Source organism: Streptomyces sp. NPDC003042 (genome assembly GCF_053591315.1).
Genome location: NZ_JBSFTP010000052.1, coordinates 1 through 55552, shown reverse-complemented (window position 1 = coordinate 55552; position 55552 = coordinate 1). Strand labels below are relative to the sequence as shown.

Sequence of the window (55552 nt, the reverse complement as noted above, 5' to 3'; positions counted from 1 at the left end):
GGGACCCGCTCCGCGGGTCCCACAGCGCTGCGCGCTGTGCCAACGAGCAGCCTCGCTTCGCTCGGCTGGAAGGGCTCCGCTTCGCGGAGCCCAGGGAACCGCCTCGCTTCGCTCGGCCGAGTCCCGCTTCGCGGGACTCGGCCGGCTCGCTTCGCTCTCCGGCCTGGTGGTCCGCTTCGCTCCCCACCGGGCCCTGGGTCCGCTTCGCTACCCCAGGTCCAGGCAGGTCTTCTTGTGCTGCTGAGTGGCCATCAGGGGCCCGGTCCGCTGCGCTTCCCGGGCCTGCCCGCTGCCGCGGGCGCAGCAACAGGGAGGTGGGTGGGGTGCTTGGCGCTGCTGCTGACATTCGGACTGTGTGTCGCCGGGGGCTTCGGTCCCGGTGGTCGTGCACGGCTGGGATCTCATCTTATCCTGCGTGCTTCATTTTTGAGTCCGGATAAGAACAGGAATCAGGCGGCCGTGGCGCTGCGGGGGCAGGGGTCGGGTGCACCCGTACGCGGCGAAGGTGAACCGGACCTGGGAGTTGTGTCCCTGACTGCCCCTCATACCTCTCATGTGCTGGCTGTACCGGATGGCGGTGGTTGCTGTCAGTCGTATGCCGATACAGGTCAGTTGGGTGCCGAAGGGCTGGGATACCTGGGACGGGGACGGCCTGTGCTGTCCGGTGCTCGGCAGAGAGGGGCCGCACATGCCGGAAAGCGGCGAGGAGTTGGTGGGTGGTACTGCGGCTGTGTTCCCGCCCCGTGCCGGGCGGGCGGCAGCGATGCCCCGGCTACTGGAGCTCGATGGGCGAGGGGAGCTGACATCCGCGCACGTACGCCTGGTCGCCCAGGCCCTCGGGAAGTCGGAGCGAACCGTGTGGCGGTGGCTGGCCGCTGCCCGGGAGGACGACCGTTTCGCCCGGATGGAGGCCTCGCACTTCACCATCACCACGGAAGTAAGGCGGCTGCTGGCCCTGTGGGGCGGCAACGCCTCCCGCGTCCACGCCGAGCTGGTACAGCGGGCAGCCGAAGACCCGGACGCGCCGGCGGTGCCGTCGCTGTCGACACTGCACCGGGCGATCCGCCGGGACCTGACCCGCGGCGAGCGGGCCGGGCTCAAGAGCGGCGAAGCCGCGCGGCGCGCGCATGACGTGTTCGGCAAACGGCCGGCGACGCACCGCAACGCGGTGTGGGAGGGCGACCACAAGCACGTGCCTGTCGAGGTCGACGTGGAGGGTGGGCTGACCACGCCGTGGGTGACCTGGTTCATCGACTGCGGCACCAAGGCGATCACGTGGGTGGCGGTCACCGCGCACACACCGAGCCGGGACGCGGTGCTGGCGTCCCTGCGGATCGCGATCACCCGCACCGAGCCATTCGGGCCGGTCGGCGGGCTGCCCGGTCAGATCCGGGTCGACCGCGGCAAGGAGTTCCTGTGCCGGGCGGTCACCGCGGCGATGGGCGCGTTCGCCGTCCCCGTCACCGATCTCCCCGCCTACAGCCCGCATTTGAAGGGCACCATCGAGGCGCTGAACGACGCGGTGGAGGAGATGTTCCTCGTCTCGCTCCCCCGCTACACCGGCCGCCAGAAGCTCACCGGAGGCCGGCTCGCCGATCCCGATGCCCCGCCGCTCACCTACGAGGCGTTCGTGGGCCTGCTGCTGGACTGGACGACCTGGTGGAACACCCGCCACCACCCGGACGCCCTGGGCGGCAAGACGCCCATCGAGGCGTGGCAGGCCGATGCGACGCCGCTCACGGACGTGCCGGCCGGGCAGCTGGCGACGTTCGCGCTGGAGGACGACGGGCGCACGTACACGATCAGCACGTCCGGCGTGCGGTGGCGCCGCCGCGACTACCTCGCCCCCTGGATGAACGGCCGTACCGGAACCAGAGTCTCGGTACGCCACCTGCCCCACCACGACGACACCATCGAAGTCTTCGACGTCGCCACCGGGGGCCACCTCGGCTCGGCGTTCCTGGCCGATGCCGCGAGCCGGGAACAGATCCGCTCCGTCCAAGCCGCACGTACCGCGGCCGCCCGCCGACTCAAAGCCGATCTGAAAGCCGCGGAGAAACTACGCCACCGACGCTTCGAAGCCTCCACCACCGCCGCCCCTCCCCGCCCGCTCGCCTCCCCCACCACCGCCCAGGCCGAAGAAGAACTGGGCGCGGCAGGACAGGTCGACCGCCGTGCGCTGGCCCGCCCCGACTACATCCCGCACGGCCCCGCACCCGAGACCTGGGCCCGCCCCAGGCCCCCGCGCACACCTACTCCTGATGAGGACGACAGCTGATGATCGCCGACCTGGACTACGGACTGCTGCCCGACGAGCGCGAAGATCACTTCCTGGGCCTGGAGCAGGCACAACTGGTGGGCACCGACACACTGCTGACCACCCGCGACAACATCGAGGCCGTCATCGAGGCCAAGGCCATGATGTGCGTCTACGGGCCCGCCGGATCCGGCAAGACGATGTCCGTGAACTCCGCGCTGCGCCACCTCGCCCCGGACATCACCCACCGTCTGGAGCTGCGGGCGGGACCGACCCCGCGCGACATCCGCCACGGTCTCTTCCAGGCCCTGGGGCTGCCGGGTGAGCCGCCGGCCCGTCCGATCGAGTTCGACACCCTGCTCAAAGAGGCGCTCGCCGAGGAATTCCGGGTCCTGGTCTGCGACGAAGCCCAGTGGATGAAGAAGACCGGGTTCGAGTTCTGGCGCCACCTGTGGGACGACAAACGCACCAACATCGCCATGATCTTCGCCGGAGGCGACGGCTGCTACAAAGTCCTGCGACGCGAACCCATGCTCGCCTCCCGGATCTTCATCTGGCAGGAGTTCACCCGCATGTCCAAGGACGAGGTACGGGCCACGATCCCCGCCTTCCACCCCGCATGGGCAGACGTGGACACCGCACTGATCGACGCGATCGACAAACAGGCAGCCCACGGCAGCTTCCGCAACTGGGCCAACATCACCACCCACATCCTCGCCGGCATGAAGAAGATGAACCTGAAGCAGGTCGACGAAGACCTCGTGCGCTGGGTCTACAGCAAAATCGGCGGCATGTAGTGACGGCCGCTGGCCTCCCAGCCGTCACTGTCATCATCGACAAAGACGACCACCCCGCATGGACGGCCGCCGCGCATACCGCGCACGGCCCCGGCCTGGGACGTCTGACCGTCGACCCCAGCCCCGCCAACGGCGCACCCGCCGCCCTCGCCCACGACCTGCTCTACGCCCTGGGCAAACGACTCCCCCAAGGCGGAGAAACCTACGGAACCTGGGCCGACTCCCAGCGCCCCGCCTGGGACGCGGCCTGCGCCTGGACACTCGCCCACCACATCGGACACCTGATCGTCTGCCGCACCGACCGCCTCACACACGCCCGCCGGGCCCAACTGCTCGCCCTGCGAGAGCGCAGCGGCATCCGACTCACCCTCCTCTGGCACCGCCCGGTCAGCCCCGCACTGACCACGCTCCTCGAAGAGACCCCGCACCACATCATCGACACCCTCCCCCACGCACGCGTCGCCCTGGAGCAGACAGGACGTTTCCCGGCCGACATCAGGAGCCCCGGGCAGCCCGAACTCCGAGCCCGCGCCCTGCCAAGACGACGGGCAATGGATCACCCCGCGAGCACCGCTGGACAGCGTGGTGGTGGACCGTCTCGCACGCACCCGGTGCCAGGGCGTCCCCGCGGTCGCCCCCGACAACGCCGCACCGCCCAAGCAAGAAGACGGCCGCACACCGGGAGACGTCCTCGCCGCCCGGCTGACCACAGTGGCGCACCCGCTCCACGCGGCAGCCCTGACCATCCACGCGATCACCGCAGCCGACATCGACCGGCTCGCACTCATCCGCGGCATCGACATCGACGAGAGCACAACCGTCGTCAAAGTCCACGACAGCGCAGCCCACCGCCGATGCCGGCTCTACTCCCTGCCCGCCTGGGCACGCCCTCTGATACTCGCGGCCTGCATCCATGGACAGCTCAAGGACCGCGCCCCGGACAGCCCGCTCTTCCAGCCCATCACCGCCCAGGGCGGAGAACAACTCACCCTCACCGCAACAGGAATCCGCTACGCGTTCGGCCCCATGCGGTAAGAGGATGCTGTCCGCCTTCACCAGACGGCGCTCCTCAGAGCACTCCCACGGCCCTGACCAGCGACAACGCGCTCCACGCTGTACCGACCGGCAACCAACCGACCTGCCCGGACACCAAAAACGTCAGCCCCACATCGGCATCCATGTCACCACCCGAAACCCTCACGGCAACAAACCGACCTACAGAAACCCGATATCTCCCACACTGACATCACGATGCCGAACCACCACCGACAAAACGCCACAGATCATCAGGTGTTCCAGTCGTCGGGCGACGCAGCGGGCGGGATGAGGTCCGGCAGGGCCAAGGCGGCCATGTCGCTGTCGGATGTCGCGGCGAGTTCCTGATCGGCTTCGGCTGCCGTGACGGCGCCCAGACGCTGCGCGGGCGTGGGATCGGTGGCCGGGGCGAAGCGCTGCCGGCGCAGGGCCTCGGCCTTCTTGGCGTCCTCGCGCAGTCGGCGGGCCCGCACGGTGCGGGTGCGGCGCAGCTCGTCGAGCTGTTCCGGGGTGGCGGCGTCGGCGAGGTGGGCGGTGCCGAGGTGGCGGCCAGCCGGGTCGCAGACCTCGATCTCGTGGTCGTGGTGGGGCATGTGCCGGATCCGGACGCTGCGGCCTGCCTGGCCGGCCATCCACGCGCCGAGGTAGTCCCGGCCGCGCCAGCGCACGCCGTGGCTGCTCAGTTTCCGGACCCGGCCGTCGTCTTCCAGCATCAGCCCCCACAAGGCGGCCTCGGGGATGTCCGAGAGGGGCGTGGGGTCGGCCTGCCAGGCCTCGACGGGGGTCCGGCCGGCCAGGCCGGCGGGGCGGTGCTCGGTGTTCCACCAACGCGCCCAGTCGAGGACCTCGGCGGTGAACTCGGCGAAGGTCAGCGGCAACGGGTCGGGGTCGGGCTTCTTCTTGGCGCGCCGGGGCTCGGGGGTGAGGGTGTAGCCGGGCAGGACCGCGAAGAGCATGCGGTCGGCACAGCGGTTGAGGTTCTCCACCGTGCCCTTCAGATGCGGGCTGTAGGCAGGCAGGTCCTCAATCTTGGAGCCCAGGACGCCGAACACGCCCAGGACCGTCTTCGACAGGAAGTCCCGGCCGCGGTCGACGCGCACGTGCTCAGGGACGCCGCCCGCAGGTCCGTACGGGCCGGTGCGCAGCACAGCCGCGCGCAGGGCCGCCAGGATCGACGCCCGGGAGGGATGACCAGGGGTGACCGCGGTGCCCGGGATGGTCTTCGTCGCGACGTCGATGAACCACGTCACCCACGGGCGCACCAGCTCCCCGTCCGCGTCGACCACAAGCGGCGCCTGGACGTGGTCGGCCTCCCAGGTGTGGTTCCGCCACTGCCTCGGGCGACGCCCGAACACGTCATGAGCCCGGGCCGCCTCCGGACCCCGGGCCAGGCCCGCGCGCTCGCCCGCACTCAGGTCACGGCGCACCGCACGCAGGAACGTCGACAACGACGGCACCGGATTCAGCAAGGGCACTGCCTCCGTCGGCGCACCGCCCGGAACCGCGGTGGCCGGTTCACCGGCCGCCGTCCGGGCGCGGGCCACCAGCTGCCGGTGGACTGCGGACGCGTTTCCCCGCCAGTACGCAGCAGCACCCGCACCTCCGATGACATCTCGAACCGGTCCGCCGGTCGCTCCCCCGGACGGGCCACCATGCGGGGCTCGGCTTCGGCCTGCGCGAGCCACCGCCACACCGTCCGCTCCGACACCCCCAAACACTCCCCCGCAAGGCGCACATGCCCCCGCGACAACCTCCCCCGGCCCCGAAGTCGCAACAGCTGCTGAACCGCCGGCCCCCGCAACGCCGCGAGCGCCGGACCCTGGAGCTCAGGCACCGGCTCTGGCGCCTGGCAACGCTGTCGGCTCTCCCACCTCGGATGAACTGATCACGGAACCGCTCCCTGCCGCCTGGTCTTGGTCTCCCTTTCCAATCCCGTGCCGCCGGCCGTTACGGGTAGGGGCCCAGCCGGGCGCAGCCCTGCTCGATCAGCGCACGGTCCACACGTACGTCCCGGCCCCGCTTGGCCAGGGCGTAGACGTGGGAGGTGATCTTCACCCAGGTACGGAAGTTGCCCCGCGCGACCGTGGCATCCGCCCACGCCACGTCCGCCGGGCCCACGCCCTCCGACACGTCATGGAACATCGCCAGCGTCTCCCCGAGCCGCTCCTGGTCCAGCCCGGGAACCTGGTCCCAGGTCAGCACCCGCGACCGCAACGCGGGCGCCCGAGCGATGACCCGCTCGGCTCCAGCCCCACACAGAAGCAGCGCTGCAGCCGTACCCGGCTCGTCCCACAGCAGACGCAGGTAATCCAGCAGCGGCGGAGACAAGCGTTGCGCGTCATCTAGGAACAGCACCCCAGGCCGGCGCAGCGCCTCCCCCAGGGCACGGTCCGCCGGCTGCGCACGGTGCGACAAAGACCCCGCCGCCAACCCCATGGCCTCCAGCAGCGAAGCCCGCATCTGCGGCAGGCCCGGCTTCACCCCCACCACCGCCCACCACACCGGTACCCGATCAGGCAACAGATGCAACGCCTGCTGCACCGCCACCGTCTTCCCCACCCCGGGATCCCCGAACACACACCCAATCCCCCGCGCGGCAGCAGTGTGCCCCACCGCCTCCACCACCGCAGCCACCCCGGCCGTCGACACCACACGCGCACCCGGCACGAACAACCGCACCCCACCCCGCGACGCGCCTTCCAGCCCTATTTCCTGATCCGGGGTCTGCGTCGGCGCAGCACCTTCATCACCACCCGAGACCGGCAGGCCATCCCCAGAACGCGTCAACCGCAGGCCAGCCAGCACCTAGTCAAAACTGCCGGCGACCACCCGGCCCCGCGCCGGCCGAGCCACCTCCAGCACCCCTCCCGCCTGCAAGTCACGGCGCACCACACGCTGCAATGTCGAAGCCGAGGGAACGCACCCCACACCCAGCTCCTCAAGCAACCCGTCCGCGCGTGCCTGGTCCAACCTCCGGTACAAGGCCCAGACGTTCCCGCCCTCCTCCCCCAACACCGCCCACAGACCGCCACTCAGAGCGAACCCATCCCGGCACGCCCGCGCCTCGATCCGCCCCGCCCGCCCCTCAGCGAACCAACACCACACCGTCCGCTCCGACACCCCGGCAAGCTCCACAGCAACCTTCACATACACCCCGACACAACCCCGGACCCATCCACCGCAAGCAAACGCCGAACCACCACACCCCACCCCCCACCCACGCCCACAGCCGGAAGCGCTACCCCACCACATACACCCCGACCCAACCCAGCAGCCATACCCCCCAACACAGCCCAAGCAGACCACCCCGAACACAGCAACCTTCAACCCCGTAACAGCCACCCAGTCCACGCACTATCAGCAAATGGCAGCCCCTTAGCCACCCCACGACAGCCATCACAAAACCAGAAACCACCGCTACACCAAACCCAAAACCCACCACACACCGATAACACCCAACCACCACCACCACACCCCCAACTCACAGCCGCTGGCAGGCCGGCGCCGAACAGGACGCGAACCTCCTCGCGCTGCGCGGGCCCGAACTCCGTGCGGCCCGCGTGCGGATCCGTGCCGAGCGTGACCGGCTCCGCGAGAACGGCCAACACCGTGTCAGCAGGCTCCACGCCCTCGCTCCCGCGCTCCGCACCGAACTCGAACACCGCGGCCTGCTACGGGAGTGGGACCCGATCCCCGAAGGCGCCCAGAGGGCCGGACAGACCCTAGGGGGCACCGGGCCCCACGCGGGTCCCGGGCTCACCGCCAGGCTCGTCGTGAGCCTCCCATGCGCGTGGTCGGTGAGGTGACGGGTCGCCTCGTCCACTTGCCTATGCCACCTGTCGCGCTCCTCGGTGAGGGCGGCTCGGAGGGTGTCGGTGACGCCGTCGGGAACGTGGACCTCCCGCAGCTTCATCACGGCGGTCAGGATGGACAGGGCGTTAGTCGTGATCTTCTCTTGTGCCTGCATCTTCGTCTGGAAGCGCCGGTTGCGGACCTCCAGCAGCGGCGAGATGTAGCGGCCGGTGAAGATGGTCGTCGTGGCTTTGTTCATGAGAACGGGGCTCTGGTCCACTTCTTGTGGTTGCGTACGCAGCGTGACTGTTGCTCGTCGTTGAATGGCTGACGAGGTCGCCCGAAAATCGTCCTGCCGGGGAGGAGCGGGGTCGACAGTTCTGCCTCGTGAGCGAAGTACGGCCGCAGCTGGATGAGCTGCTGTTCTGGTCCGTGGAGAACGTGTCGGTGGAGTTGGTCGAGGTGGCCGACACCCTCGTGCGAGTGGAGGCCCAGGCCACGGCCCTTGGGGCGGCGTGTCCGGGCTGCGGGTGTTGGTCAGGGCGAATACACGGCTCCTACCTGCGATTTCCCCGTGACCTGCCAACCGCTGGCAAGCGGGTCGTGGTGTCGCTACGAGTGCGCCGGTTCCTCTGCGCCGAGGTGTCCTGTCCGCGCAAGACCTTTGTCGAACAGGTGCCGGGGCTCACCCGTCGATTCGGCCGGCGGACGAAGTGGCTGCGTTCGACGCTGGTCTCTGTCGGGCTCGCGCTTGCGGGACGTGCCGGCGCCCGGATGTCGGACGCCTTCGGGGTGCGAGTCAGCCGGAACACCCTGCTGAGGCTGATCACCTCGCTGCCGGATCCGTCCGTCTCCACGCCCCGCGTGGTCGGAGTCGACGAATACGCCCAACGCAAAGGCCGGATCTACGGAACCGTGCTCGTCGACGTCGAGACCCGCCGCCCCGTGGACCTCTTGCCGAACCGCGAGGCGGACACCCTCGCAGCCTGGCTGTCCGAGAGGCCCGGGATCGAGATCATCTGCCGGGACCGCGCCCGCTTCTACGCCGAAGGAGCCACCCGCGGCGCCCCGCAAGCTCTGCAGGTCGCTGACAGGTGGCACCTCTGGCACAACCTCGGCGAAGCCGCCGAGAAGCGCGTCTTCCGGCACCGCGCCTGCCTGCGATCGGCAACGGCGCCGCTCGCAGAGCTTGAGCAGACATCGGAACCGCCCGACTCATCGCCGTGGCCGACCGGGCACCGGTTCGCTGAAAGGACCCGCGCCAAGCACGCCACCGTCCACGCGCTCCTCGCTGCTGGCCACAGCAAGCGATCCATCGCCCGGCAACTTGGCATGGGCTTCAGCACCGTCCTCCGCTTTGCCCATGTTGCGGAGCCGGAGCAGTTGTTCACCGGCCAGTGGCAAAGCCGCCCCACCAAGCTCGACGCATTCAACCCCTACCTCGACGAGCGGTGGCAAGAGGGCTGCACCAACGCCTGGAAGCTATGGGAGGAGATCAAGGAACAGGGCTACCGGGACGGCTACGGCAACGTTCGCGCCTACGTCAGCCGGAACCTACGCGGCAAACCCCAGCCAGTCGGTCCCCGCCCGCCATCCGCCCGAGCCGTCACCCGCTGGATCCTCACCCGTCCCGAAGCATTGATCGAGAGAGACCGGATCCAGCTCAAGGACGTACTGGCCAACTGCCCCGAACTGGACGCACTCGCCGGACACGTCCGCTCCTTCGCCCACATGCTCACCCAGTTGCAGGGCCACCAGCTGCCGGCACGGATCGAAGCCGCGACCACCACCGACCTGCCGAGCCTCCAGCGATTCGCCCGGCACCTGGAGCGCGACCTCGACGCCGTCACCGCCGGACTCTCGCAACCTTGGAACTCTGGAGTCGTCGAGGGCCATGTCAACCGGATCAAGATGCTGAAGCGCCAGATGTTCGGCCGCGCCGGCTTCGAACTCCTCCGCAAGCGCGTCCTGCTCTACTCCTGAAAAGGCTACTCAGGACACATCGCCGATCAGCCCGAAGCCCTCCGGGAACGCTTCCAGGAACTCGCGGCGAGCGGGGTTGTTCTCGGCGGCTGCCATCTCCCCGACCAGCTCGATCAGCTCCTGCCGCTGATCACTCGGCAGCGTGCTGACCACGTGGCCCACACCCTCCATGACCTTGACCGCGTCGTTCTGATCCATCTGCTCGTCCTCGCTACCGTCGATGAACCACAGGACATCGACCAAAGCCTCGGCCAAGGCACGAGTCAGGGACGGGTACGAGGACGTCACGATGGCCTCCCAGCGGATCAACGGCAGAGTCCGGCCATCCCACTACACACCACTGACATCACTGTCCGTGAGCCCCCACAAGAAGTGGACCAGAGCCCGAGTTTCGGAAGCACTTTGGTACTTGCACTTGACCACCTCGCGCGCTACGGGACTCGGTTCAGGTGGTGGGCGTGGGCCACGTACCGAGCGCGTAGGCCAGCCGGTCGCTCTGCTCTCGGGAGACGCCCTGAGCGATGCGTGCTCCGCACCGAGGGCTTCCTGGCTCGTCGCTGGCCGTACCCGCCGCCCCCTACCTGGCCGCCGTCTGGGCCGGCGGCAGCAGCAGCGCGGGCTGGGCGGTCCCGATGGCCACCGACATAGCCTTCGCGCTCGCGGTCCTCACGGTGCTGTCCACGCACCTGCCCACCCCTGCTGTAGAATCGCACAGATATACGATCATGTCATGCGCATGACAGAAGGAGATTTGTGCGAATACGACGTGTCCTTACGGTCCTGGGTACGAGCGCTGCAACGCTCATGCTGGCTGCAACCAACGCATCCGCAGCCACCGTCGAAATAGACCTCGCTACCGCCTCACCCGTCCCCGAGGGCAGCAGCAGCGTATGCGCCGAAGGCGGCTGGTACACCGGAGATGGCAGCCACCGCACCATCGCCTGCTTCATAAAGACAGGCGACTGGTTCCATGTCGTCGACCAGGCATCCGATGGCTGGTCGGCAGTCGCTCTGTGGCAGGTCACCAACGCCAACGGAGACGTCGTACGACAAGGGCGCGTGTACAACGCTTCCGGTTACGACACGCACCGCTACAAGAACAAGGACTTCCCTGAGGGCTACACCCTTTCGATCAGGGCATGTGTCGGGAGCTGGAGGGGCGGAGACAACCCAAGCATAGTCTTGGAAGCATGTAGCGCCCCGAAGTACACCACCGCCTGACAGAAATAGTCAGATCAGCAGCCCTGGCAGGACATTCGAAACCCTGCCGGGGCTGCCGCGTATCCGCCTTTAATGCCCAGGAGAACGCACTGGCTCCGCGGCCTGCTCGTTCTGCTCCGCATCACCTGCCTCACCAGCGGTCTCCGGGCGGTGCCTGACTCCGTTGGTGGAGCCCTTCTGTGCGCCGTGGGGGCGGGCGTGGCGGGGTGGCTCCTCTGGTCGAAGAAGCCGACGGGACGCTGACGCCGGCTGGTGACAGCAGGCCGGCGTGGGCCGTTACTGCAACCGCCCCCTGCACCCAACGACGGGTGCTGCTACTTCTCGGTTCTGGCACACATTCCGTGAGGACGATCATCGGCGTTCTGCCACGGTGACGTCGCGTCACCTGGGAGCGTGGTGCGGTGTGATGACCTCATAGGGGTGCTGTTTCCGCAGTTCAGGTCGGTCTTGGTGGAGCGGGTGTTCCCAGAGTGCGGTGTGGTGCACATCGTTGCGAGAACCCTCGATGGCACGGCTTCGTGCCCGGACTGCGAGCTTCCGTCGAGTCATGTGCACAGCCGCTACGAACGCCAGCTGGCCGACACTCCGGTCGGTGACCAGCCGGTGGTGATCGCACTGACCGTTCGGCGGCTGTACTGCGATAACACCCTGTGCGGGCGTCGTACATTCGTTGAGCAGGTCGCGGGTCTGACGTTCAGGTACGGGAGAAGGACTCCTGCCTCGCGCCGTGTCCTGACGGTCGTTGCAGTCGCCCTCGCCGGCCGGGCCGAGGCCCGTCTGGCAGCCGTCCTGCAGACGAGGGCGAGCAGGACAACGCTGCTGCGGGCGATCATGGCCGTGCCTGATCCTCTCTGGGCCGTTCCAAAGGTGCTGGTTGTCGATGACTTCGCCACCCGTCGCGGGCACCACTACGGCACTGTCCTCATCGACTGCTAGACCGGCCGGCCTCTCGACCTTCTGCCCGGCCGCGACGCCTCCACCCTCGCGGGCGGGCTGCGCGAGCATCCCGGCGCCGAGATCATCTGCCGTGACCGGGCCGGCTCCTACGCCGACGGCGCCCGGACCGGTGCCCCGAACGCGATCCAAGTGGCCGACCGCTTCCACCTCTGGCAGAACCTCGGCACCGCCGTCGAAGCCACCGTCAGACTCCACAGCACGTGCCTCAAGACTGCTTTCACCAGCTCAGATGGCCCTACCGGCGATGGCGACAGCGCGGACGCGACGAAGACGATGTCGCCCATCGAATCCCGTATCAGAGAGCGGCACGCGACCATCCATGCCCTGCTGGCCCAGGGACACGGGATCAGGGAGATCGCCAGGGAACTGCACATGGGCGGTAACACCGTCCGCCGTAACGCCCGCGCGGCAATCCCCGAACAGCTGCTGACGGGAAGGCATCAGCCCCGGCCCAGCCAGCTCGACCCCTACAAGCCCCACCTGGACAAACGCTGGGCCGAAGGACACACCAACGCCATCCAGCTGCTTGCCGAGCTCCAGAACCTCGGCTACCGCGGGAGCTACCAGATCATCAGCGACTATCTGCGACCGAGGCGCCGCCGACGCATCCGCGTCGTCCCACCCGCACCACCAGGAATCCGCCGGATCACAGGCTGGATAATGCGGCACCCCGAGCATCTGGCCGACGGAGAACGCCAACAGCTCGCCGCCCTACTTGCCCACTGCCCTGAACTGAAGGCCCTCCACGAGCACGTCCGCGGCTTCGCAGAGATCCTTCAAACCCGCTCCGGTCAGCACCTCAAAGACTGGATCACCGCCGTCCGCACCGCGGACCTGCCCCGATTGCATGCCTTCGCCACCGGCCTGGAGAAGGACTGGGATGCCGTGCTCCAGGGCCTGAGTACACGCTGGAACTCCGGCCCCGTCGAGGGCCGCGTAAATCACATCAAGATGGTCAAACGCCAGATGTTCGGACGAGCCAAGCTCCCCCTGCTCCGCAAACGCGTCCTTCTCACAGCCGCAGCAAACTGGTGACCCGGAGCCAGGACTGTCAGACCGCTGCGGCATGCTCACCGGCATGAACGAAGACGCCTTCTGGCAGCTCATCGAGGACTGCAGCCCCGCGGAACACGACCCGGACGCCGAACTCCTTGCAGCCACGCTCACCGAGCGGCTTGCCCAGTCCCCGTTGTCGCTGGTCCTCGGCTTTGCCGAACAACTGGCGTGGACGCTCTACCGGCTGGACCGCAAGGAGTACGGACACAACCTGTCCGATGACGCCTTCCTCTACACCCGTGCCGCGGTCGTCGCCGCCGGCCGCACCGAGTTCGACAGAGTCCTCCAGGATCCTTCGGCCTTCACTCCTTACGCCATCGACCTCATCTGGGCCGAGCCCCTGCTCTACACACCGGACCGGGCATACAAACGCATCACCGGGGAGGAGTGGGACCGCGATACCCGCTACTCCTACGAATCCTGCTCCAACACCGAGGGCTGGGTTGACTGAACGCCATGGCCTGCGCGTGGTGACGAACTCCAGCGTCGTTGATCGTCCTCACGGAATGTGTGCCAGAACCCGGGTTACACCTACGCAGCCAACCGTCACCGTGCCCACCGAAGACACCCAACCGAGGCGGAGCACCTGGTCGAAGTCCACGCGGCGTAGGCCGAGCCGCACCGCGGCCTGGTCCGGGCCGAAAGGCACATGCCGGTCGAGCACAGCCGCCAGATCCCAGGCGACGGGCCAGCACCTCCGCCTGGTCCCAATGCACGTCGGGATCTCCCCTCGCCACCGAGGTGGACCAGGAACCCGGCCCGGCCGAGATGGCCGACCGCCGAGGCGGTCACCCGAGGACGGCGCAGCGGCAGCGGAACCCCCACAGCCTGCGTCGACCCGTCCGCCGCCCAACCCGCACCCACCAGGCCCCGCAGCGCCGCCCGTACGGCTTCGGCGTCCACTGCCTCCACCACCGCCCGCGACCACAGACCCGAGCCAGCGTCCGCCAGCGGAACCAGGCCGGTCCCGGCCGCCCACCGCCAGGCCGCCACCGGCACCCGCAGCCGACCCGCAGCCGCGTACTCGTCGTACACCTCTGTCGGCCGTCATCACCGCTCGAGCCGGCGGTGGCGCTACGCCGGGCACACCGTCGACAACAGCCAGACTGCTATAGGAATGCTATGGTCACCCTATGGCCAATACGACGATCCAGGTGACCAAGCAGACCCGCGACCACCTCGCCGAGCTCGCCGAAGAGCGCGGGCTCAGCATCGGCCAGCTCGTCGACGCACTCGCGACCGCGGAGCCCACCGCCGCGCAGCGGGCCGAGCAGATCGCGGCAGCGCGGGCGCATGCGCGTGAGGTGATCGGTGTCGATGTCAGCGACGAGGAGTTCGCTGCGTTGGATGTGCTCGGCAACCTGCGGCGGATCGCGGCCCAGAAGGTGCTGGCCATGCCGGGCAGGGACGCTGCGTGATCATTCTCGACACCAGTGGCGTGACCGCTCTGGCCTCGGGGCACAAGGCGCTCAACGCTCTCGCGGTCAACGTCACCGCGAGCGGCGACCGGCTCCTCGTGCCGGCGCTGTGCCTGGCGCAGGCCGAGGCCGATCATCCGGGAGCCTCCCGCGCCGTCCTCGGATACCCGTGCACCGAAGTCGAGCCGCTCGGGCAGATCGACGCACCGGCCGTGGGCACGATGTTCCGCGACGGCTACGGCGGCATGGACACCTGTCACGCCCTCTACACCGCACTACGCCGCACGGGCACCGGCGGCATGCCGATCCTCCTGACCGACGACGAGAACCGCTATCCGCCCGGCATCCTCGCCATCGGCATCGACACCCCCGGCATGCTCGGCTTCCACTGACCCCAGCCCCCACGTACACGGCAGCGACCTCCTCCGTGCCCGCCGGTGACCGTGGGACAGCCAGCCCCGCCGCTCAGCTGTCCTCGGCCAGAATCAGATCGGCCACATGATGCGGGCGGGCACGGTCGTGCCACGTCACGGACAAGGACTCCCCCTCAGCGCACAGCGTCCGCACCCCGCCGGTGGCCGCACTGGCCCGGCACCAGCCGCACACGAAGATCTTCAGCGGAAACAAGTCCGCCAACGGTCGGGCGCGCGTCGCAGGTTCCATCGTTCTGCTCCCGAGTGCCGACACCGGCGAGACATCACAGGGTTCAAGAAGAGCGCTTACCCCGCCGATGATCCCAGCAGCCGCCAGCCCTCAGACCAAAACAGCGAAAACCCCGGCAACCGTCTCGGGCCGCGCCCCGGCGCCGGCCCGAGCTGCTTCCGCCGCCAGGAAGCCGCTGCCTGTATCGCTCCGTGCCCAGGGCGGAGACAACGTCCACCCCACGCACGGCAGCGGACACTGCCGCCACAGCCACGGACGCCGCCGGCGCTGCGGAACGATTTCGGACGGGTGAGGTCGAGCAGCACCGGCCAGCCGCCGGCATGACGCTGCCCCGGCACGGGCGGTGGGATCGTGCCGGGGCAGCCGGCTGAACTACTCGCCACCTCCGACGGGGGTGGAGCTCTGGTTGACGATGGCGTCGAAGCCCTGCAGCTCGCCGTCCGGGGCGGTCCCATCGGCTTCACTGCCGCCCTGGGGGTAGAGCTGGACCGGATTCTGCAGCGTCCAGGACTGGTTGACCGGGGGGAACGCCTTGACCTCGGTCGCCTTCAGCGTGACGTACTTCGTCGGTTCCGTGGACAGTGTCATGAACCCGAAGCCGTGAGGTCGCCAACCCACACCACGAAGGCTGCCCATGCCCGCCGACCGCGGCAGCAGGGCCGTCACACGAATCCGATTGCCAGGGTGTGGGGCCGGGGGCAGGCGTCGCGGGTGTCAATGCCGCGGGCTTGTCCGGCGTCGCTGCCTGCTTGGGCCGGGTCAGGTGCGGAGGCGGTTGTTGAGGCCGTCGTGGCCGTCCGCGCTCTCCTCGTCGAACCAGTAGTCGCCCGCCGCCAGGTAGCGAAAGGAATGCTCGCTCCTGCCCGGCAGGGCGATCGTGACCGCCCGCATGCCGTCCTTCCTGGGCGTCAGGGCGTGCGTGCCGGGCTGCCAGTCGTTGAAATCGCCCACCACACTCACTGGCCGGGGCGGGGTATCGGCGGGAAGGACGAAGGTGACCTCGGCGCGGTCCTTACGCGACGTGCGCTCCAGCATGGGACAGATCGCCTTCACAGCAGAGCGGGTGTGATCGCGCCCATCCTCGACACCGGGAAACCCGCCCGCCTTCCGGCGCAGTCACACCGGGCACCGACGTCACCCGTACGCCACGTTCCACGGGCGAGGTGCCATCGGCCGCGCGAGCGTGAACGGAGAAATCCCCCCACAGCAAGGAGGAGTCGCCGTCATGGGCGGAATGCGCGACAAGCGCCCAGAACCGGGGAAGGGCCGCGAAGAGCAGGAGCGCCTGCGGCGCCCCGGCCAGGACCCCGTCCACCCCGAGCCCGCCCAGTCCGCCCAGCCGGCCCGCGGCAAGAGCCCCGACGAGATCAAGCGGCGCCGCGAGGACGACCCGCTCGCGGAAGAGCGCGACCTGCGCGACGAAGACTTCTGAACTACCCGCGCGAGCAGCACCCCTAGCGCGCAGAGCCCGGCCGGTCCCGTAGTCACCCGGCCGGCTCTGTCACGAAACCCGGCACGGCCCCCGAACAGCGACAGTCGGGGCCACGCCCAGCGGCCCGCGCCCTCGGATGCTGAGTCAAACGCGCCGCCAGAATGCACCCTCGGTCATGGCGTAGCGGCGGTCGGCAGGGCCGGCGGTTCGGGCGGCGATGACTCCGACCAGCGTGCCCTGCCCGTCGACCATCGCGGTGAGCGGGCCGCCGCGGTCGATGCCGCGCGGGACTTTGCCGCCCTGGGGTACTTGGACGTAGATGCCAGCCGGAGATCACTCCTGCCCCGGTGGCGGTGTAGCCCTCTGGGGGCAGGGGTGCCGGCTGCACATCGTCATTGAGGTCCAGCCGCGAGGAGAACGTCAGCATCGCGATGTCGCTTCCGGCCGCGGGATGAGCGGCATCGAAGCGCTCGTGCCGGACGGCATGGGACACCGCGCGGGTCCGTTCCGTCGTTCCTGGACCGGTCGAACTCGCCGGCGATCACCCGGTAGGAGCCGCCGTCCGGCACGATGCTCGCCGCCGTGAGGACCTCGTCGGCGGCGAGCATCGTGCCGCTGCCGACCGTGACCCCGTCAGTGCGCAAGATCGGTCACCCCGAGGGCTGTGCGGCGGTGCCCTGGGACAGCGTGTGGGGCGGAAGAGGCTAGTAGAAGCCGCTGACACGGTGGCCGTGTGGTCGCATCAGTGCAGCTGGGAGGACCTGCCCGGGTCGGTCAGCATCGACGCGGGCAGGACCGGACTTGATCTGCGCGACGGCTGGACGCGGCGGTGGACAGTCTCATGACGGACTGGCGGAGGCTCGGGGAGCTTGCGGCGACGACGGGCTGCGAGCCCGTCGTGGAGCTGTACCGGTGAAGGGCACCCCGGCCTGCGGGGTGCGCTTCATCGTTGCTTCCTCGACTGGTCTGCGACGTGAGCGAACCGCGTGCGCGGCCTGCCGGTCGGTGAGTCCTTCGGCGAACTGCAGCACCGACACCAGCGCCAGGCGTGCCGGAGAAACCGCGGGTCGCCCACGGGAGACGGATACAGACCGGCGAAGTTGCGTGTCAGCGAAGACCGGCCCCTGCCTGTCCCGTGACGGCGGCCATCAAGAATTCCCGAAGTACGGCCAGTTGCTGAGGTAACTGAGCGTGTCCACTGTCAGCTTGTCGTGCGCACTCTTGAGTCGTCGCGCGACCATGTTCACGATGCGCCTCGCGCGGGATGACAGACTGCACAGGTGATCGATGATCTACCCGCTGGCCTGCGGGCCCGGCACCTTGCCGACGAAGACCATCTCCGCGTGCTCGCCGTACTGGACACGTGGTGGGGCGGCCTGAAAGGGGAGGCAGGAGCGACGGAACGTGCGCTGCTTCTGCCCCGGCTGTACTTCCAGCACTTCACCACCACCAGTTTTCTGATCGAACGCGGAGGTGGCGAGGTTGCCGCCTTCCTGGTCGGCTTCCTGTCGCAGACAGAGCCCGAAACCGCCTATGTGCACTTCGTCGGCGTCGACCCGGCGCTGCAGGGGCAGGGTGTCGGGCGTGTTCTTTACCGGGCCTTCTTTGCGCTCGCCCGGTCACACGGGCGCCGTTACGTGCACTGCATCACCAGCCCGGAGAACACTGCATCGCGGGCATTTCACACCCGGCTCGGCTTCACGGCCTCAGCCGTGAAACCGGACTACGACGGCCCCAGACTCGACCGGGTGGCGTTCACCATCGACCTTTCCGCAGATCCGGGGGCCATCCCCTAACGGAACGATGTCCCGGTTCATCGCCAGGCACCCGCCGACTGCGTTGACCCACTGTCACATTCGCGGCCAGTTAACTTCCCGCTAACTGGCCGCGAGCGGGGAATCTGAACTGGCCACCTACAGTCCCGCATCCGCATCACCAGACAGCCCTTCGGGAACACCGCCGCGCGACCCGCGCGATCTCCTCCGGGGCCTCTCCGCAATCCACCTACGCAACGACGCCGAACCCATCCCTGAACACGACGACGACCTGCACAACCCTTTACGGGGTCGTACAGACCGTCGTCACGCATGCCCCCCCGAATTCGCCAACAAGTCCGCCAAGGAGGTTCCGGGGCGCCTTCATGGCTCTTCGCCACAGCGGCGGGGCGGCGACTGAGGCAACAGCCCCCGGCTCGACCCACTACAGGCAAGTCACCCGGCCCCAGGCATCTCGCGGACGGCGTGGTAGGTCACTTCGGGAGTTCGGGCTTGGCCTCTACGGCCTTCGGGTCGCGCAGCACTGCAGGGCTCCGTCCCCATGGGACGCACGCTGCGGTTCATAAGGCCATCGCTACTGCACGGTGCCAGGCGAACAGTTCGCGAACGTGGTGAGGGTTACGGCGCCCTCGGTCGTGTTTGTCGCGACGACGATCCAGGAGTTGCCTGGGCGACCAGGAAAGCCGAGCTGCTGGCTGTTCCCAATCGGCAGAGAGACGATAAACTCGCCCGCTTCACTGCGGATCGACCAGCCTCCGGAGACGGCGATCTGTCCTTCTGGGCACGTGGCGAAGGCCTCACCGGTGGCGCCAGGTTCGATGGTGACGCGCTCCGAGAAAGCGGTTGTCATGCTGACGGCACCTGTGCCGGCCGGGCCGGTTGCGCCCGTGGCACCGGGCTCACCCTGGGGCCCGGTGGGGCCTGGGGTGCCGGGCTCGCCCTGGGGGCCGGTGGGACCGGCCGGGCCCGTCGGGCCTACGGAACCCTCTCCACCCGGGCCCGTGGCGCCGGTCGCGCCCGTGGCTCCGGTCGCGCCCGTCGGGCCGGCAGGTCCAGTCGGACCCGTGGGTCCGGTGGGGCCGGTGGCTCCGTTGCCGGGACCGGCCGGGCCGGTCGCACCGGTGGCTCCGGTCGGACCGGTGGGTCCGGTCGGGCCGGTCGGACCGGTGGGTCCGGTGTCCCCCCGGGGACCTCTGGGGCCTGTTGGGCCGGTGGCGCCCGGCTTGCATTCGTCGTCGCCGCCGCCGGCCATGCTCAGCGGCCAGTTGTCGTCCGGCCGGTGGTGGTCCGGCCGGCACTCGTCGCCGCCGCCGGGGCGGTTCGCCATGCGGACCGCTTCGGTGGCCTGGACGGTCTGGGCCGTGGCGAGGGCGGGGCTGGCAATTCCCGCCAGTACCAGAGCGATCGATGCCAGGGTGCCGCCCGTCAGCCAGCCTGCCCGTCTGGGCAGCGGACCAAGGGTTGACCTGGTCTTGTACTCCGGGACTCATAGAACGCCGCTCCTTCTCGAAACCGGATCGCACGATGTGCGGTGGGCCCCTTTCCGGGGCTGCCCCGGCCATCGTGGGGATCTTGGCTTCCCGTGGTGGGACGCCTCGCGGCAACATCAGCGGATCGGCTCAGTGGTACACCCCTGATGGGTCCATACGCAGTGGCGAACGCCGCCCCGGCACCGGAGCCCGCCACCAGGGTCCCGGAGTGGACGACCCCCTCGGCCCCCACGTTGACGGGCAGCAACCGCCGGCCCGTTGCCAAGCGGATCCCGACCTCCGGGATGCCACTCCATCGTTGGCGCAGCGCTCTCGTACTTCAGGAGGACGCAACGATCCCGCCAACCATCCTGCCGCTTGCACACGCAATCCTCCCCGAGGCCGGCATACGTCACCCCATGCCGGACCACCCCGGCGAACCTGCGGCAGTACCCGCACACTGGCCGGCCGGGAAAAGTCCGTCCAGCACCCGCCCACTCCCCGACCGGACGCCGCTCGGACACCCGGGCATCGCCCATCACCAACCCGCTCAACCAACCTGCACCCGCAGGTCAGGAGCACCGCCACTGCGACGTCTTCACTGGCCCAGTCAGCGACCGGTGAAGCCTCACAACCGGGAGCGCCAGCTCTTACCCCACCCGTGCACAGGGCGGGCCAGTTGACCTCCTGACGGGGTACCGGCAGGAGGTCAACATCGTCGGCCCGGTTAGAGCGGTACCCACAACGTACCGACCCCCGCCACGCCGAACCGCACCTTCGCCTCCCGGGCGTGGCGAATGCAGTCGCCCTGGTGCAGGGGGCTGGAGGGTCACCGGAGAAGCCGGTCAGCAGGCCAGCTCGCCGACCCCCGGGCAGCGTTCCCGCCGCCTATGGACCCCATGCAGGAGTGCGCCACTGAACCGAACCGCCGCCCCTGTCCCGAGGCATCCCCCACTGGAGACCAAGATCCCCGCCATCGCCGAGGTGGCTTCGGGGTGCCACTCCATCACACAGCACGATGACCCGGACCATGAAGACCGGGGCACCGCTGTGCACTTCACTATCCGCCTGCCTCAACGACTCGGACACGCATCGGTCACCGGACGGACGGCTCCGGCAACGGCCGTGACCAATCTTCGGCGCCTTCGTCCGCCTGGACAACTCGCGCAACGCCGTCTTGATCAGTCGCCCACGCTTCGGCCCAGGGCGGTCGGTTCGGCCTCCTTGCGCTTGACGCCGGTCAGGCGCAGCGGCAGCGCGACGTTCTCCACGCAGGTCAGTTCGGGGACGAGTTGCCCGAACTGGAAGACGAAGCCGAAGTCGCTGCGGCGCAGGGCGCTGCGCTGGGCGTCGCTCATCGAGGACAGTGCGCGGCCGGCGCACGTGATGGTGCTGGAGTCGGGTGGGACGATGCCGGCGAGGCAGTGCGGGCGGGTCGGCTTGCCGGAGCCGGAGGGGTCCGTGACGGCGGCGACCTCGCCGGGGCGGATGGAGAACTCGGCTCCGCCGAGGACGTGAGTGGGCCCGTACGCCTTGCGCAGAGGTCGTAGCCGTGTCGCGGGCCTGATTCGAGGAGGCCGAGGAGGGTGTGACCGATGGCCGGCGGAGGCGGTGTCGTGCGCCATTCGAAGGAATCTGCCCAGCTGGGACACAACTACGGGGCCCGGCCCTGGCGTTGCTGGCTCTGGCTCCCCAGATCCAGAAGGCAGCCGCCCTTCGCGATCAGGCGCTCGTGCCGGCCCTCCACGTTCCTACCCGGTGACTGGCGAGTGGCTGCGGTCCGGGCGACCGGTCGGTGAACAGCGCCTCCAAAAGTGTGCGCCGCTCCTTGTAGGGCCGTTACTGTTGCGGCACCTGAACAGCGGGTCGCCGCGGTCGGCGGCGAGGGAGCCTCGGGCAACACACCCATCAAGGGTCAACTGGCTCCCGGAGCCAGCCGACCTCTTGGGGGTGATCCAAGAAGGTCTCGGTCGCCTGGAGGCACACCCTCCAGGCACCCACGGCTTCGTGCGCAGCAGGTCCGGCTTCAGCCAGAAGACTGATGAAGATCTTGTTGAGGGGCTGTCCGGCCGGAGCCGGGCAGCCCCTCGTGGTCATGTGCCGGCTGGGGCGAGATGCCAGGTGCCGTTCGTGTGGGTGAGCCCGAGGTTGATCAGCCGGCGGAGGTTGAGGGCGGCTGCTCGGGTGTGGAGCCAGGTGTCGTTCTTGATGGTGTCGATGTATCGGAGTCTGCGGTTGCCTCGGTGGACGATCCAGGCAACGGCGCGTTCGACGGGTGGTCGCCAGCGGCGGTAAGCGGCTTGCCAGTCAGGGTCGGTCGCGGCCTGCTGACGGGCGGCCGCCTGCTGGTCGTGGTGGGGGCGGATGGTCAGGATCCGGCCTGCTTTGCGGCTGGGAGTCGATCACGGGCATGGTCATGGCTGGAGTTCCTTCCGAAATTGCTGCGGGCGATCCGCAGGACGGCGCCATGCGGGACCACGCACCAAGCCATGCAACCCCCGACGGCACCAACATCAAAGCCCCACCCCCGGAGCCCCGTTCAAGAAACCCCAGCACCCCCATCAAAACCGGCCCTACCCCAACCCCAGAGCCCATTCAAGAGCTACGCGCAGCACCGGCTCCACACCCTCTCAACCACTCAACACTCCACCCACTCCTCACACCCACATAAAGAAAGTCCGCGCACTCACCAGTTGAAAACCGGGCTGAGGTCGGGGATCCGGGCTGCCGGTCCGAGCTCGCCGAGGATGCGCTGAAGGACCAGTTCGGGGCGGAGGGCCGAGGCGATCGCGGCGCGCTCGCCGGCCCTGGTCAGCTGCTGGTCCCGGAGGGTGAAGCCAGCGGTCGCCGCGAGGGAGTCCAGAAGGTCGGCGCCGGTGGCGTTGGCAGGGAGTCCGTAGACGCGGGTGTAGGGCTGGACGCGGGCGCCGAGTTTCCGGGTGTCGGTGAGCCCGCGGTGGTCGGCGTCGGCGATGACGCGGCCGACGTGCCCGGCGTCGGCGCGCACACGCAGTAGGTCGCTGATCGTCCGGTCGACGGTCGTGACGGGCAGGCCGTCGACGGTGGTCGTGTCCTTCATCGGCCGAACTTCGGACCGCACATGGAGCAGAAGTGCGCGGCCACGAACTGCTCAGCCAACCAGCACAACCCCAGGTCAGAAGTATGACGACTGCTCAGTTACACTGGCCGGCGACATCGAGTGGCATGACGCCCCCGCGAGGCCACAGGCACCGCACGTCACTGTCCAGCGGCAATGCATGTCGATGGCAGCCCGAGCGGTACCCACAACGTACGCGCCTCGTCGCGCCGAACCGCACCCTCGCCTCCCGGGTGTGGCGAAGGCACTCGCCCTGGTGGAGGGCGGTCTCGACAGGGGCACCCGAGAGGCCGGAACAGCAGGCCAGCTCGCCAACCCCGGGCAGCGTCCGCCATCGCGGTCCCTGCGGTCCGGCGAGTCCGCCGCCGCGTATGGACCCATCAGGGGTGTACCACTGAGCCGAACCGCCGACCCTGTCGCGAGGCGTCCCACCAGGGGAAGCCAAGATCCCCACGATGGCCGGGGTGGCCCGGAAGGGGACCCACCGCACACCGTGCGATCCGGATTCAAGAAAGAGCGGCGTCACATGAACCCCGAGCACAAAACCAGGACAACCCTCGGACCGCTGCCCAGACGCAGCAGCTAGCTGACCGGCGGCACCCTGGCATCCATCGCCCTGGTACTGGCAGGCATCGCCAGCCTCACGATCGCCACCGCCCAGACCGTCCAGGCGAACGAGGCGGTCCGCGCGGCGAGCCCCATGGGAGGCGGCGACGAATGCCGACCCGACCACCACCGGCCGCACGACAACTGGCCGCTGAGCATGGCCGACGGCGGTGGCGACGAGTGCAAGCCCGGCCAACCGGGCGCCACCGGCCCAACCGGGCCGCAGGGTCCCCGCGGCGACACAGGCCCGACCGGCCCCACGGGCCCCACCGGCCCTAGCGGTGGAGCCACAGGCGCGACGGGCGCTACAGGTCCGACCGGTGCTGCCGGCGCCACGGGTCCGACCGGTGCCACCGGTGCGACCGGCGCTACAGGTCCGACCGGTGCGACGGGAGCAACCGGCGCCACAGGGGCCACCAGTCCTGCTCTGTGTAACGACGTGGACGCAGTCCGCTCCGAACCGCCTCTGGGAGCGAGCCCCCTCGAACTCAGGGCCGTCATCACCGACGGGGTGACGTACGCAGGCATCCGCAACGCGTTCCAAGGATCGGTCCAATGGCACAATCTCACCGACCCGATGGCGCACCCGAACTACCCTTCAACCGCGTGCGGCGTCGCCATCTCCACCTCCGGCACTGCGGTCACAGTTGAGGTCTCGACCACGGACGGGCAGGTCTGGCAGACCTGGTGCAACATGGACACCACCAACCCCACAATTCCCGAACTCGACTGCGTCAACGACCCGGACGACGAAACGGACAACTTCGCGGGCCCCTGGACGCACCTGGAACCCGACCCCACGCCGGCAGCCCCACCCCTGAGCAGATCCGCCCACAGCGAGCGACCTGCCAAGCCGTGAAACGAGCAAAGTGAAGACCGCAAAAGTCTCCTGACCCGGTGCCGGACCTGACTGTGTGCGCCGTGCCCGGTTTCATCCGGGCACGGCGCACGAGCGTTTCCGCGAGCTCCGACCAGCTGATGTTCGGCAGCGGCCGAGGTCCTCGCCGAAGGCCTGCCCCACGTCGCCCGCCGACTCCACGAAACGCACCCCGAAAGGCACCCCGAACACGAGTCGGTCGAGCTGACTGTGCGGGGAACAGGGGTCAGGTGCAGGGCGCTGGCCGGTAGTTCAGGGGCCGGCCTTCCCGGCGGGGGCGGTACAGCCTTGGGCCTTGCAGTGGATCAAACGACCGTCCAGGGCCGAAGTGCATTCACCGGTTGGCCCCCTCTGTCCTCGCAACCCGGCACATAGACCATCGCCGCGCAACAGGATGTCAGGGGCGCTGGAACACCAGATTTACATGCCGCTGAAGCCCCGTCCCCGCGAACTGCGACGAGGCCAGCGCCCACCCGATCGCTGTGACGTCCTGGATCGCCGCCGCAAGGTCGGCGTCCTGCTTCGCCGGGCTCGGGTGGAACTTCCGCACGAAGGCTGTGTCGCCACGCTCCCACGCGTCGGCTGCCGCCTCGTGAATCGGCGGAACCGCCAACTTCTTCAAGAGCTTCTTCAGCATGCGCCGATCGTAGGCCAACACAGGAATGAGAGGCAGCGGAATGGCGCCACGCACCCCCCAGCACCACGGCCCCGGCCAGCAGAGTCAGGACCAGGCCCCCGACTCGTACCCGGACCACTGCGCCCACCAGCCGGTCGCGGCCAGCACGCTGCCACCGGCCCGGCGCTGCCTGCCCGTCATCACCATCCGCGTCCCTCCCTCGCAGTTCTCCCTGTCAGGCCCGGGCCCGGTACCCGCCTCGCCGGCCGCGTGCCGCTGTACTTCCTCCGAGGGTGCCACCAGCGGCCCGGCCGCAGGCGCGGCGGGCCGCGGCCGGTACACGGCGCCCCGGCACAAGGTCGCCACGGCGGCCGTGCCGCCCAGCACCGACAGGACGAAGTCCGCCTGCACCAGCCCGATGTGGCCCGCCCGCCACGCGGCCGCGAGCAGAGCGCCGGCCAGCAGCAGGCCCCGGGCAGCGATCCGGTCCCGGCCCGACAGCGCCCACCAAGCCGCCCGTACCCGGTCCGCGCACGCCCGGACGCCCCGTCGTCCACGCCCGGGGGGAGTTTCCGCCGTCACCGCGTACGCCCCGCGCCCTTGGCCGGTGCGGCCTGCTGCCGGTGGGCGGGGACGGCGGCTTCGGCCGGGGCCGGCTGTCCGGGGGCCGCGGCGGCGGGCGTGGTGGTCGAGCGGGAACGGGCCGCCGCCGGGGAGACCCGGACCCGGGACACGGGCGCGGACGGTGCGGAGGGCGGCGTCGTCAGGGAGTGCAAGGTCGCGTCCACGAGACGGCCCACCACGGTGGAGGACGGGCCTTCCTTCCAGGAGGTGTTCTCGCCGAGGCGGGCAAGGTGCGCGCCGAGGAGGCCGGTGCCGCCGTGGTCGCGGATCTGGTCCATGCGGGCGGCCAGCAGGGGCCACTGGCGGGAGCCGACCAGCAGGCCCACCTCCGTCTCGGGCAGTACGTCCTTGACGACTCCGACGATCGCGGCGTGCGCGAGCCGGTTCACGCCGAGCTGTTCCAGCGCCTTCGCGCGGTCGCCGAGGTCCAGGCATGGAATTCGAACAGCAGCACCACAAGACAGCTAAACTCCAACTCGCAGCATGACCCCTGTGTCCACACTCCGGGGGTTACCTCACGGCTCGTCCGCCTCACCACATAGGACACGGTCTTAAGGCACATCCCGCCTGTCGAATACGAAGCCAACTACTACCGCACAACCATGAACACCCCGTCACAGCCACCAACTGAGATCTCTAACGAAACAAGGGCGGTTCACCGACGCCGCTGACGGTCATGGATCGGGAGCGGTGGGGCAGTGTGCCCGTCGGATCCGTGAATCCGGGTTGTGCTTGCCATCTCCCTCGGCCCACTGCCGGACGGGAGCAGCCCCTCCTCCTTTGCAGGGGAGGGGCTGCTCCCCCAGTCTTGCGGGAGCAGCCCCTATATCGATCTCCCGACTCCTCAGAGGGCGGTCTGCGAGTTAATGTCCGTTTCTGGGTGAGGGCTGGGGTGGGGCTGCTGGTTGCGGGCTTGGTCGGCCATTTCCCCAGCGCGAACGGCCGCCCGGCGTTGGGCGCCGGGCGGCCGCGGCTGTGCATCGGTCCGCGTCAGAACAGGGAGTACAGGAGCCTGTTCGGGGAGCCGCTGCCGGCGCTCTTGACGACGCCGGTGGTGGCGTTGGCCGTCATGGCGTCGCTGACCTGGGCCGGGGTGGCCGAGGGGTGGGCGGCCAGGTAGAGGGCGGCCGCGCCGGCGACGTGCGGGGTGGCCATGGAGGTGCCGCTGATGGTGTTGGTGGCGGTGTCGCCGGTGTTCCAGGCGGCGGTGATGCCGACGCCGGGTGCGAAGAGGTCGAGGCAGGTGCCGTAGTTGGACCAGGACGCCTTGGTGTCGGTCTTGTCGGTGGCGCCGATAGTGAGGGCCTGGGGGACGCGGGCGGGGGAGTAGTTGCAGGCGTCCTGTGCCTTGCCGCCCTGGTTGCCATTGCCCGCTGCCACGGCGTACGTCACGCCGGAGGCGATGGAGTTCTTCACGGCCGCGTCGAGGGAGGAGCTGGCTCCGCCGCCGAGGCTCATGTTGGCCACGGCCGGCTTGACGGCGTTGGCGGTGACCCAGTCGACGCCGGCGATGACGCCGGACCAGGACCCCGATCCATTGCAGTCGAGGACGCGGACGCCCACCACTGAGGCGGCCTTGGCGACGCCGTACGTCGAACCGGCGGTGGTGCCGGCCACGTGGGTGCCGTGGCCGTTGCAGTCGTTGCCGTTCTGGCCGTCGCCGATGGTGTCGGTGCCGATGCTGGCCCGGCCGCCGAACTCGCTGTGGCTGACGCGTACGCCGGTGTCGATGACGTAGACGCGGACGCCGGAGGCGGTGGTGTTGTAGGTGTACGCGCCGTCGAGCGGCAGCTGGCGCTGGTCGATGCGGTCCAGGCCCCAGGTGGCGTTGGACTGGGTGGCGTTGATGCGGACCGTGGCGTCCTGCTCGACGTAGTCGACCCGGGGATCGGCGGCAAGGCGGTGGGCCTGGGCGGCGGACATCTTCGCCGCGAAGCCGCGCACCGAGGACCCGTACACGTGGGTGAGTTTGCCGTCGAACGCGCTGGTGAGGGCCTCGGCGGTCGGCCGTACGGATGCCTTGTGGGTGTCCTTCAGGACCACGATCCAGCCGTCGGCGACGGCGGTGGCGGCGGGGGCCAGGCGGACGTCGGGGCGGTCCGCGCCGTGCGCGGGAGCGGTGGTGGTGAGCAGTCCGGCGGCCAGAGCGGCGGCGGGGATGAGCACGCGAAGGTGTCGCGCGGGGGATCTCATGTGATGAACCAGACCTTTCGTTGTCCGGGTTACGGGCAATCCGGGTCGTGCGGGTGTCGCCGTCCGGGGTCTCCGGTCGGCTCCCAGCCGCGGGTGGTCAGGCCGCGAACGGGCATATGGGGACGTGCGGCTCACCACCCCCGGGCAGTCGCGCGCCCTGCTTGAGCCGTGCATGACAGTGCCATGGGGTATCGAGCGCCCGCAAGATGCCGGATGCGTCCCGGGCCGTTCGTTTGCTGCGGCCTCGCGGGAACCGCCCACCGGGGCAGCCGGGTGTACGCCCGGTCGGCTATCGCTTCCTGACGAAGCTGCCGGTGTCGGCTTCGGTGAGGATGCCCAGCTTGACCAGGCGTTTCAGTTTGGCCCGGGTGCCTTCGATGTTCTTCGGCAGCAGTTCGTGGTCAAGGGCTTCGCAAACGTCCCTGGCCCGCAGCGGTCCGGTCGTGTCGTTGAAGACGGCGAGGATGCGGGGGTAGTCCGGGTGCTCGGGCAGGTCCGGCGGGACGACTGGGAGCCGGTCGGCGAGGCCGGTGACGGTCTTCCGGGTGATCGCGAGGTGCTCGAGGTGGGTTTCGGCCTCCCGTAGCCGGGTCTGCAGTTCACCGATCCGAATGCTGAGGTCGTCGGCCATGGCCCGGGCGGCGTCCTCTTGGATGTCGAGTGCCTCGAGCAGGGGATGGATGTTCACGTGATCACCGCCTGCGGGTCGCGCCAGGTGGGGGTGTTCGCGTGGGTGAGGCGGCGGGCCATGACGTGGGTCATGGCCCAGTAGACGCGGGAGGCGGAGGAGGCCGGTCGGTGCTCGTAGTCGCGGACCAGGCGCCGGTGGAGTATCAGGAGCCCGTAGGTCTGCTCGACTCTCCACCGCTTCGGCTGTGGGACGAACCCCCGTCTCCTGCGGGTTGCGTTCGACGATCTCGACGTCGATGCCCAGGCCGGCTCCATGCGCGACGACCTGGTTCTTGAAGCCCTGGCCCAGCAGGGCTATGCCCGCCGCGTTGTCGTGCGCGCTCGCGGCCAGGACGATGACGGCGATGACCAGGCCGAGCACGTCCACGGCCGGGCCCCGCTTGCGGCCCGGCACCCGTTTCGCCGGATCCCGGCCGGTCGTGGAGGAAGGGACCCCGGCAGCCGCGTGGACACTCTGGGTGTTCAGCACCACCAGGGTCGGGTCCTCTAATCGGCGGGCCCGCTCACGGACCTGGCAGCGCAGGAGCTCGTGGATGACCTGGTCGGTCCCGTCGTCCCGCCAGGCGGCGAAGTAGTAGTACGTCGCGCTCTTCGGCGGCAGGTCGTGCGGGAGGTAGGCCCACTGGCAGCCGGTCCGGCTCTGTGCAGAGGATCGCGTTCACGATCTCCCGCATCGCATAGGTGCCCTGGTGACCGCTGACCGAACGGTGCCGGTCCTTCCACGCCGTGATCACCGGCTCGATCAACGACCACTGCTCGTCCGATAAGTCACTCGGGTACGGCTTGCGCTCACTCACCTCATCACACCATCAGATCTGCGACCGCAGACAAGCGGACTCCGCCCGCACCCACACCATCAGGCGACGACAAGACAACTTAAAAACTCACAAACCGCCCTCTCAGGCTAGCGGGCCGCCGAGATTGCCATATTTCAACAGGCTAGTTCAGTGTTCCGCGTTCCTGGCCGTGGACTTCCTGGAAGCAGGCGATGTCGGCGCACAGCCGCCGGATCTGAGGTTTCATCAGCGCGATGCGCTCGGTCAGAGGCGGGTCCGCCGTCGGGAGGGTTTCGTCGAAGTTTTCCAGGTTGAACGTGGCGATCCGGATCTGTGTCACAACTGCCCCCACAGGACGCGATGGCCGGGATATGCAGCGTAACGAAGTCGCTGTGTGCCGGCCGGGGCGCCTACGTATCGACTCGACCCTCTGTCGGTCGTGTTCGTGTGTCTGCGGAGTAACCGCTTCACGGCGCCGGCTCTGTGCGTCGAAGGCCAGGGAAGACGGCGGGGGTTGCCCAGCCGCGTAGTACGGCATCAATCGTTGACCGGAACGCCGTCTCGGCTGCGGTGCCAGCAAGGCCGCCGGCGAGTTCGAGGGTGACGAGCCCGTGCAGGGCGACCCACAACGAGACGGCGATCAGTGTGGTGTCGCCCGCGAGGATATGGTCGGCCACGGCACGGTCGATCGCCGCGACAAGCGGCCGCACCGGGTCGCGGTCGCCGACCCGGGTCGACGGGACGAAGGACTGCGCGCCGCCGAACAACACCGTGTACAGGTGGCGGTGTTCGCGTCCCCAATGGCGATACGCCACGGCCAACGCGTACAGATCCTCCAGAGCGCCCTCCGAGCCAGGAACAGCGGTCAGGTCCTGGAACAGGCCGGCGACCGCCTGGTCGCGCACCTCGCGGATCAGTCCGTCCTTGCCCTGGAACAACGTGTACACCGCCGCCGTCGACGTTCCGGCGGCGGCGGCCAGCGCGCGGACTGTGACCGACTCCTGGGGACGGGTGGCGAACATCTCGGTCGCGCATGCCACGAGCCGTTCTCTGACGGCGAAGTCGTTCGTTCTCGGCCTTCCCATGGGGAGCAGTTTAGCCCAGCTGATAACATCGTTTCAAAACGGTGTTTTAAAACGCTGGAGGAGATCACCATGCCACCGTCCGTCATACGTCCCTTGCGCCTTGTCGGCCGCCTACTGGCGGCCACCGCCGCGGTGGTGGGACTCGTCGCCCTCTTCCTCTCGCTGATCGTCGCCACCGACGGCGCGGGATCGGGGTTCGCCGCATGGTCCGCGACTGTCGGGGTCGCGGCTATCGCGGCGCTGTGGCGGGGCCGCCGCCGCTCCTGGCGGGGACGGCTGGTGCCGTTCCTGCCGGTGCTCGTCGCAGCGGCCCTGACACTGTCGGTGTGCGTCCCGACCGTTCCCACGACGCGCCGCTACCCGCCCGCCCTGGCGTTCGTGACCACCGAGCACTGGAGCCTGTCCACCGGCAGCCGGGTCGCCGTCTACCACTACCCGCCCACCGGCAACAGCCCCCGGCATCGCGTTCCGCTCGTCTACCTCAACGGCGGGCCGGTGCGCGGCATCTCGGTGCTCGACCACCACTTCCTGCAGCGGCTCGCGGGGCAGGGCTACGACGTGTACGCCTACGAGCAGGCCGGCGGTGGACGCAGCGACCTGCTACCCATGGACCAGTACTCGATCACCCGGTCCGTCCATGACCTCGGCGCCTTCATCGGCGAGCTCGGCAAGGGCCGCGCCGACGTCCTGGGATTCTCCTCGGGCGCGGCCGTGCTCACCCGCGCCCTGGCCGATCCGGCCACCGCCGCCCACCTGCGTCGCGCGGTCATCGCCGAGCCAGGCCCGATGGACGGTCCCACCGCCGGGATCGCGGGGCAGAAGGGCCGACCGGCGGCCCGCGGCATCGCACCGGCCATGACCGGACCGCGCTCCACACACGTCCCGCGGTACGCGGTCGCGTTCGGACTCATGCGGCTCGGACTGCTCAGCCCGGACACTGGCCTGGTAGGACAGGCGGAGGGCGACAATGCCTTCACCGCCGCCGATCTCGGCAGCGACACCGCGTCCGCCTACTGCGCGCAAGACGCGCACCGCATCCCGGTCGAGGACACGGCACGCAACTTCTCCTTCAGCGCCGCCGCCAGCCTCCGCATCCAGCAAACGATCAAAGACTCCCCCTCCATCGCCCCTCAGCTGAGGCACTCCCGGACACCCGCGATGCTGATGATCGCCGAGTGCTCCTCCCAGGTCCGGCAGTGGGCGACAACCATCCTCGCGAACGACCCCGCCATCCAGCGCACCCAGTACATGCCCGGCGTTGGCCACCACATGTGGAACGGCCTGGGTGACAACGACCAACGAGCAGCAGCCGTCATCACCGCATTCCTCCAAGACAAGCCCGCACCGTTGCCCGACTATCCGACCCGAGCCGACATCCCGGCCTTCCTCCGTGACCACAAGTAAGCGGGCAGCCCCTGGGCGACGCACCCAAGTTGCAGGACGAGTTGGCAAGATCCGCCGGGCATGCCTTATCGGTAGCGGCGGCGATGCTAGACGTCTCTCACAAACGGTCCTTTCCGGGACGGCCGCCCACCGCGGCGGGCGGAGTGCGAGAGGCGTCCCGAAACCGGCAGGCGCGGCGGAGAAGCGGGACGGATATTCGGGACGGACCGCTTCGGGCGGCCGGGCGGGAGTGAAACACGTCAACGGCGACCTGGACGAGATCGCCCGCGCCGAGCTCGTCAAGCGCGAACCGTGCCCGCGCTGCGGGGCGGCGCCCGGATCAGCGTGCCGGGCCAACTCCGGCCTCGTCGCCGTCGACTACCACACCGGCCGGTACGCGAAGATCCCCGGACTGAAGTCCGGCCCCGCGATCCGTATCCCCGCCGCCCGCTGCCTCGGCCGGCCGTGGCAGCCCGGCCCCGAGCCCGACCCGGGTCAGCTCGCCGCGCTGGAGCGCACCGGCGACCGGATCGGCTACGCCCGCGTCTCCAGCAAGGGCCAGGACCTCGCCGGACAGGTCCGCGCGCTGAAAGAAGCCGAGTGCGTGCGCATCTACGTCGAAAAGGTCGGCACCCGGGAGAAGTCCGGCCCGAGTACAACGCCGCCCTCGCCGACCTCCGTCCGGCCGAACCCTCACCGTCACCATGCTCGACCGGCTCGGTCGCAACATGGTCGAGCTGATCACCAGCGCGCAGGACCTCGCCGAGCGCGGCCACCGCCTGGAGATCCGCACCGGCCCCCTCGCGGGCACCTACGACCCGCATGGCGCGGGCAAGGCCCTCTTCGTGGTCTTCGCCGCGATGGCGGAGGTCGAGCGGGAGTTCATCCACGAACGGACCCTGGTCGGCCTGGACACCGCCGCGGCGAACGGCAAGCACGGCGGCCGCCCCCCGGCCGTCGACGGCGACATGCTCGCCGTCGCCCTGCGCCGCCGCGACGCGAAGGAGTCCGTCACCACCATCGCCTCGCACCTCGGCGTCGGCCGCTCCACCCTGTACCGGACGCTGTCCGCGTACGACGAAGCCATCGCCACCGGCCGCGAAGGTCTCAAAGCGCGCGGGATCGCGGACGCTGTCGTCCAGGGCCGCCCACTGGATGACGGATTCAGTCCCTGGCTGCAACGACCGCCTGAGCAGCTCGTGCTGCTTGGACCGCTATACCCGCAATGCTTGACGTAATGAACGGACCACCCCCTGCGAGGTCTCCTACCACGTGCAGACGTGGGTCAGCCGATATCAGACCACCTGCTGGGTGCAACTCGGCCGAGCCGTCGGCCAGCAGGGCTGTGACCAACTGCCCGGCCCCCCGGGGGATCGCGCTCGGCGGCGGATTCACGGCGTTGACGACGACGTTAAACGTGCGCTCGCCGTCGTCGCCGTGCACCCGGAACACCCCGTTCGCATCCTCGATCTTGCAGACGCCCGCGGCGGCAGTGAGTTGCCCGGAGTCAAACAGCCGCATCATGGTGGCGGCGTTCACCGGGACCATCGGTGAGGCCACGCTCGTCGCCATGCGGAAGTGACGCCCGAGCCGCAGGCGGTCAGGCTCGGGCAGCAGCCGCCACGCGTACGGGCCAACGCTGTGCGCTGTCTCCTGGAGGACCCGGCGGCCGATCCTGGAGTCGTCGACAGCGGCCAGTTGCGCCCGCAGGCGCCGGACCGGATCTTCGGTCTCGGTCGCCAGCAGTTCGGCCACGAAGGCTTCGAAGTCCTCTCCCGTCTCCGCCAGTTCGGCGCGCAGTAGCCCGATCAGGTCCTTGAGGGTGACGACACCGTGCTGCCGGTGCAGCGCCGCCACCTGCTCGGCGGTCACGTGCTGCGGCCGGTGGCCGACCGGGCGCTGCCAGACGTGGGGCAGCACACCGCTGCGGGACAGAAGCGTGATCGGCCCGGTGTGCCCGCGCGCGGCGAGCGACACGACGACGTCGACCGCGGTCAGGCCGCTCCCGATGACCGCGATGTTGCTGCCGGACGGGATCCTGTCGAGCGTGCGTGCCAGCGGGTACGGATCGTCCACGAAGCCGGGGGCGCCGCCGAGACCGTAGTGGTCTTGCGGTGTCCCCCCGCCCACGCACAGGGCCACGTGGTCGGCCTCGTGCCCCTGTCCGTCCTCGGTGCGGAGCGACCAGGTGGCCCCGGACCGGGCCACCTCGGTGACGAGGGCGGTGACGATGCGCACCTGCCAACCGTCTTCGCGCAGGGTGGCCAACGCCGTCTCGGCGGTGTGTGCCAGGTACTCGCCGTAGAGCGCGCGCGGAACCAGCGGTTGTCCCAGCCGTTCGTCGAGATGGGCGGTGCCACGCGCGCCCAGCCAGGTCGCGTAGTGTCCGAAGTCCAGGTGGCGGATCGACATGATGGCCGGTGGTGCGTTGACCAGCACCGTGTCCAAGTCGGGGCCGTACGGGCGGCCTCGCCAAAGATGCGGGGACGGCTCGAACACCGTGATGGCCCCGGGCCTGTCGGCGGTGGCCGCCAGCGTGTCCAACAGACCGACCGCGGCAGCACCCGCGCCGACGATTGCGATGTCCATGTTCTTCCCTTCACGTTCGGGCCGCCGCCGAAAGGACCCGCGGCCTCCTTGAGCCTCGCCGCCGCCAGTGCCGAGCCCCATCCCCCGCCGGCGGTGACCGGCCGGGAATGCCCCCCTCAAACGGGGGGTTGGCTCAGGACAGGAGGGGCGGGCAGGCTGGCCTGCATCCAGACCACGGAAGGGATCTCCATGTCCGATGCGCGCCGCCACGCCGAGGTGCTGTCAGGTCACGCCAAGGTGCTGTCGGGTGCGGATCAGGCCACCGACACACGCGAACTCTTCAGCCGGACGTCCGCCAAGCTGCGACGGCTCATGCCGTTCGACTCGGCCGTATGGGCGGCCACCGACCCGGAAACCGGTCTCATCACCGCGCCGATGCTGGTGGAGAACCTCGGCTCTGGCGAACGCTGCGCCGACTACTGGGAAAGCGAACTCCTGGAGGAGAACGTCCTCCCGTTTCGGGACCTCGCCCGCGCCGCTGTCCCGGCGGCCGGTCTGCGCGCGGCCACCGGCGACCTGCCCGCACGCAGCGCGCGCTTCCGCCGGCTGCTCGGAAGCCAGGGCGTGGACGACGAGCTACGCGCTGTGTTGCGGGTCGGCGACCGGCCGTGGGCCGTGGTGAGCCTGTTCCGTATGCACGGTGGCGCCCCCTTCGGCCCGGCCGAGACCACGCTGCTCGCAGGTCTGTCCACTCCGCTGGCCTCGCGGCTGCGCCGGTTCGCCCGCCCGTCCGCGTCCGCCAGCAGAACCGGCGCACCCGCGCCCGGACTCGTGCTCTTCGATCCCTCCGGTGAGCCGACGTCGATCAACGAAGAGGCGCGGCAGCATCTCTCGCAGCTCCCTGAAGGCCCCTCCATTCCCTCTCAGCTGGGCTTGAGGCTGCCGATCTGGGTGGTCGCCACCGCGCTGCAGGCCCGGGCGATCACCCAGGGCCGCGACCGGGCAGGCGGCGCGAGGATGCGCATCCGAACCGTTGACGGCCGCTGGTTGACCTGCCACGCCTCCTGCCTCAGCGGCCCCGCTGGGCAACCCGGTCCCGTGGCGCTCGTCATCGAACCGGCAGCCGCCGCCGATCGGGCGGTCCTCATCGCCGAGGCGTACGGCCTGACGCCGCGCGAGCTGGAGATCACCCAGCTCATCACACGCGGGCTGCCCACCACCGAGATCGCCGCGACGCTGTTCATCTCCCCGCATACCGTGCGCGACCACGTCAAAGCCGTCTTCGGTAAGACAGAAGTCTCCAGCCGAGGCGAACTCGTCGCGCGACTGTTCGCCGAGCACTACCGGTCCGTGTGAGTACGCGCCCGTCAGGTGTCGAAGCGGCGGCGGGGCGGGTACGCCGCACAGGGTCGGCAGGCACTGTGCCTCGCAACGGCCGCCAACCCGTGAGCGCCGCCACGAAAATGCCGACAGCGCCTGGCTTCGCGCGGATGGCGGGTGCTGTCGGCTGACGAAACGCGAAGGCCCAGAGGTCTACAAGTGACGGTCGGTGCCGGCGGCCGCCGCACCCGCACGGACGCCGGGGCAGCGTCTCATCGCTCAAGCTCGGAGCAAATCCCCCACACGGGGAGGCGCCGGCGGCGCCTCGGCGGTCGCACGCAGGGCGTGCTGCAGGGAGACCGCCGTGAGGCCGGCCCGGAGCCCAGCCGAGCGCAGGGGACGCCGCCGTTTCCCGAGTGGACCCCCGCCGCCCCAGCCCCACCACGCACAACGATCAACAGATCGCACGCCTGCGAGCCGGGCGACGGAACGCGAATGTGGGCCGGGCTGCCTATCGTTGATCCGGTCGTCAGCCGACGCAGCCGGGTACAAGCACGGGGCTGCCGCTGCAGTTCGTCGGAGAGTTGAACAGCACGAGGCTGCCGGCCAGCGCCACGACGCCCGCGTTGTAGATACCGCCCGGTGCGGTGGTCGCAGTATTTTCGGTCACCTCGCTTCTACTGAGACTCGCGACCGCGGTAAGGGGCAGGTTTGCCAGGCCCGCTCCCTTGGCGTTGGTCCCGATGGCATCGTTGTGGTGGACGTAGCTCTCGTCGAGGACGAGTCTCGCGGCGTTGCGGATGCCGCCGCCGCGGGCCCCGTCGCTCACCGCCGTGCCCACGGTGTTCTCCCTGACGGTGGTGCTTCGGAGTGTGGCCGTGACGCCGAGGCCCGCGCGGACGTCGATGCCGCCTCCGTGAGCGGCCTGGTTGAGTTCGACCACGCTGTCGGTGAGTGTCAGGGCGCCTTTGCTCCGGATGCCGCCGCCGTCGCCCGTGGCGGTATTTGACGCGATCCGGCTGAGGCCGCCGAACACAGCGGTGCCGCCGACCGTGTCCACTCCTGCGCCCTGCATGTTCATTCCGGCGCCTTGCGGCGCGGTGTTGCCGTCGAGGCGGCTGGATCCGAAGACGACCGTGCCGCCGTCGTTCTCGATGCCTCCGCCGGCTTGCGCCGCGCTGTTGCCGGTGACGTTCCCGGCGGTGACCGCGAGCCTGCCGCCGCTGCGGACCCAGATGCCGCCGCCGACGCCGGTGGAGCGCCCGCCCCGGACCGTAAGGACGTTGAGGCTGAGATTTCCGCGTGCTCCGCCGCTTCCGTCGATCTGGAAAATGCGGAATTCCGACGCCGTGGAACTGCGCTGGATGACATTTCCCGTGCCCGTGATGACGATGGGGCTGGCGATCACGGGCAGACCGTTGCCGTCGTTGTCCTCGTCCTGCGTGATCGTATAGGTGCATCCGGGAGTGAGGACGAGTGCGCCGCCGCCGCTCGCGTTCGCGTTGCTGATCGCCTGCTTGAGGGCCACCTCATTACACGCAACCAGGGTCTGGGCGTGGGCGGTGGCCGGAGGGACGGTGACAGCCGCGACGGTCACGGCTGCGCTCACGAGAACGCGGAGTGTGGACATCCATTGCCTTCTTTCACATATCGGTTCCTGTGCGTAACGTATTGCGTGCTTGCCGTGAAGGCAGTTTGATCTTGGTGTCTGGATACGGCCACCCGGATCAACGCACGCCGCCCTCGGGCAGGCCCGCGGAGTGCGCAAACGCTGGTACGCGGGCCAGGCGAGGGTCAGATCCTGGCGGGTGAACAGGCGGTGGGCGGTCCTGGGGAACTTGTTCACACCTCGCCGACGCCGGGCCACGTTCGCCGCCGCTCGTGGACCCATCAGGGTGCACCACTGAGCCGATCCGCTGACGTTGCAGCGAGGTGTCCCACCACTGGTGGCCGGGATTCCCACCATGGCCGGGTTGCCCTGAAGGGGACCCACCGCACATCGTGCGATCCGGTTTAGAGAAGGAGCGGCGGCTATATGAGCCCCGAGTACAAGACCAGGTCAACCCTTGGGCCGCTGCCCAGACGCAGCAGCTGGCTGACCGGCGGCACCCTGGCATCCATCGCCCTGCTACTGGCGGGAATCGCCAGCCCCACTATCGCCACGGCCCAGACCGTCCAGGCAACCGAGGCGGTCCGCACGGCGAGCCCCACGGGAGGCGGCGACGAATGCCGGCCCGACCACCAGCGGCCGGATCAGCACCGGCCGGATGACTACTGGCCGCAGGTACTGGCCGGCGGCGGTGGCGACGAGTGCAGGGAGGGCAAGCCAGGCGCCACCGGCCCAACCGGCCCGCAGGGTCCCCGCGGCGACACAGGCCCAACCGGCCCGACAGGCCCCACGGGCCCCACCGGTGCCACGGGCCCAGCCGGACCTGACGGCGGAGCCACCGGCCCCACCGGAGCCACGGGCCCGACCGGTGCGACGGGTCCGACCGGCGCCACCGGGCCAGCCGGTACTGGCGGCGACGGAGCCACGGGTCCGACGGGCGCCACCGGCGCGACGGGGGCAACCGGAGCCACAGGACCGGCGGGTGCGGACGGCGCCACGGGTCCGACCGGTGCGACGGGTCCTGCTGGTGCAACGGGCGCCACCGGACCGGCGGGTGCGAACGGGCAGTGCCGCGACGTCGACGCGCACAGGCCGAGTGGTGCCTTGGAGTTCAAGGCCGTGCTCACCGGCGACGGCGTGGCATACGCGGGCGTACGTCGGCCCGGCCTGACGGGATTCACGTGGTACGACCTGACCGACGAGGGCCAGGGCTTCCCGGAAAACCCCTGTTCGATCTCCGTCGCCTCCTCGGACAACGTCGTCTCAATTCAGGTGCAGACCACGGAAGACGAGCTGTACGAGACCATTTGTGTGGTCACAATCGCACCGGGCGGCGGCCCGGTCTCCCTCACCTGCGACGAGAACTGGACGCAACTGGACACGCCGACGCCGGGTGACCCCGGCAACAACGCCGCCCAGCAGCCCCTGAGCACCGGTGACACAAATCAGCGCCCAAAGGACAAGAAGTAACACCCTGGGACGCTAGTTGTGGCCCTCCTCCCTCGCGGGAGGAGGCCGTTCCGCGTGTCATACCTCGCCCAGGACCTCCGACATCCCCAGGAGAAACCAGCCCGGGGGCCTCACCCCGCCACCGCATGACCTGCAGTGCCCTTCATGCCCGGTGAGCAGTGCCGACCCGTGGACCGGTCCCGCACAGGTCCACGAGCCTGGTCCCGAGATTGACCCTGGGGTGGCGGTACCGGGGCACAGGGCTGGGCGCACGCGGCCCTCCGTGGGACCCTCCACCTGGCTGACCACCCAATCCTCAGCCAGTGGGCCTCTTCCAACCTCATGTTGAGGCGTGGTGAAGGACGAGGACGGCCTTCACGACGTCGGTGATCCGGTTGGTGCTGCAGCGGAGCTTTCGCAGGAGGCGCTAGCCCTTCAGGACGGCCATGGGCTGCTCGCCGACGCACCGGATCTTGGCGTGGCTGCTGTTGTGCCGTCGCTTCCAGCGCTTGAGCCGGCGTCCCCGGAAGGGGACTCGGATGTGCCGGCCGGCGCCTTGGTACGCCTTGTCCGCCCAGCACTTCAGTCCCGCTGCGGCGAGCGCGTCGACGATCCCGTGGCTTCGGGCGGCCGTCAGGTCGTGGGTGGCTCCGGGCAGGGCCGGGGATGCCCAGAGCAGTCGGCCGAACGGGTCGGTGAGGACCTGGACGTTCATGCCGTGCCGCTTGTGTTTGCCCGAGTAGTAGGGGGTGTCTGCGGCGATCCGGTCGATCGGCAGCAGGGTGCCGTCCAGGATCACGAACGCCTTCGTCCGGGCCGTCTCCATCGCCTCGGCCAGGGTGGGTGCGCGAGCGGCCAGGACTTCTATGGCCTCGCGTATGTATCGGTAGACGGTCGCGATGCCGATTCCGAACCCGGCGGCAAGCTGGGCGTAGGTGTCGCCGCACCGCAGGTGGACCAGGGCGAGCAGGGCCTGACGGCCGGCGGGCAGGCGCCGCCACCTCGTCCCGATCTCCCGTTGCCGAACTGCGAGCTGTGCGGTCAGGTGCCGCGTGGTACGGCTGGACAGATCGATCGACGACGGGTAAACAAGCACGCGAAGCTCCTGGCAGACACGGGTGATCTTGGTCGAGAACCCGTCTACCAGGAGCTTCGTCGTTCCGTACAGCCCTTGACCCCCAACAGCCCGGCATCGCGCTCACGTTGGAAAAGGCTCACTGCAACCCACACGTCGCGCATCAAGGTGTCAGCTGCCCAGCCTGGCTGGCTGCCGATGAGCGTCCAGGCCGTGAGGCAAGATCGACTAACGTCTTGCATGGGCATGGCAGATCGCTGTGCGGAGAAGACGAGGAAAATCTTGAAGACGATGCGTAAGCGCGCCACAGCCTTGCTCGCAGCAACGGCTGTCTTTACCGGTACCGCGCTCACCATGGGGGCCAGCACGGCAAGCGCGGCCCCCACCTTCACGTTCTACGCGACACCCGACGGCGGCAAGGACTTCACCATCAGGGTCTACAACAACGGCAAGCTCGCAGGGGGAGGATACTGGACGGCTGATCCGATAGCGGGTATTCAGACCGGCGACACGCTCGTCGCATGGGACGGGCTGGCCGACGGATACGGAATCACAGCCCATCTCAGCACCGGCCGGGTGGCGTCGACGAGGGGATCCAATGCCCCTGCCCACGAAGCGGTGACGGGCAATCTGCCGGAAGGAAATGCCTACAACATGTGGGTGTGCGTGGTGAAGGATGGTTACCGCAACTGCTCGGGTAGCTACACCATCAGGGCCTAAAAATGTCGACCACGAGCGGGGCTAGCAGACCCGGCTCGTGATTTGGCGAAGACCTCCGGCGTGGTGGCCAAGTTCAGGTCCCCCGCGCACGGGGGTCTTCTGTTGGGATGGGGACGAGCGCGACGTCCCAGCCGGGCAAAGGCGGCAAGGCGTTCCAGAAGTGCCTGGAGGCCCTCCGGCAGTACGTCGCGCGGGAGGGCGGCCTGCCGGGTCGCGCCGTCGTCGAGGTCCTCCCGGACGGGGCCGAGCACCGCACCGGGATCTGGATCGGCAACCAGAAGGCGCGCCGCGACCGGCTCGACGCCGGCCAGCTCGCCGCGCTCGCCGAGCTGGGCGTGGAGTGGGCCACATCGTTGATTGCCCCGCAAGCACGGACTACGGGGTGATTGCGGGGCAATCACCCCGGCGGCATCCCTCGTGCCCCCTGCCCCGGCACGACCGGGCCGCCGGGTGATTGCCCGGCAATCACCCTCGTTCCAGAAAACTGGAACAGGGGGCGCCGTCGGCGGGCCGGCCCTTCCTCCGTCCCTCCGTGGCGGGGCCCACGGGACTGACGGGACTGAAATTCGGGATTGCGTTCTCAGGCGAGGGAGCTCCGCCGTCACCGCGTACGCCCCGCGCCCCTGGCCGGTGCGGTCTGCTGCCGGTGAGCGGGGACGGCGGCTTCCGTCGGGGCCTGCTGTCCGGGGGCCGCGGCGGCGGGCGTGGTGGTGGACCGGGAGCGGGCCGCCGCCGGGGAGACCCGGACCCGGGACACGGGCGCGTCCGGGGCGGAGGGCGGCGTCGTCAGGGAGTGCAGGGTCGCGTCCACGAGGCGGCCCACCACGGTGGAGGACGGGCCTTCCTTCCAGGTGGTGTCGGTCCCGAGGCGGGCCAGGTGCGCGCCGAGGAGACCGGTGCCCCCGTGGTCGCGGATCTGGTCCATGCGGGCGGCCACGACCAGGAGGCCCACCTGCGTCTCGGACAGCACGTCCTTGACGACGCCGACGATCGCGGCGTGCGCGAGCCGGTTGACGCCGAGCTGTTCCAGCGCCTTCGCCCGGTCGCCGAGGTCCAGGTCCCGGGGCGCGTTCAGGCCCTCGGTCAGCGGGCCCCAGGAGCGCTTCGCGTCCGTACTCGCGGGCGGCGCCCACGGATCGGCGGCCTCCCGCACCGGCGCAGCAGCGGGGGCGGGCGCGGTGCCCGGAGCCGGGGCGGGTGCGGGCACGCGTCCCGCCGCAGGCGCGCCCCACGGATCGCCGGAGCCGCCCATGCGCGAGGCCAGCACGTCCCGGGCCGGCGGCGCGACAGCACCGGGAGCAGCGGGGCCAGGAGCCGGGGCTGCGGTGGGCGCCGGGGTGGCCGGGGCGGGCGCGGTTGCGGGTGCGGCGGCCGCGGTGGTGACGGCGGCGACGGCCTGGTCGACGCCCGCTCCCGCGGCGTGCGCGTCGAGGAGGATCCGGGCGACGTCGATGCCCTTGGCGTCGAGCCGGCCCATCGCGGCCGCGATGTCCGGCCAGGCCGGGGAGGCGAGGACCGCGTCGCGCACCAGGCCCTCCGGCATCGTGGACTTCAGCAGGTCGGCCCACCGGTCGGTGCCCTCCGCCTTCGTCCGCGCGATGTTCGCGGCGACGGCCTGGTGGACTCCGCGGTCATGCGGCCCATCTGCGGCAGGAAGGTGCCGAGGTCGACTCCGGCCTGCTGGAGTCCGACGAGCTGGCGGGCCATCACCGGCCAGTCCGCTTGCGCACCTTGGCCTTGGGCTTCGGGGTCCTGCCCTGGGTGCTGGACCGCTTTGGCTTCGCAGGTACGGGCTGCCGCACCATCCGAGGCTTGTTCCCTGGGCGGTCGGCCTTCGGTGCCTGGCGAGGTTGTGCGGCTGACGGATTGCTCTCGGATGTGAGAACCGTCGAGGGAGCTGGTGGCCGGCTCTCGGGCAACGCCGTCAGCGGCAACGCGTTCTCGTTCGGCTCCTGGCGTACGGGGACCAAGGTCGCCGTCAGTACGTACGGCAAAGCCCGTAGCTCCCCAGCGCTCCCGCCAGTCGGCCCCGACTCCGGGACGTGTTTCCATGGCCGAGCTCTGCCGTTCCTCACACGGGATCACGAATCCGGCCATCACCCAGCTCTGCCACGGCACATACCGGTAACCGACCGGCCGGGTACTCGGACAGGACAGCCCTCAAGGTGAGAAATGCCCCCGGCCGGAAGGCCCGCCGGGCGCCCAGAACCGTGGGCCGAGGTTGTCCATCGGGTTGAGGTAGACCAGCGCGGTGAACCAGGGCGCGGCCACGCCGGGGTCCTTGAGCCGGATCAGCGTTGCGTGCTGCGCGGGCGGTCCCTCTGGTGGGATAGGCAATACAGCAGGTCAGTACAGGTCGTAGAGCAGATGCGTCATCGCGTCGCGGGCATCGAGGGCGCCGGAGGTCTGCGGGCCGGCCGGATGCGGGGCTGGCCCCGTGCGGGGTGCCAGTCAGCGTCGGCCCGTCGCCTCCGGCACGCAAGGCCTGAAGATGCACGGCGGCCGTTTGTCCGAGCGCGGCCCATGCTCCCGCCGTGGCCGCCACGTTGGCGGCGACTTCCCGGACGCGGGGCTCGTTACGCAGCACCGCGCATCCGTAAGGAGCTGGCGGGCTTCCCTGAGGCGTTCCATGGACATCTTCCCGACCCATGGCTGCTCGGGGTTGGTGGCCCGGCCTGGGGCGATGGGCTGGCTGATCTTCGTCACGCCCTCCCAACGCCGCACGGCGCCTTTCGGTGACTGCCGCCCATCGTGCTGTTCGGCCCTCAAGCAGTAGGGTTACTCGGGTGGATACCCCCTCGCTCCCGCGTTCCTTCCGGCTGCTCGTGACGGGCGGAGGGACTGGCGGTCACACCTATCCGGCTCTGACGGCCGTCCGTACCCTGCAAGGCCGTCTCGCGGCTGCAGGCAGCACGCTCGACGTCCTGTGGATCGGTACCGCTGACGGCCTTGAGGCGCGCGTCGCTCCTGCGGAGGGAATCGCGTTCAAGACGGTGGCCACGGGGAAGATCCGCCGCTCGTCGAACCCTCTCAAGATGCTGTCCGCCGCGAACGTGAAGGACATGGCCCGGGTACCGCTCGGCGTGGCCCAGGCGCGGGCGATCGTGTCCGAGTTCCAGCCGGATGTCGTCCTGGCGACAGGCGGGTATGTCGCGGTGCCGGCCGGGCTGGCCGCGCGGCTGTGCCGACGTCCGCTGGTCCTGCACGAGCAGACGGTCCGGCTGGGCCTGGCCAACCGGAAACTCGCGAGCTCGGCTACGCGGATCGCGGTGTCCTCGGAATCGTCGCTGGCGTTGCTGCCCGCCGAGGTGCGGGACAGGGCGGTCGTCACGGGGAACCCTGTGCGGCCGGAGGTGCTGACCGGTCACCCGGACAAGGCGGTCGAGGCACTGGCCTTGTACGGGTTCGACCGGCGGCTGCCGACGGTCTACGTCACCGGCGGCGCGCAGGGTGCCCAGCAGATCAACGGCGTCGTCCGGGACGTGCTGCCCTGGCTGCTGAGCCACGCGAACGTGATCCACCAGTGCGGCCCGGCGAACGTGAACGAACTCCGGGCGGCCGCCGCCGGGCTGGACCCGGTCCTCGCCGGCCGGTACCACCTGACGGGATTTGTTGGAGCAGAGCTTCCCGATGTTCTGGCGCTGGCTGATGTGGTGGTCTCCCGCAGCGGAGCGGGCACGTTGGCCGAGCTGACCGCGCTGGGCAAGCCTGCCGTGTTCGTACCGCTCGCTACCTCGGCTGGGAACGAGCAGGCGCACAATGCCCGCCACCTGGCCGCCTCGGGGGCCGCCCTCGCCCTGCTTGGCGAGGTCACCGGGCAAGGCCTCAAGGACGCGGTCGGCCCGCTCCTGACCGATCCCGCCCTGCGGGCGGCGATGGCGGAGCGGGCCAGGGCGTACGGGCGGCCGGACGCCGCGGAGCGGCTCGTGGACGTGCTCCTGTCCGCGGCTGCTGGCTGACCCGTTCCTTCGGAAGGGCTACCTGAGGACCGCGGCGGCTGCGCGCTCGACCAGTTCGATGACCTCGGTGAAGGCCTGCTGATCCTTACCGAACGGGTCGGGGACATCGCGGTCGCCGAGGTACAGGCTGATCTTCCGGCGTATCCGCTCGTCTGGGGCCAGGTCCTGGAGTACGGCCAAGTTGGCGCAGTCCATGGCGAGGATGGTGTCGGCCCAGTCCATCACCTCGCCGGTCACCTGGGACGCGCGGTGGCCACTCAGGTCGTAGCCACGTGCTGCGGCGGCGGCCGCCATCTGCTCGTGCGCCAGCTGGCCGGCCCACTTGTCCCGGGTCCCGGCCGACCGGACCTCGACGGTGTGCCCGCCGTGGTGGGTGAGGACGGCGGCGGCCAGGGGTGAGCGGCAGATGTTGCCGAGGCAGACGGTGAGGATGCGGCGGGGCCGGTTCACCGGTCCGCCCGTGCCTGGTCGAGGGCCCCTGCGAGTACGGCGGCGACGTGCTCGGCGTCGGCGTCGGTCATGTGCTGGTGGAAGGGGAGGGTCAGGATCTCGCGTCCGACGCCTTCGGTGACTGGGAGGCTCCGGTGCCAGGGTGCGAAGGCGGGTTGCCGGTGGTTGGGCGGGTAGTGCGTGCCGACCCCGATGCCGCGCTCGCGCAGGGTGCGGAAGACACGGTCGCGGTCGCGAGCGGCGACGAGGACGACGCACAGGTGGGGGACGGACCGCTCCACGTCGACGTCGATGAGGGTCGCGCCGTCCACGTCGCGCAGGGCGTCGGCGTAGGCGCGCCACAGGGCCTTGCGCTTGGTCTCAGCTTCGGTGAAGTGGGCGAGTTGGGCGAGGCCGACGGCCGCGTTGAGGGAGGACATCTGTACGCGCAGGCCGAAGCCGTCGACGGTGTAGCTGGTCGCCTCTGCCCTGTGCGCTGGGGATTCGACGATGCCGAGGCCGCGCAGGAGTCGGCACTTCTCGGCTTCCTCCGGGGTTCGGGGGACGATCATGCCGCCCTGGCCGCAGGTGAGGTTCTTGATGGGGCCGAGTGAAGCAGGTCAGTTTCCCTGTGGCCCCGACGCGGCAGTTGCCCTCGTACGAGCCAAAGGCGTGGGCAGCGCCCTCGATGACCGTGATGCCGCGATCGGCGAGCTGGGACTCGGCGTCGGTGAGGTCGACGGCCCGGCCGCCGTAGAGCACGGGCATGACGGCCCGGGTGTTCGGGGTGAGGGCGTCGAGGACGTTGTCGTTGTCGACGCACAGGGTGCGGGGGTTGACGTCGGCGAAGCGCGGTCGGGCTCCGGTGGCGAGGATGGCCTGGATGCTCGCGCAGAACGTGAGGGAGGGGACGATCACCTCGTCGCCTGGGCCGATGCCTGCGGCTAGCAGCGCGACGTGGAGTGCGGAGGTACCGGAGGCGACGGCGACGGTGTCGAGGAAGGCGGCGATGGCCGCCTCGAAGCCGCCGCCGACGCGGGCATTCACCTCGGTCATCGAGATCCGTTCGGGGCCGTCGTCGCAGAGGAAGCCTTGGGCGCAGCAGGCTCCGGCCGATCCGACGGCGGCCAGGGTCTGCTTCACCCGGGCCTCGGCCTCTTGGTCGTGGAAGGTGCGGGAGACAACGGCCAGGCCGCCTTTGACGAGGAGGCGGTACCGGAGGATGACCGAGGCGCGGCCGGAGCGGTCGACGAGGCAGTCCGCCGTGAACTCCCTTCCGGTTACCGCTTCCTGCACGATCGGGTCGGGGGCGAGCTGGCACAGGATCCGGGCCTGTTCGCGGGTCTCGCAGAAGACGACGTTCTTCGCTCCCTGCCCGTGGCGCGGCTTGACGATCAGGGGTCGGTTGTCGGGAAGCTGGTCGATGCCGTCGGGCAGGACGGTGCGCGGGGTGGGGACGCCGTGCTTGGACAGGGCGGTATGGAACGCGGCCTTGTCGCCGCAGGCCGCGATATCGCGGGCATCCGGGAGCCAGGTGGTGACGCCGAGGTCAGCCAGTGGCCGGCGGAGCGAGTGGAGTTTGGGGAGTTCCTGTTCGACGGTGGACATGATGGCGTGCGGGTGGAACTCGGAGCACGCGCGCAGGAGGTCGGCGCGGTAGGCCTCGTCGGCGGCCGGTGCCGTGACGCGCGGGGTGACGGACGGGAGGAGCAGGCCCGGGGCGTACGGGTCGCAGTCGGTGGCGATGACCTCGCAGCCGAGCCGGAGCAGTGAGCGGGCGAGGTCGAATCCGGGGGCTCCGCCGACGCCGGTCACCAGGATGCGGCGTGGGCCGCGCCGGTCAGCGGACATCGAATGCCCCCCGCCCGGGTGCCGGTACTGCGGGCGAGACGCTCACGTGGCAGGTGCGCGTGAGTGGGGCCCAGCGGTCGGGGCGGGTGCGGTACCAGTCGATGGTTTCGGCGAGGCCTTCGTCGAGGTCGCGGGCCGGCTGGAAGCCGAGAGCTGCGATCTTGTCCCAGACCATGGAGTACCGCAGGTCGTTGGCCTGCCGGTCGGGCACGTAGGTCACCGAGTCCCAGGTGGCGCCACACAGGGCCAGGAGCTTGGCGGTCAGCTCGCGGCCGGTGAGGTCGATGCCACCGGCCAGGTTGTAGATCTCGCCTGGCTTGCCCTCGCGCAGGACCAGCTCGATGCCGGCGCAGTTGTCCTCAACGTGCAGCCAGTTCCGGACATGCTGTCCCTGGCCGTGCAGGGTCACCGTCTCGCCCTGCAGGAGCCGGGTGACGAAGAGGGGGATGACCTTCTCGGGGAACTGGTGGGGCCCGTAGTTGTTCGAGCTGCGCGTCACGCAGACCGGCAGGCCGTAGGTCTGGAAGTGGCTGAGCGCCACGAGGTCGCTGGCTGCCTTCGACGCCGCGTACGGGACGCCGGGGCGAACGGGGTCCTCCTCGGTGGCGGAGCCCTCGACGAGTGACCCGTACACCTCGTCCGTCGAGACGTGGACGAACTTCTCGATCCCGTGGCTGCCGGCGGAGTCGGCGAGGGTCTGGGTGCCCAGCACGTTCGTGGTCAGGAAGTTCCCGGCCGCGGTGAGGGAGCGGTCGACGTGGGACTCCGCCGCGAAGTGGACGACCGCCGTGTGCCGGGCCATGAGGTCGTCCACAAGGTGTCCGTCGAGGATGTCGCCGTGGACGAACGTCAGCCTCGGGTCGAGGAACGCCTCCCCGAGGTTCTCGACGTGCCCTGCGTAGGTGAGCGCGTCCAGCACGGTGACACGGGTCACCTCGTCGCTGCGGAGTATCCGCCGGACGAAGTGCGAACCGATGAAACCGGCACCGCCGGTGACGAGGACTTCGTGCATCTGGCACCCGCTTTGGTCGTGGAGGGGAACGACGGCGGAACCTGCTAGGCACCGCTGCTCGGGACCGTGGGGATCCTTTGTGGCGGGCCGCCGTCTGCTCTCCAGAAGACTGCTGCGGATGTGCTCGTGGGAGGCGAACTAGGGGGGCGAACGAAGCACATCCGGTTCCCTCACACCGCGCCGGAGTCCTAGTCTCGAAGCCCGCATCTGCGGCATCGGCGCCGCAGGACACCGGCTGGCGTAAGGAGGCTCGGTGGCGCGAGCCAAGGCCCAAGGCGGTCCCAACGAGGATCTTGGCCGACTGATCAAACAGGCAGGCGCGAGCCACAAGTCCCTGGCCGCCCAGGTCAACCAGGTCGGAGCCGGCGCGGGCGTGCCCCTGCGGTATGAGCACACCAGCGTCGCCAGATGGGTGAATCTCGGAATGATCCCGCGTGGCCGTGTGCCCGAGTTCGTGACCGCTGCGCTGGGCGAACGCTCGGCAGGCCCGTGAGTGTGGACGAGATCGGCATGTTCAGCAGGTCGGGCGGAAACCCTGACATGGAGTTGGATTTCGCCCGCGACCCCGTCGACGCCGTCCGCGTCGCCGCCACCTACTGGAGAACCGTGGACCGCACTCGCCGCCAGCTCATCAGCAACGGCTTCGCCATCGCAGCCTTCGCCACCCCCGTAACCCGCTGGCTGGCCAAGCCCGCCGACGCCCCGATCGCCCACGAAGGCGGCCGCCGGGTCGGCCGCAGCGACCTCGACGAGCTGTGGAAGGCAGCGGACGAAGCCCGGCAGTGGGATTCGCGTTGCGGCGGCGGGAACTGGAAGGCCAGCTCCGTCACCGAATGCCTCCGCCTGAACGCCGCGCCGCTGCTGACCGGCACCTACACCGAGAGCGTCGGGGCGCGAGCTGTTCGCGGCGACCGCTGAACTGTCCCGGGTAGTGGGATGGTCAGCCGTCGACACCGGCCACCACGACACCGCCCAGCGCCACTTCGTCCAGGCCCTGCGCCTGGCCCGCGCGGCCGGCGACGTGGAGAGCGGCTGCTACGTGATGGCCACCATGGCCTTGCAGGCCTTCCTCCGCGGATTCCCCGAACAGGCGGCGGACATGGCCGAAGGCGCCTACGAGCGCGGGCGCGGTCACGCTGCGCCCCGAGTGCTGGCCTTCGCGAAACTGGCCGAAGCGCGCGCCCACGGCCGTACCGGAAACGCCAAGGCGGCCAAGGCCGCACTCGGCCGGACCCAGGAGCTGCTCGACTCCATCCGCCCCGGCAGCCACGACCCCGAACAACTGGCCTACATGACCCACGCCCGCCTGGCGGCCGACGCCACCCAGGTCCACCGGGACCTAGCCGATCCCAAGGGCGCCTTCGCGTGGAACGAGCTGGCCGCGCCCATGCCGGCGGACCGCTTCACCCGCGCCACCGGCATCCGCATGGCCGTCCTGGCCGCCAGCCACATCCAGGCCCGCGAATTGGAACCCGGCCTCACCGCCGCGAACACCTCGCTCAGCATCCTCAGCAACGTGCACTCCAGCCGCGCCCACAGCCATCTCCACGAAGTCACCCGCGCCCTCGCCCCGTGGAAGGGTCGACCCGAGGTGAGCGACCTCATCCACCGCACCCGCACCGAACTCCCCGCGGCGGCCTGACGTCCCGGCGTGCTACGAGCCTTGGCGTGCTGCGGCGAGAAGCCTCTGCGCCGTGCGTTCGCTGACCTCGTATCGCTGGGCGATCTCGGTGGCAGTGACCTGCGAGTCGCTCAAAAGATTCGCGATTTCCCCGACTCGGGGGTCATGCCGAGGACGCGGGGCGCGGTTCCGGGGGGGGGCACCTGACTGTCGGCCGGGCGCGTAGTGGCGCTGGTCTCCGGAGCCACGGCGGGCGTCGATGCTCCGGCGCGTCCACCAAGTTCGGCCCTGGCGCTCGGTGCCTGCGGGGAGGTAGCCGGTGGTGGCGTACGCGCGGACGGTGGTGGCGTCGATACCGAGTACGGACCCGGCCTCCTTGTCGCTGAGGAGGTCGTCGGGGTGGACCGCGTCACTAGCCGGGCGCGCGGGAATGCGTTCGCCGTTGAGGTAGGCGGTGGCTTGGGCGGCGTCGTAGAGCCGCAGCCTCTCACCGGGGTTGAGCACGGGGACGCGGGCGCGGAAGCCGGCGCCGTGGCGGCGGCGCCAGGTATACACGGGCAGGCCGCTCGCGGTGGCGATGTCGTCCTCGGTCATGGTGCGGCGTCCCTGCGGGATCATCCGTGGCTCTCACCCGTGCGGCCCACGGCGTCACCAGTCCCGCCGTGGCCTCGCTGTGTCACCAGACCTACCGCTGACCGGCGAGCCACTCGCACAAGAAATCGAACACATGGTGGAATGGAGGGATCCCCGCACCGAGGAGCATCGCCATGACCTCCCCCGCCCCGGCCCCCGCATCCAGACCGCAGCCCGTCACCTGGCCCCCCGTCTCAGACTGGCCCCTGCACGAAATGGCGCGTTAACTGCACCTGCGAATCGGGTGAAGCGCAGAGAAGCCACCAGCCGGGCCTGGGTCCTCCGGCTGACCACCTGCTTGGGAAGCTCTGCGGCCGGCCAGGACCAACCTGGTCCTGGCTGTGCCGGAATTTCTTCGGGAGCGTGACTGTCACGCGATTCACAGGCCTCGCGCTCCTGCTACTGGCCTTCGCCACAGGAACCCTCGCGGTAGTGCGTCGACGTCTCCCCTCGCGGTGAAACACTCACTCGCGCTCCTTGCTTCATGCACCGACCCCGGCAACCGTATGCCGCCTCTCGGCGACATCGCGTTCGGCCTCCTGGCCGGTCACGGCGACGGCCGTCATTCCTGCACTTCGCCGTCCTGGCTCTATCGGTGAACCGAGAGCGAATATTTCTCGGGGGCGAGAGCACGCCGCGGCTCGGCAGAAGCTGTCAGTTCTGGCAGCACCCCGAGGCTTGCCCTGCGACACCATCCTTGTGGGTTGACCAGGCCGCCTCGGTCCGGGTTCCCGTGGGCCATGGTGATGCCACGGAAACGACGCCTCCGATCGCCAGGCATCGGGCCATCGCACTGAAGAGGCGGGCGAGTGGGTCCGTTCTTGCAGCGCGAAGCTTGCATAAATATGCATAAGATGGCATATTTCCACTATGTACAGCTCCTCACCCTGCGACCAGCACCCGCCGGACCCGACAAACCACGCTTCCGCACCCCGGGCCGACATCACCCGGGCCCGGGACTGCGACCACTGCGGCGGCTGGGGAACCGTGGTCAACGGCGGCCGCCACGAACTCTGCCCCCACTGCCAAACCCGCGCGGCCCCCGCCCACGAATCCCCGCACCCGCCATCCCGGCCATGATCTTGCCGTTTAAAACCCCGGAGTCGGCGTACAAGTAGCTGGTCACCCGACACCACCGGCCCCGGCCAGCAGCCGACGCCGGTCGCTGGGCCAGGCGAGGGTCAGGTACTGACGGTTGAGCAGGCGGTGGGCGGTCTTGCGGGACCTGTTCACGCCTCGCCGATGCCGGGCAGCGTTCGCCGCCGAGGATGGACCCATCAGGGGTGCACCACTGGGCCGAACCGCCGACGCACTCGCGAAGCCTCCCACCACCTGCGACCGAGATCCCCACGATGGCCTCGGCCGCGCCCTCGGTCCCGGCGACCTTCTGGAGTTCCTGCGGCGGGCCGGCCTGGACCCGGACAACGTCCGCCTGGACGATCCGCTGCTCATCGAGTGGCGCGGCGGCGGACCGGCCGTCTGGACCCCCGGACACGGGCGAGGACTGAGCGCAACAGTGCGGGCCGCCACCCGGTGAGGTAGCGGCCCGCACTGCTGCTCTGGTCAGCGGCTACTGCCGCAGGGATCAGCTACCGGTGGATCACCGCGCACGGTTCGCCCTGCACCACGTTGAACTCCACGCACAGCTTCGTGCCATGGGCGAACCTCTTCCCGCCCTTCCACTTCCAGCCGACCGTGGAGAGCTTGGTCAAGGCCCCGCTCGCGGGAATGGCGTCCTTCCAGCCGGCCAGTTCCCACCGGTACCCGGCCGGGGTGTACGTGATCAAGCGGGCGCGCGCCCCGGTCCCGTGGCCTTCATGTGGGCGCCTACGTTGTCGACCCGCAGTCCCTTGCCCCGTACCGACAGCCCAACCCTGCCGTCTTTGGCCTTCGCATCGGCGTGTGCGGGGGCCGCGGCGAACACGAGCGCGGCGGCCCTCATTACGTAGATCGTCTTTCGCATGTCAGCTCAACCGGGCGCCTGACGGGAAGGTCACCCGGAGGCCCCGGTCACCGGAGTGCCCACAGTGCCCGCCCAGGCCGCCCCCGCCCCCGCCCCCGCCCCCGCCCCCGCCCAAGACCTGACGAAACCGGCGGCCGCCGCGAGGCCGAGACGCCGGGCAAGCGCCGGTGCTGGCCCCGCCGAGGCTGACCGAGTGATTGCCCGGTAATCACTCGGCGGGTGCCGCGGTCGTCACCGGCGGCGCAGGGCAAGTGCCACGCCGAACGCGGTGGCCAGTGCCGAGGCCATACCGCCCACCGCACCGATCGGCCGGGCCAGCGAACGGTGAACCACGCACAGGTAGCCCGTGGCACCCAGAACCAGGACGACGACGATACCCAGGAGCAGGAGCACCACGGGGTCGGTACCCGAGGGCTGCGGAGCCGACTGGTGCTGGGACTGCTGGTCGATGGCGGACATGAGGGTTCCCTCCCGTTGTGGTCTGCGGACAGTCCGCAGACGCCTGCGGCGGATCATGGAGCCCTGCCTCCCCTAACGTCTCGGGATGCCGGGCAAGCAGCACCGTGCGGGACCGCAGGGTTAGCCATGCAAGGCGCGCGGCGCTGACTCACAGGGGAGTTATGGGGGGATGGAGCAGGAAGTCATCACCCGCCCGCAGCGGGCTCAGGGGACGACCCGGCGCCGGGTACCCCCATTCGTCGTCTCCGGCAGCGGCCTGCGACGGAGTCAGGCCCCACCAGAATGGGGAGACTTGGCTCCGCCAAGCGTTCGACCGCCGGGCCCGTGAGTGGCCCGCCCGGCCCGGTCGGCGGGCCGGAGGGCACTGGCGCGAGACTGGGCGGATGATCGAGCGCCGCCCACTGAGCACCGGCCCCCGCCCCGCCACCGACACCCCGGCCGCGCCCGGCCCCCGGGCCCGCCTCGCGGCCGAGCTGGCCCAGGTGGCCCCGGCCGCCGAGGCCACCGGCCCCGCCGAACGGTCCGCGGCCGCGCCCGGCCGGCGCCACCTGGGCCCCGGGGCTGCGGCCGCCGCTGGTTGGCTTTGTTCACGAGTCGTGCGTGAAGTCGGTTGTTCACGGGTTTGGGAGGCGCCCGAATCCACGGGCGGGCGATGTTCGCGGGTTTTGAAGGCATCGACCTGGTCATGCCGTGGATGTCGAAGGTTGAGGTCCGGTGTGGCCATTACGGTGGCAAGACCTCCTCCCCCTCAAAGGCGCCACCATCGAGACGGGAACCGTTCCTCCGTCCGCGACGGAATCGCTCCATCACCCGCGTGAAATCCCGTCACTCCATGTAGGACATGGACTGTCCTACATGGAAGCAATGCTTCCGTTAGGACTTCTCGGGACCAGGGCGTGTGCCCATGAGGAGCTCCGTCCCTTCTGCTCGCGTTCCCTCTCCAGGAGTGATCCCTGATGAAGCCTCCCGCCATCGCCCCGTGCCTGGGTGTGTCCGACACCCAAGCGACTGTCGACTTCTACGAGAAGCTCGGCTTCACCGCCCTGCCTTCCGGCAACGACCCGGATGACGACCTGCGCATCCTGCTCTTCGACGGCGAGTTCGCGCTGATGGTCTACCGCGACGAGCACCTGCGCAGCTGGCTGCCCGTCCTCAGGGACACCCCGGTCGGCGCGTTCGGCATGTTCTACCTGGCCGTCGACGATTTCGACGCCTACGTCGAGCGCATCCGGCCGCTGGTCACGATCGAGAAGGACGTGATGGAGCACCACGGCGACAAGCTCTTCTACTTCACCGACCCCGACGGCTACGTCATCGGCGTCAACCAGAAGCGGACCCGATGACCACCATGACGAAGAACACCGACACGGCTGCCGCGGGCTCAGTGAAGTGTGCGGCCTTCTGGGGCCATGACGGCAAGGCGCTCGCCGCCTTCTATGCCGCGGCCCTGGGCTGGGAGGTCACCCAGACCTTCGGCGACGCCGCGGCGATGATCAGCGACGGCACGACGAGGTACGTCTTCTACACGGCCGAGTCCTTCAAGGCGCCGGACTGGCCCGCGGACGAGCTCGTCTTCCATCTCGACCTCACCTTCGGCGACGTCGAGGCCGCCGGGGACCGCCTCATCGCCCTCGGTGCCACCAAACCTGCCCACCAGCCCGGCGGCAAGCACTGGACCGTACTGCTGGACCCCTCCGGCCAGCCCTTCTGCATCAGCGCCGCCGGCAAAGACGGGTGAAACACGTAGCTGTCGGCGAGTTGCGGGCTCAGGGACGTCACTGTCGTTTCTGTCGGAGATTGCGCAGCCGTTCCGTGTGGCGGGGCGCAGGTCGGCGGTCTGCTCGACTGTCTCCGCTGGCCGTCCCGATTCGCCGGCCTTGCCGCGGGTGGTGCGTCCGGTTACGTAGAGCGGGCTCCACCCCGGCTCGCCCCCGTGGCCAGGCCGCGGGTGAGGTATGCCGCGGTGGCAGGTGGGGCAGACGCAGGTCCGTGCCGCGAGGAGGGTCTGTAGCTCGCGCACGACTTGGCAGAGGCTCAGGCCGGCGCCGTGTCGCGACCGCTTTCTTCGCGGTGCCCGAGGCGCCCCGCAACGTCAGGACCGCCTGCTCGCCTTGTCTGTGAGGGCGTCCACGAGCTGGTCGTGGGTCATGCTGGAGCGGCCGGGAACGTGCGCGGCTGCGGCATCTGTGGCAGCACCGGATCGTGCTGCCTTCTGCGGGTGCGGTCACAGAGCAGTGGCCGCACCCGCAGACGGGCACTACCAGTTCCGGCGTGCCCCCGTCCGGGGGCCGGCACCCGATTGCTGGGGCAAGTTGCTGGACGGGCCCGCAGCCTCATCAGCAGGAGTCCTGCGAGCCACGTCGGCGCGGGCTTCGGCGTCCGGCGGCGGGGCCAGGGTGATTCCGGCGTCGGTAAGCATGCTCAGGTCCAGTGTCCACGTGATGCGGGATCGAGCCTGCCAGAGGTCGAATGCTGAAGCGATATGAAGGTCGGCCTGGGCGCCGGTCATCTCGGTGACCTTCATGAGGTGAGTACGGGCCTGGGGCGCGAGCCCGCGGATCTGGGCGAAGCCGAAGTGTGTGGCCGTGTGGCAGTCGGTACACAGGCAGATCAGCCGCCTCAGCGGCTGCACTCGGGTGGCATCGTCATAGGTCCACCGCTCGTGCGCCTCCAACCACCGCTTTGCCTCCCGGTCCTGGCTCGCACCGCAAGCTTCGCAGCGGTTGTCGGCACGGCGGTAGGTCATGCGGCGCAGGCGGTCCCAGTCCTTCTGGGCGACGCAGGATCGCACGTTGGTGAACCAGCAGCTGCTCGGCACGAGGTCGACGAACAGCCTGCTGCCGAGCGAGCGGTCCTCGCCTGGCAAGAGCTCAGGAATGTCCGCCCTGGGAGTCCAGCGCTCCAGGCCGGCGATCCCGGCGCGCGGCGCGTATCAGCGCCGGTGATGGCGCTCTTTGAAAACGGCTGTGGTCCACATTTCGTGACGGTCACTGCTCACGTCACGCCGCTTTGGCATGATCGCCCCATGATCGAGTACTCCTGGCCAGACGACTCAAGAGCAGGCCGAGCACGTGATGCGTGGGCTGCCACGGTCGAGGATCTTCCCATCGGAACCCACGTG

49 protein-coding genes and 11 pseudogenes are annotated in these 55552 nt (G+C 69.7%); 27 read left to right on the top strand and 33 right to left on the bottom strand.

The window, feature by feature from the left end:
* The first annotated feature begins 763 nt into the window (after window positions 1-763).
* The 3 genes from ACWDYJ_RS23940 to ACWDYJ_RS23930 all read left to right on the top strand — a co-directional run bounded on the left by ACWDYJ_RS23940 (window position 764) and on the right by ACWDYJ_RS23930 (window position 4089).
* On the top strand, window positions 764-2278 hold the full coding sequence (locus ACWDYJ_RS23940) for a Mu transposase C-terminal domain-containing protein (protein ID WP_451567636.1): 1515 nt from the start codon (window positions 764-766) through the stop codon (window positions 2276-2278).
* Complete coding sequence (locus ACWDYJ_RS23935) at window positions 2278-3054, top strand: AAA family ATPase (RefSeq protein WP_451567635.1); 777 nt, start codon at window positions 2278-2280, stop codon at window positions 3052-3054. The genes ACWDYJ_RS23940 and ACWDYJ_RS23935 overlap by 1 nt, the downstream gene beginning before the upstream one ends.
* 588 nt (window positions 3055-3642) lie before the next feature.
* A complete protein-coding gene (locus ACWDYJ_RS23930) occupies window positions 3643-4089 on the top strand; it encodes a hypothetical protein (RefSeq protein ID WP_451567634.1) in 447 nt (148 codons plus the stop codon).
* Between the two features lie 251 nt (window positions 4090-4340).
* Here ACWDYJ_RS23930 and ACWDYJ_RS23925 read toward each other — a convergent pair.
* A pseudogene (locus ACWDYJ_RS23925) lies at window positions 4341-5866 on the bottom strand (Mu transposase C-terminal domain-containing protein).
* Window positions 5867-6036: 170 nt separating this feature from the next.
* Complete coding sequence (locus tag ACWDYJ_RS23920; protein WP_451567633.1) at window positions 6037-6894, bottom strand: AAA family ATPase; 858 nt, start codon at window positions 6892-6894, stop codon at window positions 6037-6039.
* A 1374-nt stretch (window positions 6895-8268) separates the two neighbouring features.
* On the opposite strand from ACWDYJ_RS23920, the gene ACWDYJ_RS23915 reads away from it, so the two are divergent.
* The gene (locus ACWDYJ_RS23915; RefSeq protein WP_451567632.1) at window positions 8269-9864 is read left to right on the top strand and encodes an ISL3 family transposase; all 1596 of its coding nucleotides are present in this window, start codon (window positions 8269-8271) and stop codon (window positions 9862-9864) included.
* A 9-nt stretch (window positions 9865-9873) separates the two neighbouring features.
* On the opposite strand, the gene ACWDYJ_RS23910 is transcribed toward ACWDYJ_RS23915, so the two are convergent.
* On the bottom strand, window positions 9874-10062 hold the full coding sequence (locus ACWDYJ_RS23910; RefSeq protein ID WP_451567631.1) for a hypothetical protein: 189 nt from the start codon (window positions 10060-10062) through the stop codon (window positions 9874-9876).
* Window positions 10063-10421: 359 nt separating this feature from the next.
* On the opposite strand from ACWDYJ_RS23910, the pseudogene ACWDYJ_RS23905 reads away from it, so the two are divergent.
* From ACWDYJ_RS23905 to ACWDYJ_RS23875, 7 genes and pseudogenes are all read left to right on the top strand, one after another.
* Window positions 10422-10556: pseudogene (locus ACWDYJ_RS23905) on the top strand (Na+/H+ antiporter NhaA); the annotation flags it as partial.
* A 112-nt stretch (window positions 10557-10668) separates the two neighbouring features.
* Entirely contained in the window at window positions 10669-11085 is a 417-nt protein-coding gene (locus tag ACWDYJ_RS23900) for a hypothetical protein (RefSeq protein ID WP_451567630.1), read from the top strand.
* Window positions 11086-11505: 420 nt separating this feature from the next.
* Window positions 11506-12021 carry a transposase family protein gene (locus ACWDYJ_RS23895; protein WP_451567629.1) on the top strand — a complete coding sequence of 172 codons (516 nt, stop codon included), beginning with the start codon at window positions 11506-11508 and terminating at the stop codon, window positions 12019-12021.
* Window positions 12022-12033: 12 nt separating this feature from the next.
* A pseudogene (locus ACWDYJ_RS23890) lies at window positions 12034-13077 on the top strand (ISL3 family transposase); the annotation flags it as partial.
* Between the two features lie 43 nt (window positions 13078-13120).
* Entirely contained in the window at window positions 13121-13549 is a 429-nt protein-coding gene (locus ACWDYJ_RS23885) for a DUF4240 domain-containing protein (protein ID WP_451567628.1), read from the top strand.
* 682 nt (window positions 13550-14231) lie between these two features.
* Entirely contained in the window at window positions 14232-14516 is a 285-nt protein-coding gene (locus tag ACWDYJ_RS23880; RefSeq protein WP_451567627.1) for a hypothetical protein, read from the top strand.
* Window positions 14513-14908, top strand: a complete 396-nt coding sequence (locus ACWDYJ_RS23875; protein ID WP_451567626.1) for a hypothetical protein — start codon at window positions 14513-14515, stop codon at window positions 14906-14908. Before ACWDYJ_RS23880 ends, ACWDYJ_RS23875 begins: the two co-directional genes overlap by 4 nt.
* 73 nt (window positions 14909-14981) lie before the next feature.
* Here ACWDYJ_RS23875 and ACWDYJ_RS23870 read toward each other — a convergent pair whose 3' ends face one another.
* The 3 genes from ACWDYJ_RS23870 to ACWDYJ_RS23860 all read right to left on the bottom strand — a co-directional run bounded on the left by ACWDYJ_RS23870 (window position 14982) and on the right by ACWDYJ_RS23860 (window position 16214).
* Window positions 14982-15179 (bottom strand): hypothetical protein, encoded by a 198-nt coding sequence (locus ACWDYJ_RS23870; protein WP_451567625.1) that lies wholly within the window; start codon window positions 15177-15179, stop codon window positions 14982-14984.
* Between the two features lie 372 nt (window positions 15180-15551).
* Complete coding sequence (locus ACWDYJ_RS23865; protein ID WP_451567624.1) at window positions 15552-15767, bottom strand: hypothetical protein; 216 nt, start codon at window positions 15765-15767, stop codon at window positions 15552-15554.
* 171 nt (window positions 15768-15938) lie between these two features.
* Entirely contained in the window at window positions 15939-16214 is a 276-nt protein-coding gene (locus ACWDYJ_RS23860) for an isoamylase early set domain-containing protein (protein WP_451567623.1), read from the bottom strand.
* A 190-nt stretch (window positions 16215-16404) separates the two neighbouring features.
* Between ACWDYJ_RS23860 and ACWDYJ_RS23855 the strand changes: the two genes are divergently transcribed.
* Entirely contained in the window at window positions 16405-16611 is a 207-nt protein-coding gene (locus ACWDYJ_RS23855) for a hypothetical protein (protein WP_451567622.1), read from the top strand.
* 52 nt (window positions 16612-16663) lie between these two features.
* Here ACWDYJ_RS23855 and ACWDYJ_RS23850 read toward each other — a convergent pair.
* Window positions 16664-17110, bottom strand: a pseudogene (locus ACWDYJ_RS23850) (hypothetical protein); the annotation flags it as partial.
* A 472-nt stretch (window positions 17111-17582) separates the two neighbouring features.
* Window positions 17583-17687 (bottom strand): annotated as a pseudogene (locus ACWDYJ_RS23845) (transposase); the annotation flags it as partial.
* Window positions 17688-17891: 204 nt separating this feature from the next.
* Here ACWDYJ_RS23845 and ACWDYJ_RS23840 point away from each other — a divergent pair.
* The gene (locus ACWDYJ_RS23840; RefSeq protein WP_451567621.1) at window positions 17892-18407 is read left to right on the top strand and encodes an N-acetyltransferase family protein; all 516 of its coding nucleotides are present in this window, start codon (window positions 17892-17894) and stop codon (window positions 18405-18407) included.
* A 553-nt stretch (window positions 18408-18960) separates the two neighbouring features.
* Here the strand turns inward: ACWDYJ_RS23840 and ACWDYJ_RS23835 are convergent.
* The 4 genes and pseudogenes from ACWDYJ_RS23835 to ACWDYJ_RS23820 form a co-directional block, all read right to left on the bottom strand.
* Window positions 18961-19236 carry a hypothetical protein gene (locus tag ACWDYJ_RS23835; protein WP_451567620.1) on the bottom strand — a complete coding sequence of 92 codons (276 nt, stop codon included), beginning with the start codon at window positions 19234-19236 and terminating at the stop codon, window positions 18961-18963.
* Window positions 19237-21057: 1821 nt separating this feature from the next.
* Window positions 21058-21423, bottom strand: a pseudogene (locus ACWDYJ_RS23830) (ATP-binding cassette domain-containing protein); the annotation flags it as partial.
* 525 nt (window positions 21424-21948) lie between these two features.
* A pseudogene (locus tag ACWDYJ_RS23825) lies at window positions 21949-22233 on the bottom strand (transposase); the annotation flags it as partial.
* Window positions 22234-22541: 308 nt separating this feature from the next.
* The gene (locus tag ACWDYJ_RS23820) at window positions 22542-22934 is read right to left on the bottom strand and encodes a hypothetical protein (RefSeq protein ID WP_451567619.1); all 393 of its coding nucleotides are present in this window, start codon (window positions 22932-22934) and stop codon (window positions 22542-22544) included.
* Between the two features lie 1063 nt (window positions 22935-23997).
* Between ACWDYJ_RS23820 and ACWDYJ_RS23815 the strand changes: the two genes are divergently transcribed.
* A complete protein-coding gene (locus ACWDYJ_RS23815; RefSeq protein WP_451567618.1) occupies window positions 23998-24417 on the top strand; it encodes a hypothetical protein in 420 nt (139 codons plus the stop codon).
* A gap of 415 nt (window positions 24418-24832) precedes the next feature.
* Here ACWDYJ_RS23815 and ACWDYJ_RS23810 read toward each other — a convergent pair whose 3' ends face one another.
* From ACWDYJ_RS23810 to ACWDYJ_RS23775, 8 genes and pseudogenes are all read right to left on the bottom strand, one after another.
* On the bottom strand, window positions 24833-25072 hold the full coding sequence (locus tag ACWDYJ_RS23810; RefSeq protein ID WP_451567617.1) for a hypothetical protein: 240 nt from the start codon (window positions 25070-25072) through the stop codon (window positions 24833-24835).
* A gap of 84 nt (window positions 25073-25156) precedes the next feature.
* A complete protein-coding gene (locus ACWDYJ_RS23805; protein WP_451567616.1) occupies window positions 25157-25633 on the bottom strand; it encodes a hypothetical protein in 477 nt (158 codons plus the stop codon).
* Window positions 25630-26064 (bottom strand): hypothetical protein, encoded by a 435-nt coding sequence (locus ACWDYJ_RS23800; protein ID WP_451567615.1) that lies wholly within the window; start codon window positions 26062-26064, stop codon window positions 25630-25632. Before ACWDYJ_RS23800 ends, ACWDYJ_RS23805 begins: the two co-directional genes overlap by 4 nt.
* A gap of 601 nt (window positions 26065-26665) precedes the next feature.
* Complete coding sequence (locus ACWDYJ_RS23795; protein WP_451567614.1) at window positions 26666-27868, bottom strand: S8 family peptidase; 1203 nt, start codon at window positions 27866-27868, stop codon at window positions 26666-26668.
* Window positions 27869-28157: 289 nt separating this feature from the next.
* Window positions 28158-28556, bottom strand: a complete 399-nt coding sequence (locus tag ACWDYJ_RS23790) for a hypothetical protein (protein ID WP_451567613.1) — start codon at window positions 28554-28556, stop codon at window positions 28158-28160.
* Window positions 28553-29355 (bottom strand): annotated as a pseudogene (locus tag ACWDYJ_RS23785) (IS5 family transposase). The gene ACWDYJ_RS23790 and the pseudogene ACWDYJ_RS23785 overlap by 4 nt, the downstream one beginning before the upstream one ends.
* A 142-nt stretch (window positions 29356-29497) precedes the next feature.
* Window positions 29498-29674 carry a hypothetical protein gene (locus tag ACWDYJ_RS23780; RefSeq protein WP_451567612.1) on the bottom strand — a complete coding sequence of 59 codons (177 nt, stop codon included), beginning with the start codon at window positions 29672-29674 and terminating at the stop codon, window positions 29498-29500.
* 127 nt (window positions 29675-29801) lie between these two features.
* Complete coding sequence (locus tag ACWDYJ_RS23775; protein WP_451567611.1) at window positions 29802-30419, bottom strand: TetR/AcrR family transcriptional regulator; 618 nt, start codon at window positions 30417-30419, stop codon at window positions 29802-29804.
* Between the two features lie 69 nt (window positions 30420-30488).
* Between ACWDYJ_RS23775 and ACWDYJ_RS23770 the strand changes: the two genes are divergently transcribed.
* From ACWDYJ_RS23770 to ACWDYJ_RS23760, 3 genes and pseudogenes are all read left to right on the top strand, one after another.
* On the top strand, window positions 30489-31823 hold the full coding sequence (locus tag ACWDYJ_RS23770; RefSeq protein ID WP_451567610.1) for an alpha/beta hydrolase: 1335 nt from the start codon (window positions 30489-30491) through the stop codon (window positions 31821-31823).
* A 671-nt stretch (window positions 31824-32494) separates the two neighbouring features.
* Window positions 32495-32728 (top strand): annotated as a pseudogene (locus tag ACWDYJ_RS23765) (recombinase family protein); the annotation flags it as partial.
* Window positions 32702-33040 carry a helix-turn-helix domain-containing protein gene (locus tag ACWDYJ_RS23760; RefSeq protein WP_451567639.1) on the top strand — a complete coding sequence of 113 codons (339 nt, stop codon included), beginning with the start codon at window positions 32702-32704 and terminating at the stop codon, window positions 33038-33040. The pseudogene ACWDYJ_RS23765 and the gene ACWDYJ_RS23760, both read left to right, overlap by 27 nt.
* Here ACWDYJ_RS23760 and ACWDYJ_RS23755 read toward each other — a convergent pair.
* Window positions 32967-34391: an FAD/NAD(P)-binding protein gene (locus ACWDYJ_RS23755; protein ID WP_451567638.1), complete on the bottom strand. Its 1425-nt coding sequence runs from the start codon at window positions 34389-34391 to the stop codon at window positions 32967-32969. The genes ACWDYJ_RS23760 and ACWDYJ_RS23755 overlap by 74 nt on opposite strands.
* Window positions 34392-34580: 189 nt before the next feature.
* Between ACWDYJ_RS23755 and ACWDYJ_RS23750 the strand changes: the two genes are divergently transcribed.
* Complete coding sequence (locus ACWDYJ_RS23750) at window positions 34581-35687, top strand: LuxR C-terminal-related transcriptional regulator (RefSeq protein WP_451567609.1); 1107 nt, start codon at window positions 34581-34583, stop codon at window positions 35685-35687.
* 493 nt (window positions 35688-36180) lie between these two features.
* On the opposite strand, the gene ACWDYJ_RS23745 is transcribed toward ACWDYJ_RS23750, so the two are convergent.
* On the bottom strand, window positions 36181-37260 hold the full coding sequence (locus ACWDYJ_RS23745; protein ID WP_451567608.1) for a hypothetical protein: 1080 nt from the start codon (window positions 37258-37260) through the stop codon (window positions 36181-36183).
* Between the two features lie 1119 nt (window positions 37261-38379).
* Between ACWDYJ_RS23745 and ACWDYJ_RS23740 the strand changes: the two genes are divergently transcribed.
* Window positions 38380-38730, top strand: a complete 351-nt coding sequence (locus ACWDYJ_RS23740) for a hypothetical protein (RefSeq protein ID WP_451567607.1) — start codon at window positions 38380-38382, stop codon at window positions 38728-38730.
* Between the two features lie 319 nt (window positions 38731-39049).
* On the opposite strand, the pseudogene ACWDYJ_RS23735 reads toward ACWDYJ_RS23740, so the two are convergent.
* A pseudogene (locus tag ACWDYJ_RS23735) lies at window positions 39050-39805 on the bottom strand (transposase family protein).
* A gap of 270 nt (window positions 39806-40075) precedes the next feature.
* Between ACWDYJ_RS23735 and ACWDYJ_RS23730 the strand changes: the two are divergent.
* A complete protein-coding gene (locus ACWDYJ_RS23730) occupies window positions 40076-40504 on the top strand; it encodes a hypothetical protein (protein ID WP_451567637.1) in 429 nt (142 codons plus the stop codon).
* A 107-nt stretch (window positions 40505-40611) separates the two neighbouring features.
* Window positions 40612-40890, top strand: coding sequence for a helicase associated domain-containing protein (locus ACWDYJ_RS23725; RefSeq protein WP_451567606.1), 279 nt, complete (start codon window positions 40612-40614; stop codon window positions 40888-40890).
* A 215-nt stretch (window positions 40891-41105) separates the two neighbouring features.
* On the opposite strand, the gene ACWDYJ_RS23720 is transcribed toward ACWDYJ_RS23725, so the two are convergent.
* Both ACWDYJ_RS23720 and ACWDYJ_RS23715 read right to left on the bottom strand, forming a co-directional pair.
* Entirely contained in the window at window positions 41106-42047 is a 942-nt protein-coding gene (locus ACWDYJ_RS23720; RefSeq protein WP_451567605.1) for a hypothetical protein, read from the bottom strand.
* A gap of 617 nt (window positions 42048-42664) precedes the next feature.
* Window positions 42665-42841: a hypothetical protein gene (locus ACWDYJ_RS23715; RefSeq protein WP_451567604.1), complete on the bottom strand. Its 177-nt coding sequence runs from the start codon at window positions 42839-42841 to the stop codon at window positions 42665-42667.
* Between the two features lie 449 nt (window positions 42842-43290).
* Here ACWDYJ_RS23715 and ACWDYJ_RS23710 point away from each other — a divergent pair, with 449 nt between their 5' ends.
* On the top strand, window positions 43291-44463 hold the full coding sequence (locus ACWDYJ_RS23710) for a UDP-N-acetylglucosamine--N-acetylmuramyl-(pentapeptide) pyrophosphoryl-undecaprenol N-acetylglucosamine transferase (RefSeq protein ID WP_451567603.1): 1173 nt from the start codon (window positions 43291-43293) through the stop codon (window positions 44461-44463).
* Between the two features lie 18 nt (window positions 44464-44481).
* Here the strand turns inward: ACWDYJ_RS23710 and ACWDYJ_RS23705 are convergent, their stop codons facing one another.
* The 4 genes and pseudogenes from ACWDYJ_RS23705 to rfbB all read right to left on the bottom strand — a co-directional run bounded on the left by ACWDYJ_RS23705 (window position 44482) and on the right by rfbB (window position 47755).
* Window positions 44482-44913 (bottom strand): low molecular weight protein-tyrosine-phosphatase, encoded by a 432-nt coding sequence (locus tag ACWDYJ_RS23705; RefSeq protein ID WP_451567602.1) that lies wholly within the window; start codon window positions 44911-44913, stop codon window positions 44482-44484.
* Window positions 44910-45464 (bottom strand): DegT/DnrJ/EryC1/StrS family aminotransferase, encoded by a 555-nt coding sequence (locus ACWDYJ_RS23700; RefSeq protein WP_451567601.1) that lies wholly within the window; start codon window positions 45462-45464, stop codon window positions 44910-44912. Before ACWDYJ_RS23700 ends, ACWDYJ_RS23705 begins: the two co-directional genes overlap by 4 nt.
* 100 nt (window positions 45465-45564) lie before the next feature.
* Window positions 45565-46743, bottom strand: a pseudogene (locus tag ACWDYJ_RS23695) (DegT/DnrJ/EryC1/StrS family aminotransferase); the annotation flags it as partial.
* On the bottom strand, window positions 46733-47755 hold the full coding sequence (gene rfbB, locus ACWDYJ_RS23690) for a dTDP-glucose 4,6-dehydratase (RefSeq protein WP_451567600.1): 1023 nt from the start codon (window positions 47753-47755) through the stop codon (window positions 46733-46735). The pseudogene ACWDYJ_RS23695 and the gene rfbB, both read right to left, overlap by 11 nt.
* Before the next feature lie 253 nt (window positions 47756-48008).
* Between rfbB and ACWDYJ_RS23685 the strand changes: the two genes are divergently transcribed.
* The 3 genes from ACWDYJ_RS23685 to ACWDYJ_RS23675 are packed head-to-tail and all read left to right on the top strand — an operon-like array spanning window position 48009 to window position 49397.
* Window positions 48009-48248 carry a hypothetical protein gene (locus ACWDYJ_RS23685; protein WP_451567599.1) on the top strand — a complete coding sequence of 80 codons (240 nt, stop codon included), beginning with the start codon at window positions 48009-48011 and terminating at the stop codon, window positions 48246-48248.
* Window positions 48245-48673, top strand: a complete 429-nt coding sequence (locus tag ACWDYJ_RS23680) for a hypothetical protein (RefSeq protein WP_451567598.1) — start codon at window positions 48245-48247, stop codon at window positions 48671-48673. The genes ACWDYJ_RS23685 and ACWDYJ_RS23680 overlap by 4 nt, the downstream gene beginning before the upstream one ends.
* Window positions 48674-48686: 13 nt before the next feature.
* Complete coding sequence (locus ACWDYJ_RS23675) at window positions 48687-49397, top strand: hypothetical protein (RefSeq protein ID WP_451567597.1); 711 nt, start codon at window positions 48687-48689, stop codon at window positions 49395-49397.
* Between the two features lie 12 nt (window positions 49398-49409).
* Here the strand turns inward: ACWDYJ_RS23675 and ACWDYJ_RS23670 are convergent, their stop codons facing one another.
* From ACWDYJ_RS23670 to ACWDYJ_RS23660, 3 genes are all read right to left on the bottom strand, one after another.
* Window positions 49410-49970 carry a DNA-binding protein gene (locus tag ACWDYJ_RS23670; RefSeq protein ID WP_451567596.1) on the bottom strand — a complete coding sequence of 187 codons (561 nt, stop codon included), beginning with the start codon at window positions 49968-49970 and terminating at the stop codon, window positions 49410-49412.
* Between the two features lie 1628 nt (window positions 49971-51598).
* Entirely contained in the window at window positions 51599-51796 is a 198-nt protein-coding gene (locus ACWDYJ_RS23665; protein ID WP_451567595.1) for a hypothetical protein, read from the bottom strand.
* Window positions 51797-52203: 407 nt separating this feature from the next.
* Complete coding sequence (locus tag ACWDYJ_RS23660; RefSeq protein WP_451567594.1) at window positions 52204-52431, bottom strand: hypothetical protein; 228 nt, start codon at window positions 52429-52431, stop codon at window positions 52204-52206.
* Window positions 52432-53387: 956 nt separating this feature from the next.
* On the opposite strand from ACWDYJ_RS23660, the gene ACWDYJ_RS23655 reads away from it, so the two are divergent.
* Both ACWDYJ_RS23655 and ACWDYJ_RS23650 read left to right on the top strand, forming a co-directional pair.
* On the top strand, window positions 53388-53774 hold the full coding sequence (locus ACWDYJ_RS23655; RefSeq protein WP_451567593.1) for a VOC family protein: 387 nt from the start codon (window positions 53388-53390) through the stop codon (window positions 53772-53774).
* On the top strand, window positions 53771-54169 hold the full coding sequence (locus ACWDYJ_RS23650) for a VOC family protein (RefSeq protein ID WP_451567592.1): 399 nt from the start codon (window positions 53771-53773) through the stop codon (window positions 54167-54169). The genes ACWDYJ_RS23655 and ACWDYJ_RS23650 overlap by 4 nt, the downstream gene beginning before the upstream one ends.
* 519 nt (window positions 54170-54688) lie before the next feature.
* Here the strand turns inward: ACWDYJ_RS23650 and ACWDYJ_RS23645 are convergent.
* Window positions 54689-55297 (bottom strand): DUF5710 domain-containing protein, encoded by a 609-nt coding sequence (locus tag ACWDYJ_RS23645; protein WP_451567591.1) that lies wholly within the window; start codon window positions 55295-55297, stop codon window positions 54689-54691.
* Window positions 55298-55552 lie beyond the last annotated feature (255 nt).

Bases quoted from the DNA above. Each gene is read 5' to 3' on its own strand.
- ACWDYJ_RS23730 (WP_451567637.1), top strand. From the start codon at position 40,076: ATGCGTAAGCGCGCCACAGCCTTGCTCGCAGCAACGGCTGTCTTTACC.
- ACWDYJ_RS23935 (WP_451567635.1), top strand. From the start codon at position 2,278: ATGATCGCCGACCTGGACTACGGACTGCTGCCCGACGAGCGCGAAGAT.
- ACWDYJ_RS23880 (WP_451567627.1), top strand. From the start codon at position 14,232: ATGGCCAATACGACGATCCAGGTGACCAAGCAGACCCGCGACCACCTC.
- ACWDYJ_RS23810 (WP_451567617.1), bottom strand. From the start codon at position 25,072: ATGCTGAAGAAGCTCTTGAAGAAGTTGGCGGTTCCGCCGATTCACGAG.
- ACWDYJ_RS23670 (WP_451567596.1), bottom strand. From the start codon at position 49,970: ATGACCGAGGACGACATCGCCACCGCGAGCGGCCTGCCCGTGTATACC.
- ACWDYJ_RS23725 (WP_451567606.1), top strand. From the start codon at position 40,612: ATGGGGACGAGCGCGACGTCCCAGCCGGGCAAAGGCGGCAAGGCGTTC.
- ACWDYJ_RS23870 (WP_451567625.1), bottom strand. From the start codon at position 15,179: ATGGAACCTGCGACGCGCGCCCGACCGTTGGCGGACTTGTTTCCGCTG.
- ACWDYJ_RS23775 (WP_451567611.1), bottom strand. From the start codon at position 30,419: ATGGGAAGGCCGAGAACGAACGACTTCGCCGTCAGAGAACGGCTCGTG.
- ACWDYJ_RS23865 (WP_451567624.1), bottom strand. From the start codon at position 15,767: ATGACACTGTCCACGGAACCGACGAAGTACGTCACGCTGAAGGCGACC.
- ACWDYJ_RS23770 (WP_451567610.1), top strand. From the start codon at position 30,489: ATGCCACCGTCCGTCATACGTCCCTTGCGCCTTGTCGGCCGCCTACTG.
- ACWDYJ_RS23855 (WP_451567622.1), top strand. From the start codon at position 16,405: ATGGGCGGAATGCGCGACAAGCGCCCAGAACCGGGGAAGGGCCGCGAA.
- ACWDYJ_RS23835 (WP_451567620.1), bottom strand. From the start codon at position 19,236: ATGACAACCGCTTTCTCGGAGCGCGTCACCATCGAACCTGGCGCCACC.
- ACWDYJ_RS23750 (WP_451567609.1), top strand. From the start codon at position 34,581: ATGTCCGATGCGCGCCGCCACGCCGAGGTGCTGTCAGGTCACGCCAAG.
- ACWDYJ_RS23660 (WP_451567594.1), bottom strand. From the start codon at position 52,431: ATGTCCGCCATCGACCAGCAGTCCCAGCACCAGTCGGCTCCGCAGCCC.
- ACWDYJ_RS23910 (WP_451567631.1), bottom strand. From the start codon at position 10,062: ATGGATCAGAACGACGCGGTCAAGGTCATGGAGGGTGTGGGCCACGTG.
- ACWDYJ_RS23650 (WP_451567592.1), top strand. From the start codon at position 53,771: ATGACCACCATGACGAAGAACACCGACACGGCTGCCGCGGGCTCAGTG.
- ACWDYJ_RS23720 (WP_451567605.1), bottom strand. From the start codon at position 42,047: ATGCCGGAGGGCCTGGTGCGCGACGCGGTCCTCGCCTCCCCGGCCTGG.
- ACWDYJ_RS23885 (WP_451567628.1), top strand. From the start codon at position 13,121: ATGAACGAAGACGCCTTCTGGCAGCTCATCGAGGACTGCAGCCCCGCG.
- ACWDYJ_RS23700 (WP_451567601.1), bottom strand. From the start codon at position 45,464: ATGATCGTCCCCCGAACCCCGGAGGAAGCCGAGAAGTGCCGACTCCTG.
- ACWDYJ_RS23900 (WP_451567630.1), top strand. From the start codon at position 10,669: ATGCTGGCTGCAACCAACGCATCCGCAGCCACCGTCGAAATAGACCTC.
- ACWDYJ_RS23820 (WP_451567619.1), bottom strand. From the start codon at position 22,934: ATGAAGGACACGACCACCGTCGACGGCCTGCCCGTCACGACCGTCGAC.
- ACWDYJ_RS23755 (WP_451567638.1), bottom strand. From the start codon at position 34,391: ATGGACATCGCAATCGTCGGCGCGGGTGCTGCCGCGGTCGGTCTGTTG.
- ACWDYJ_RS23655 (WP_451567593.1), top strand. From the start codon at position 53,388: ATGAAGCCTCCCGCCATCGCCCCGTGCCTGGGTGTGTCCGACACCCAA.
- ACWDYJ_RS23795 (WP_451567614.1), bottom strand. From the start codon at position 27,868: ATGAGATCCCCCGCGCGACACCTTCGCGTGCTCATCCCCGCCGCCGCT.
- ACWDYJ_RS23940 (WP_451567636.1), top strand. From the start codon at position 764: ATGCCCCGGCTACTGGAGCTCGATGGGCGAGGGGAGCTGACATCCGCG.
- rfbB (WP_451567600.1), bottom strand. From the start codon at position 47,755: ATGCACGAAGTCCTCGTCACCGGCGGTGCCGGTTTCATCGGTTCGCAC.
- ACWDYJ_RS23860 (WP_451567623.1), bottom strand. From the start codon at position 16,214: ATGCTGGAGCGCACGTCGCGTAAGGACCGCGCCGAGGTCACCTTCGTC.